The sequence below is a fragment of the Candidatus Poribacteria bacterium genome (assembly GCA_026702755.1).
GTDB lineage: Bacteria > Poribacteria > WGA-4E > WGA-4E > WGA-3G > WGA-3G.
Genome location: JAPPBX010000069.1, coordinates 1 through 57,671, shown reverse-complemented (window position 1 = coordinate 57,671; position 57,671 = coordinate 1). Strand labels below are relative to the sequence as shown.

Annotated in this window: 45 protein-coding genes and 1 other RNA gene (1 of these 46 running past the window's edge); 31 read left to right on the top strand and 15 right to left on the bottom strand. The window is 46.8% G+C overall.

Annotation, left to right across the window (positions count from 1 at the left end; genetic code table 11):
• On the bottom strand, positions 1-169 hold the 5' portion of the coding sequence (locus OXH39_12680) for a zinc-binding alcohol dehydrogenase (GenBank protein ID MCY3551307.1). 782 nt of this gene lie to the left of the window's left edge; only the first 169 of its 951 coding nucleotides appear in the window; it begins with the start codon at positions 167-169; its stop codon lies beyond the left edge, outside the window.
• A gap of 244 nt (positions 170-413) precedes the next feature.
• On the opposite strand from OXH39_12680, the gene OXH39_12675 reads away from it, so the two are divergent.
• From OXH39_12675 to rnpB, 6 genes are all read left to right on the top strand, one after another.
• Positions 414-1,292, top strand: a complete 879-nt coding sequence (locus OXH39_12675; protein MCY3551306.1) for an aldolase/citrate lyase family protein — start codon at positions 414-416, stop codon at positions 1,290-1,292.
• A gap of 148 nt (positions 1,293-1,440) precedes the next feature.
• Positions 1,441-2,175, top strand: a complete 735-nt coding sequence (locus tag OXH39_12670) for an RraA family protein (protein ID MCY3551305.1) — start codon at positions 1,441-1,443, stop codon at positions 2,173-2,175.
• 86 nt (positions 2,176-2,261) lie between these two features.
• On the top strand, positions 2,262-2,840 hold the full coding sequence (locus OXH39_12665; GenBank protein MCY3551304.1) for a Uma2 family endonuclease: 579 nt from the start codon (positions 2,262-2,264) through the stop codon (positions 2,838-2,840).
• Positions 2,841-3,117: 277 nt separating this feature from the next.
• On the top strand, positions 3,118-4,395 hold the full coding sequence (gene tyrS / locus OXH39_12660) for a tyrosine--tRNA ligase (protein ID MCY3551303.1): 1,278 nt from the start codon (positions 3,118-3,120) through the stop codon (positions 4,393-4,395).
• A gap of 111 nt (positions 4,396-4,506) precedes the next feature.
• The gene (locus OXH39_12655; GenBank protein MCY3551302.1) at positions 4,507-7,632 is read left to right on the top strand and encodes a vitamin B12-dependent ribonucleotide reductase; all 3,126 of its coding nucleotides are present in this window, start codon (positions 4,507-4,509) and stop codon (positions 7,630-7,632) included.
• A gap of 135 nt (positions 7,633-7,767) precedes the next feature.
• An RNA gene (gene rnpB / locus OXH39_12650) (RNase P RNA component class A) lies at positions 7,768-8,122 on the top strand.
• Between the two features lie 64 nt (positions 8,123-8,186).
• On the opposite strand, the gene OXH39_12645 is transcribed toward rnpB, so the two are convergent.
• From OXH39_12645 to OXH39_12630, 4 genes are all read right to left on the bottom strand, one after another.
• On the bottom strand, positions 8,187-9,194 hold the full coding sequence (locus OXH39_12645; GenBank protein MCY3551301.1) for a hypothetical protein: 1,008 nt from the start codon (positions 9,192-9,194) through the stop codon (positions 8,187-8,189).
• Positions 9,195-9,481: 287 nt separating this feature from the next.
• Positions 9,482-10,396 carry a hypothetical protein gene (locus tag OXH39_12640; GenBank protein ID MCY3551300.1) on the bottom strand — a complete coding sequence of 305 codons (915 nt, stop codon included), beginning with the start codon at positions 10,394-10,396 and terminating at the stop codon, positions 9,482-9,484.
• Between the two features lie 207 nt (positions 10,397-10,603).
• On the bottom strand, positions 10,604-12,181 hold the full coding sequence (locus tag OXH39_12635) for a hydantoinase B/oxoprolinase family protein (GenBank protein MCY3551299.1): 1,578 nt from the start codon (positions 12,179-12,181) through the stop codon (positions 10,604-10,606).
• Between the two features lie 2 nt (positions 12,182-12,183).
• Positions 12,184-13,053: a DUF3800 domain-containing protein gene (locus OXH39_12630; GenBank protein MCY3551298.1), complete on the bottom strand. Its 870-nt coding sequence runs from the start codon at positions 13,051-13,053 to the stop codon at positions 12,184-12,186.
• A gap of 664 nt (positions 13,054-13,717) precedes the next feature.
• Between OXH39_12630 and OXH39_12625 the strand changes: the two genes are divergently transcribed.
• The 22 genes from OXH39_12625 to OXH39_12520 all read left to right on the top strand — a co-directional run bounded on the left by OXH39_12625 (position 13,718) and on the right by OXH39_12520 (position 41,723).
• Positions 13,718-14,683, top strand: coding sequence for a Gfo/Idh/MocA family oxidoreductase (locus OXH39_12625; GenBank protein MCY3551297.1), 966 nt, complete (start codon positions 13,718-13,720; stop codon positions 14,681-14,683).
• 76 nt (positions 14,684-14,759) lie between these two features.
• The gene (gene rsmH, locus OXH39_12620) at positions 14,760-15,713 is read left to right on the top strand and encodes a 16S rRNA (cytosine(1402)-N(4))-methyltransferase RsmH (protein MCY3551296.1); all 954 of its coding nucleotides are present in this window, start codon (positions 14,760-14,762) and stop codon (positions 15,711-15,713) included.
• 179 nt (positions 15,714-15,892) lie between these two features.
• Positions 15,893-16,216 (top strand): cell division protein FtsL, encoded by a 324-nt coding sequence (locus OXH39_12615; GenBank protein MCY3551295.1) that lies wholly within the window; start codon positions 15,893-15,895, stop codon positions 16,214-16,216.
• Positions 16,217-16,295: 79 nt separating this feature from the next.
• Positions 16,296-18,092, top strand: a complete 1,797-nt coding sequence (locus OXH39_12610) for a penicillin-binding protein 2 (GenBank protein MCY3551294.1) — start codon at positions 16,296-16,298, stop codon at positions 18,090-18,092.
• Positions 18,089-19,567 carry a UDP-N-acetylmuramoyl-L-alanyl-D-glutamate--2,6-diaminopimelate ligase gene (locus tag OXH39_12605; protein MCY3551293.1) on the top strand — a complete coding sequence of 493 codons (1,479 nt, stop codon included), beginning with the start codon at positions 18,089-18,091 and terminating at the stop codon, positions 19,565-19,567. Before OXH39_12610 ends, OXH39_12605 begins: the two co-directional genes overlap by 4 nt.
• Positions 19,568-19,596: 29 nt before the next feature.
• Positions 19,597-20,358, top strand: coding sequence for an alpha/beta hydrolase (locus tag OXH39_12600; protein MCY3551292.1), 762 nt, complete (start codon positions 19,597-19,599; stop codon positions 20,356-20,358).
• Positions 20,359-20,446: 88 nt separating this feature from the next.
• Positions 20,447-22,099, top strand: a complete 1,653-nt coding sequence (locus tag OXH39_12595; protein ID MCY3551291.1) for a UDP-N-acetylmuramoyl-tripeptide--D-alanyl-D-alanine ligase — start codon at positions 20,447-20,449, stop codon at positions 22,097-22,099.
• Positions 22,100-22,188: 89 nt separating this feature from the next.
• On the top strand, positions 22,189-23,394 hold the full coding sequence (locus tag OXH39_12590) for a D-alanine--D-alanine ligase (GenBank protein ID MCY3551290.1): 1,206 nt from the start codon (positions 22,189-22,191) through the stop codon (positions 23,392-23,394).
• 131 nt (positions 23,395-23,525) lie between these two features.
• Complete coding sequence (mraY, locus tag OXH39_12585; protein MCY3551289.1) at positions 23,526-24,644, top strand: phospho-N-acetylmuramoyl-pentapeptide-transferase; 1,119 nt, start codon at positions 23,526-23,528, stop codon at positions 24,642-24,644.
• A gap of 37 nt (positions 24,645-24,681) precedes the next feature.
• A complete protein-coding gene (murD, locus tag OXH39_12580; GenBank protein MCY3551288.1) occupies positions 24,682-26,124 on the top strand; it encodes a UDP-N-acetylmuramoyl-L-alanine--D-glutamate ligase in 1,443 nt (480 codons plus the stop codon).
• A 219-nt stretch (positions 26,125-26,343) separates the two neighbouring features.
• Positions 26,344-27,456 carry a putative lipid II flippase FtsW gene (ftsW, locus tag OXH39_12575; GenBank protein MCY3551287.1) on the top strand — a complete coding sequence of 371 codons (1,113 nt, stop codon included), beginning with the start codon at positions 26,344-26,346 and terminating at the stop codon, positions 27,454-27,456.
• 59 nt (positions 27,457-27,515) lie between these two features.
• Positions 27,516-28,715 (top strand): undecaprenyldiphospho-muramoylpentapeptide beta-N-acetylglucosaminyltransferase, encoded by a 1,200-nt coding sequence (gene murG / locus OXH39_12570; GenBank protein ID MCY3551286.1) that lies wholly within the window; start codon positions 27,516-27,518, stop codon positions 28,713-28,715.
• A gap of 56 nt (positions 28,716-28,771) precedes the next feature.
• The gene (gene murC, locus OXH39_12565) at positions 28,772-30,139 is read left to right on the top strand and encodes a UDP-N-acetylmuramate--L-alanine ligase (protein ID MCY3551285.1); all 1,368 of its coding nucleotides are present in this window, start codon (positions 28,772-28,774) and stop codon (positions 30,137-30,139) included.
• Positions 30,140-30,225: 86 nt separating this feature from the next.
• The gene (locus tag OXH39_12560; GenBank protein ID MCY3551284.1) at positions 30,226-31,161 is read left to right on the top strand and encodes a hypothetical protein; all 936 of its coding nucleotides are present in this window, start codon (positions 30,226-30,228) and stop codon (positions 31,159-31,161) included.
• A 96-nt stretch (positions 31,162-31,257) separates the two neighbouring features.
• Entirely contained in the window at positions 31,258-32,484 is a 1,227-nt protein-coding gene (gene ftsA, locus OXH39_12555) for a cell division protein FtsA (protein MCY3551283.1), read from the top strand.
• Positions 32,485-32,681: 197 nt separating this feature from the next.
• Positions 32,682-33,980 carry a cell division protein FtsZ gene (gene ftsZ, locus OXH39_12550; GenBank protein ID MCY3551282.1) on the top strand — a complete coding sequence of 433 codons (1,299 nt, stop codon included), beginning with the start codon at positions 32,682-32,684 and terminating at the stop codon, positions 33,978-33,980.
• Positions 33,981-34,147: 167 nt separating this feature from the next.
• Positions 34,148-35,872: a radical SAM protein gene (locus OXH39_12545; GenBank protein ID MCY3551281.1), complete on the top strand. Its 1,725-nt coding sequence runs from the start codon at positions 34,148-34,150 to the stop codon at positions 35,870-35,872.
• A gap of 161 nt (positions 35,873-36,033) precedes the next feature.
• A complete protein-coding gene (locus OXH39_12540; GenBank protein MCY3551280.1) occupies positions 36,034-36,798 on the top strand; it encodes a LamG domain-containing protein in 765 nt (254 codons plus the stop codon).
• A 60-nt stretch (positions 36,799-36,858) separates the two neighbouring features.
• Positions 36,859-38,004, top strand: coding sequence for a tetratricopeptide repeat protein (locus tag OXH39_12535; GenBank protein ID MCY3551279.1), 1,146 nt, complete (start codon positions 36,859-36,861; stop codon positions 38,002-38,004).
• Positions 38,001-39,698 carry a CRTAC1 family protein gene (locus OXH39_12530; GenBank protein MCY3551278.1) on the top strand — a complete coding sequence of 566 codons (1,698 nt, stop codon included), beginning with the start codon at positions 38,001-38,003 and terminating at the stop codon, positions 39,696-39,698. The genes OXH39_12535 and OXH39_12530 overlap by 4 nt, the downstream gene beginning before the upstream one ends.
• Positions 39,699-39,793: 95 nt before the next feature.
• On the top strand, positions 39,794-41,236 hold the full coding sequence (locus tag OXH39_12525) for an AAA family ATPase (protein ID MCY3551277.1): 1,443 nt from the start codon (positions 39,794-39,796) through the stop codon (positions 41,234-41,236).
• Between the two features lie 106 nt (positions 41,237-41,342).
• Positions 41,343-41,723, top strand: a complete 381-nt coding sequence (locus OXH39_12520) for a hypothetical protein (protein MCY3551276.1) — start codon at positions 41,343-41,345, stop codon at positions 41,721-41,723.
• Between the two features lie 58 nt (positions 41,724-41,781).
• Here OXH39_12520 and OXH39_12515 read toward each other — a convergent pair whose 3' ends face one another.
• The 10 genes from OXH39_12515 to OXH39_12470 form a co-directional block, all read right to left on the bottom strand.
• Positions 41,782-42,465, bottom strand: a complete 684-nt coding sequence (locus OXH39_12515) for a type I restriction enzyme HsdR N-terminal domain-containing protein (protein ID MCY3551275.1) — start codon at positions 42,463-42,465, stop codon at positions 41,782-41,784.
• A gap of 117 nt (positions 42,466-42,582) precedes the next feature.
• Positions 42,583-43,263, bottom strand: coding sequence for a hypothetical protein (locus OXH39_12510; GenBank protein ID MCY3551274.1), 681 nt, complete (start codon positions 43,261-43,263; stop codon positions 42,583-42,585).
• 14 nt (positions 43,264-43,277) lie between these two features.
• Positions 43,278-44,714, bottom strand: coding sequence for a site-specific DNA-methyltransferase (locus tag OXH39_12505; GenBank protein MCY3551273.1), 1,437 nt, complete (start codon positions 44,712-44,714; stop codon positions 43,278-43,280).
• Between the two features lie 965 nt (positions 44,715-45,679).
• Positions 45,680-47,110 (bottom strand): site-specific DNA-methyltransferase, encoded by a 1,431-nt coding sequence (locus OXH39_12500; GenBank protein ID MCY3551272.1) that lies wholly within the window; start codon positions 47,108-47,110, stop codon positions 45,680-45,682.
• Positions 47,111-47,117: 7 nt separating this feature from the next.
• On the bottom strand, positions 47,118-47,882 hold the full coding sequence (locus OXH39_12495) for an NAD(P)-dependent oxidoreductase (protein ID MCY3551271.1): 765 nt from the start codon (positions 47,880-47,882) through the stop codon (positions 47,118-47,120).
• Positions 47,883-47,903: 21 nt separating this feature from the next.
• On the bottom strand, positions 47,904-48,197 hold the full coding sequence (locus OXH39_12490) for an ArsC family (seleno)protein (GenBank protein ID MCY3551270.1): 294 nt from the start codon (positions 48,195-48,197) through the stop codon (positions 47,904-47,906).
• A 155-nt stretch (positions 48,198-48,352) separates the two neighbouring features.
• Positions 48,353-49,360 carry a Gfo/Idh/MocA family oxidoreductase gene (locus OXH39_12485; GenBank protein MCY3551269.1) on the bottom strand — a complete coding sequence of 336 codons (1,008 nt, stop codon included), beginning with the start codon at positions 49,358-49,360 and terminating at the stop codon, positions 48,353-48,355.
• A 36-nt stretch (positions 49,361-49,396) separates the two neighbouring features.
• The gene (locus OXH39_12480) at positions 49,397-50,224 is read right to left on the bottom strand and encodes a hypothetical protein (protein MCY3551268.1); all 828 of its coding nucleotides are present in this window, start codon (positions 50,222-50,224) and stop codon (positions 49,397-49,399) included.
• A 75-nt stretch (positions 50,225-50,299) separates the two neighbouring features.
• Positions 50,300-51,013 (bottom strand): discoidin domain-containing protein, encoded by a 714-nt coding sequence (locus tag OXH39_12475; GenBank protein MCY3551267.1) that lies wholly within the window; start codon positions 51,011-51,013, stop codon positions 50,300-50,302.
• A 102-nt stretch (positions 51,014-51,115) separates the two neighbouring features.
• A complete protein-coding gene (locus tag OXH39_12470) occupies positions 51,116-51,592 on the bottom strand; it encodes a VOC family protein (GenBank protein MCY3551266.1) in 477 nt (158 codons plus the stop codon).
• A 320-nt stretch (positions 51,593-51,912) separates the two neighbouring features.
• Between OXH39_12470 and OXH39_12465 the strand changes: the two genes are divergently transcribed.
• The 3 genes from OXH39_12465 (at position 51,913) to uvrA (ending at position 57,615) form a co-directional block, all read left to right on the top strand.
• The gene (locus tag OXH39_12465; protein MCY3551265.1) at positions 51,913-52,671 is read left to right on the top strand and encodes a HEPN domain-containing protein; all 759 of its coding nucleotides are present in this window, start codon (positions 51,913-51,915) and stop codon (positions 52,669-52,671) included.
• Positions 52,672-52,756: 85 nt separating this feature from the next.
• Positions 52,757-54,682: a hypothetical protein gene (locus OXH39_12460; GenBank protein MCY3551264.1), complete on the top strand. Its 1,926-nt coding sequence runs from the start codon at positions 52,757-52,759 to the stop codon at positions 54,680-54,682.
• Positions 54,683-54,744: 62 nt separating this feature from the next.
• Entirely contained in the window at positions 54,745-57,615 is a 2,871-nt protein-coding gene (gene uvrA / locus OXH39_12455; GenBank protein ID MCY3551263.1) for an excinuclease ABC subunit UvrA, read from the top strand.
• Positions 57,616-57,671: the final 56 nt, after the last annotated feature.

The window sequence follows — 57,671 nt, the reverse complement described above, 5'->3', positions numbered from 1 at the left end:
AATAGTTACCACCGATCAGTTGATTCCGTTCCGTACCGTTGGTAAGTCCCGTAAATACGGCTTGACACAGTACCTCGTTCCGGTTAGGCGATGCTGGCTCTTTCCAATCGTTGACAACAACCTTTTCGCGCCGTTTATCTGGTAGGGATTTAACGACAAGTGCTCTCACAATACTGACCACTCCTTAAAGAAGTTTTTTAATGTGTAGTTCGTTTTTTTAATCTATCCAATATCCCCTGATTTGTCAAGGAATTTCAAGATTTTTGATTTTCATCACGGGCGGTTTCTTAAAAAATTATATTGACAGATTGTTGCATTTTCTATAAACTTTTTAAAGGGCAAAATCGAAAATACTCGAAACCGTTTTTCATGTATTGCACGTTATATACTGCAAATTAGAAGGAGAATCCGTAATGCCGAAACGCGTTAATAAAGCGATTGAATTGTTAGCAGATGACCTGCCTGTTTTCTATACCGGCAGTCACACAGGCGCGGAGCTGAACTATGACGCGGGCCGCGCGATGGCAAAAACTTGGGCAGACTATATCAATGTCGGCATGGAGCACGGGAGTTTCGATCTCTCCGGATTGGATAGTTTCATGCGTGGTCTTGCTGATGGTGGTCCCACCAATAGCGGACACAAGACCCCAGCTGTCATTGTTGAATTACCGGTGGATGGCATCAGCGCGGATGTAATTCGTGCCAACGGTTGGCAGATGCGGCAACTCCTCGCGCGCGGTGTGCACGGCTTACTGCTTTGTCATGCCGAATCTCCAGAGGCGGTTAAAGCATTTGTTGAGGCGTGTCGCTATCCGTTCCAGACAATCGGTGTTGGCACCCAATTAGATGTGGGGAGGCGCGGCTCTGCAGGGCAAGGCTCCGCTGCACCTATATGGGGCATTTCCGCTAACGAATACCTGGATGTTGCCGATCCGTGGCCGTTGAATCCAGATGGCGAACTCCTGTTGGGTCTCAAATTTGAAAATAAGCGTGCATTGGCGAACGTTGAAATCACCGCGCAGGTTCCCGGAATTGGTTTTGCGGAGTGGGGACCTGGTGATATGAGTTTTTCGTTCGGCTATAAAAATCCGCCAAGCCCACGTCCACAGGAATTAGAAGATGCTCGAAATCGCGTCTTTGCAGCATGCAAAGCGACTGGTATTAAATTTTTGGAGAGCGCGTCCCCTGATACAATTGAGGCGAGCATTGACGCTGGTGTGCGGATCACCGGTGGCGGCGAAGAAGCTGCACGCATCGGACGGGCATACGCCGGTCGGACAATGCCTGTCTAAGTGGTTTTCAGTTTTCAGTTATCAGTTTTCAGTTAAGAGGTGTTCCTTAGTCCCAAACCTGTAGGTCGTAATGTAATGGAGAGCGGATATAAGGAACGCACCTAAAAGTCCAAACGCACGTCGTTTAACCGCAAGGAAAATTAGAAAAATGGCATTAACAGAACAGGAAATGTTGGCAGAATTGCGCAAATATGATACGCCTTCGATTACGAATGTGGTTGCTACCTATCCGGGGAATCCTCTCTGCCTTGGACTTTACAATCCGTGGACGGAAAATTGGTACACAGATACCACTATCCGGTGTATGTACCCTGAACTCGGTGCCATCGCTGGATATGCAGTGACGTGCGTTTACGGTGTACCCGATCCGAACTATTCTGAGCTTTCGTTTATGGATGTCATTGATGCGTTAGGTGCCTCCAAGCAACCGACAATCTTTGCATTTGAGCAGAAGTTTCCACCCGAATTGAAAAATAAAGTCGGCTTAGCGGGTGGCAACATGACAGCAGCAATGAAGTCAATAGGCTGCCTCGGAGCGATCTCAAATGGTCCGTCACGCGATATCGACGAAATCCGACCAATGGAGTTCCAGTATCTGTTAAGCGGCATCACACCTGGACACGGGGCGATGGCGGTTCAATCTGTCAATGTGCCGGTCTCAATAGCGGGGATGGATGTCGCGCCGGGTGAGATTATCCACATGGATGAAAACGGTGCATGCAAGTTTCCAGCGGACAAACTGGAGGCGGTGCTCACGAATGTCAAGGCACTACTCGAAGAGGAGGGTGATCGGATTGGGAAGCTGCTTTCAGGTCCGAAGACAGCGAAACAGGTCCGTGCAATCTTCGGTGGGCATTCTTATGCAGAGGATGATGAGGAATAGCTCTGTTTTTTCAGCTGGTTTGAATCTTGGAACTGGCTCTGCTTCAACCCGTTTAGGCATCTGAAGCAAGATTTATGGAGGGAGGCATGTCGTCTGTTGCAGCACAAACGTATCTGACACCTGAAGAATACCTCGCTTTTGAGCGCAAGGCGACTACGAAACACGAATACCTGGATGGACAGATAGTCGCCATGTCCGGGGCAAGTTTCGCGCATAATTTCATCACGGTGAATATAGCAACTCATCTTAACATTCAGTTGATGGATGGTGAGTGTCGGGTCGCCACCAGTGATATGCGGGTGAAGGTTACCGAAATAGACTCCTACTTTTACCCGGATGTTGTCGTTGTTTGCGGCGAACCCGTTCCTGAGGATAATATTTTTGACACGCTCCTCAATCCGACTGTCATAGTGGAGGTACTTTCACCCTCAACTGAAACTTATGATAAAGGTGAGAAATTTGAGCATTATCAGCAAATTACTTCCCTAAAAGATTACATTCTCATCTCCCAAGACAAAGTTTACGTTGAACATTATCGTCGTCAAGAGAATGAATGGCTACAGACCGAATTCGCGGAACTTGAAGATGTGCTGTCGCTGCGCTCTGTAGGCTGCGAACTCCGTTTGCAAGATATCTACAGACGCGTTGAGGTCGCTTTGGGTTAATCTCAAAAATTAAAAAAACGTCAAAAGTGTAAGATAAAAATTACTTGTCAGAGCTACAAAAATTCCATATAATATTGACTAAGGATATTTCGGTAAGAAATCCTTATCCTCAATTTTTGTATCAGGTTGCAAGCATAAATTTTCTATTAAATTCCCCATTGTATCTCTTGTGTGTTCGGTGTGGAAACTGCTCGTAGGTCCGGATTGAGATGAGAACCACGCTGATCGAATTCCTTTAATAAAACCGAAAAAAATCTAAATTGAAACAGGACAAAAAATGGACAACGTTTTTGAAGCCCTGAACGAACGAGGCTTTATCAAACAGGTCACAGACGCTAAACAGGTCGCGCGCTTGTTAGCAGGAAAGCAGGTTACCTACTACGTCGGTTTTGATCCGACAGCATCGAGTTTGCATGTTGGGAGTCTTGTCCCGATAATGGCGATGGCACACCTACAGCGTGCAGGGCATAAGCCGATCGCAATCATCGGTGGCGGCACAACCATGATAGGTGATCCGACTGATAAGACCGAAATGCGTCCAATGTTGTCGCAAGAACAAATTTCGGCAAACGGCAAGGATATTCTTGCCCAGCTGCAACGCTACTTAAATCTTGATAATACACTCACAAGTTCCGAAAACTCACAGGTTCCGTCGAGAGTGGGTGGTTTCTTCAACAACGCTGATTGGCTGCTTTCTATAAATTACATCGAATTTCTACGTGACATTGGTAAACACTTTCGAGTCAATGAGATGATCCGTGCTGAAGGTTATAAACAACGACTTGACCGCGAACTCGGTCTCTCATTCCTTGAATTTAACTATCAACTACTCCAAGCCTACGACTATTTATATCTTTTTCGTGAATATGGGTGTCAACTTCAGCTCGGTGGGGACGATCAGTGGGGCAATATCCTTGCTGGTGTCGGTCTTGTCCGCCGGATTGAAAGCGAACGGGTTTACGCGGTCACTTTTCCACTGCTCACGACAGCGAACGGAGCGAAGATGGGAAAAACTGCAGGTGGCGCAGTTTGGCTGGATGCTGAGCGGACATCGCCGTATGAATTTTATCAGTACTGGATCAACGTAGATGACCGAGATGTTTCCCGATTTTTAGCGTATTTTACCTTTCTTCCGATGGATGAGATCCGACGACTCAGCGGCTTGGAAGATGAAGCGATTCGGGAAGCAAAAGAGGTCCTCGCGTATGAGGCTACACAACTTGCACACGGAAAGGCAGAGGCAGATAAAGCACAAGCAGCGTCGCGCGCTGCGTTTGGTGGCGGTAACCTTGATGAGGCTGAGATACCGACATCGGTTATCGCAGCGGAACGGCTTGATGGCGGTATTCCAATCATGACGTTGTTTCATGAAATTGGATTGGCGAATTCGCGGAGCGAAGCGCGACGGCTTGTTCAACAGGGCGGTGCCTACATCAACGAAAAGCAGTACCGTTCGATAGATATGGTTGTTGGTAGCGACCTACTTGAAGACAATGCGCTGCTCCTCCGTGCTGGCAAGAAACGTTATCATCGGATTGTTCTCAAAGAAAATTAATCATAACTAAGAGTATCTTTAAATAATAGGCGCGGTGCGAAGCGCGCATCATCATAACAGGTTTTCATGGGTGCACTTTTTGCGGTGCGCCACTAACCAGAGAGGTATGATATGACGGTTGATAATCCGAAAGGGGTTGATGAAGGGACAACCTCCGGAGGTGATCGGATGGGACTCACTTTCACACCCTATTTTACCACGCCCGGCGTTCATCCTTATGATTTGTTGGAGTGGGAACGCCGCGACGCGGTCATTTACAATGAGAAGGGTGATGTCATCTTTAAACAGGACCAGGTTGAAGTGCCAGTGAACTGGACGCAACTCGCGACGGATATTGCGGCATCAAAATATTTCCGTAAGGCTGGGGTCCCCGGTGTAGAATCGGAGGATAGCGTTCGTCAGTTGGTTACCCGTGTTGCGCGTACGCTGCGTCGCGCGGGAGAAGAACTCGGGGGCTATTTCGCAAGTTCCGAAGACGCGCAGACGTTTGAGATGGAATTGACGCATATCCTCGTCACACAGCGCGGTGCCTTCAACTCGCCTGTCTGGTTTAACTGCGGTTTGTGGCACGAATATAATATTGAGGGGGGCGGTGGTAACTACTATTGGGACCGAGACGCAGAAAAAGTCGAAGTCACTACCAATGCATATCAACATCCGCAAAATTCCGCCTGTTTCATTCAAAGCGTTGACGACTCCTTGGACTCCATGCTTGAACTTCAGAAGGCTGAAGTGCGACTCTTTAAATACGGGAGTGGTACGGGTTCTAACTTCAGTAAAGTTCGGGCGAAGGGAGAACTCCTCTCTGGCGGCGGTGAGAGTTCAGGGGTACTTTCCTTCCTTGAAGGTTTTGATCGGTGGGCAGGCAGTATCAAATCCGGTGGCACCACGAGGCGAGCAGCCAAAATGGTTATCCTTGATATGGATCACCCAGAGATCGCCGACTACATTGATTGGAAGTTGAAGGAAGAGGATAAAGCGAAGGCACTTATTGCCGCGGGATATCCTGCGGACTTCAATGGTGAGGCGTACAGCACAATCAGTGGGCAGAATAGTAATAACTCTGTCCGGATTCCTGATGACTTCATGAATGCCTACCTACAGGGAGACTCTTGGAAGACCACGTATCGAACGAGTGGCGAAGTCGCCGATGAGTATGATGCCAGGACACTGATGGAAAAGATCGCTTATGCGGCGTGGGCATGCGCGGATCCTGGTGTTCAATTTGATAGCACGATTCAGAAGTGGCATACGTGTAAAAACACGGGTCCGATTAATGCGAGTAACCCGTGTAGTGAATACCTCTTCTTAGACGATTCTGCCTGCAACCTTGCAAGCATTAACCTCGCCAAATTCTTGAAAGATGATAACAACTTTGATATTGATGCCTTTCGCGCCACTGTTCGGATATTTGCTACTGCGATGGAAATCATAGTGGATCTCTCTTCTTATCCAACAGGCAATATAGCGAGACGTTCTCACGACTATCGTCCGCTTGGGCTCGGTTATGCTAATTTGGGTGCACTCTTGATGCGTTTAGGTATCCCTTACGACAGCGAACAGGCGTTTGCTTATGCGGGTGCTATTACTGCTATTCTGAGCGGGCACGGATATCACACAAGTGCGGAGATCGCTGAGAGCATCGGGGCTTTTAATGGCTACGCGAAAAATGAGGACTCGATGTTGGACGTTATGCGGCTGCACCGCGATGCTGCCTACAGCATTGATCCAGCGGCGTGTCCGTCCGACCTGTTAGACGCGGCAAAGGCGGATTGGGATCGCTGTCTTGAGAAAGGTGAACAGACGGGGTATCGAAATTCCCAAATTAGTGTTATTGCTCCGACAGGAACGATCTCCTTCTTGATGGATTGTGATACAACGGGAATCGAACCAGAGTTTGCCCTTGTCAAATTCAAGAAGTTGGCTGGCGGCGGATACATGAAGATTGTCAACCAGAGTGTTCGCGATGCCCTGCAAAACTTGGATTACACGCTCCAGCAGACTGAGGCAATTATTACGTACATTGTTGGGACAGGTACTTTTGAAGGGACACCGCATATCAATCTGGACACGTTGAAACGGAAAGGGTTCACACAGGAAGATATTGCTCGTGTTGCGGAGATGCTGCCGAGTGCATTTGACTTAAATCTCGCCTTTGCCCCCGGTTTCCTTGGTGAAGAGTGCCTTGAACGGTTAGGTATAACTGAGGAAGAAGCGGCGGATCCGAGTTTTGACCTGCTTTCTACACTCGGATTTGACGAAGATGAGATTAGTATGGCTGAAGAGGTTATCTGTGGAACAGGCACCGTTGAGGGCGCACCCCATCTTTCACCGATGCACTATCCGGTTTTCGATTGCGCTGTCCAGTGTGGTAAGCATGGAACTCGTTATATAAACCACATGGGCCCCTTGAAAATGATGGCGGCTGTGCAACCCTTTATCTCCGGTGCTATCTCCAAGACCGTCAACGTCCCGCACGACGCAAAGGTAGAGGACATCAAGACTTTATACGTGGAAGCGTGGCGGCGTGGGGTCAAATGCCTCGCCGTTTATCGGGACGGCAGCAAAGGCAGCCAACCGCTTTCAACTCGAAGCCAACAGGATGCGGAAAGTGAAACGGATGAGGCTATTACTGATACTGCTGTTGAACGTCCGATCAGGAAGCGTCTCTCAGATACGCGTCCTTCTCTCACGCATAAATTTAGCGTTGGTGGTCATGAGGGTTATATTCATGTTGGATTTTATGAAGATGGTAGCCCTGGAGAAGTCTTCCTCCGTATGAGCAAAGAAGGCACAGCCGTTTCTGGGCTGATGGATTCTGTTGCGGTCCTCACCTCTATTGCATTGCAGTACGGTGTCCCGTTAGAATCGCTCGTCAATAAGTTCAGTCATGTCCGGTTTGAGCCGTCAGGCTTTACGGCTAACCCTGATATTCCGATGGCGAAGTCGATTATAGATTACGTTTTCCGGTGGCTTGGTACACAGTTTCTTTCTCAGGAGCCGCAGCAGGTAGGTGCCAACATGATAGATATGGATGAAGAGATGGTGCCTCCTGAGGAACTTCATCCGTATGGACATGGGAGTAACGGTGAGACTGACTCCTGGGTGGCACATGAGAAGCGGATTGCGCTGCAACATGCGGATGCACCGCCGTGTCTTGAGTGTGGTGCACTCATGCTCAGAAGTGGTGTCTGCTATCGCTGCACGAACTGTGGTGCGACGAGTGGATGCTCCTAATTTCTGGTTTGAATAAATAAATTATAGGCGCGCTTTCAAAGCGCGCCTTTTATTTTCTTGATAAACTGAATCCCCCTGAAACATTTTCCGATTTCATTGCCTTTAAGTTGTTAGATAGGGTATAATAGGAAGGCTTGAGTTGAGTAGATGGTCGCGTCTCGAACATAATTTTATGATCGGGATGAGGAAAGTCCGGACTCCGCAGGGCAGGATGCTGGGTAACCCCCAGGAGCGGTGACGCTATGGAAAGTGCAACAGAAAGTAGACTACAATACCCGAGGGTGTTGTACAGGTGAAACGGTGCGGTAAAAGCGCACCAGTCCGTAAGGTGACTTATGGAGCTTGGTAAACCCCATCTGGAGCAAGGTAAATGGGGGACGCGTAAAGATTGCCCGTCTTGTCCCCAGGTAACCGCTTGAGGTGGATGGTAACATCCATCCCAGATGAATGATCATCACATACAGAATCCGGCTTATTCTCAACTCAAGTTTTTTGTTTGACCCCAAGCGATTGCAGCTTATACCGGTAACGTAAGATATGAGATAGGCTCAAGTTCATTTTTCGCGTTCACGAGGGGCTGATGCTTGATAAGTTATGTTTAGAAAGTCCACCAACTCCTCAAATGTGTCAAAGATACGCTCACACAATTTTTCAAAGAAGATACTTCTCGCTCCGGTATAAAGTGCATACACTGGCTTATTATGATGGGCAGCATAATTCATTTCACTGAGAACACCGGGCGACAATTTGTCCGTGGGATAGATGACAACCATAAAGTCGCTTTGGTGAATAAACTGGTAATCCCGAGAAATGGTCCGTGTTTTAATCTGCTCAACCACATCCACGTACTCATCCATCTCACCTATAGTCGTTGGCATACTCTGTTTTCCTTCACTCCTATTCTCTGCTGAGGCAATCAGTTCCATATCTTGGATTGAAAGCGGGTCAAAGACAATAAAAGAATGCTGTAATTTTTCGCCAAGTTCACGGATTTTCTGAATCTCCTCCGGGGTTTCTTCCAACACCATAATAGGATAGCTAAGATAAAATTTCGGTTTGGAAGAAAAGAGTAACTCATAAAAATCATCAAATTTCTGTTGTCTAACAATAGTGTAATGCCGCTTTTTTGAAAACTTTGCGAGTTGCCTTGTCAATAACTCCTCCTCGTCCAGCCAGACATTAAGGGTCGCCTTTCCCATCCCCGACCATTGTGTCGTTTCTTCCATCCGTGCTGATATATCGGTGATATTGTCAACGACGTTGATAAAGAGATCAGGCGGTATAATTTCAATATCTTCAAAGGAAAACCCCTCAATGAGGGTGCCGCGCCACCTAAAGCAGGTGTGTAGCCCAATGATGGCGTGTTCATAGGCTTCGGCGCGTCGTGCAATTTCATAGAAAGCGTTGCGTCGTGCTAATGATAGAACGACAGGATCCGAATCAAGAACTTTTTCTGTGAAATGGACATCAGATTTCGCTGCGATAGAATGAATAAAATCGCCAACGTTGAAAAAACCAATGTTCAATTCCTTTTGGATACAGAACGTCTCAAATTCCTCCATTAATTCTCTGCGGCCTGAACAACTAATTCCAGTACAGATAATATTCATAACTTTGAAAATCTCTCTTTTATGGTAAAGTTCACAATTATTTCAACATTACAGGAAGGCGAGGATACTAGGGGAAACACCCAAGCAAAAACTCCATCGCCAGCGGCGGTGAGGGTTTTCTTTCTTGAAAACCTATCTACATATTTTCGGACTTTACTATAATTGGTTATCAATCTTCCCGCCAAGCCCCGATGCTTTAGGTTGGGGATGTAGGCGTGCATTGCGCTTTATCGTTCTATTTACTCAATGCGACCAAAATCTTTCAGTGTTTTCAAAGTATCGACCGTGAACCTCGATTGCCATTCCCGTTTGGCAGTTCGCCACGCCTCTGGATATTGATCTCCCCATGAGAAATTCGGGGACCAAGAGCCGTCCTCGCCCTGCTGTTCAATCTCAAAGTCCAAGTTCATCTCCACTTCATCCTTGAGCCCAGCAGCTAAGGGGGATTCCGGGGAGGGCACCAACCACAGAGGTTTAAGAACATAGTCAGTCAACTGCTCCGGGGTCCTGGCAACACTATGCGCTGCCGATCGAGCGAGTTTTGCCCAGACCTTGTCCCTCTTCGGCAGAGCCTCCGTTTCCGCGAGCCTTACGAAACAGAGGGAATCATGCATTTCCATTTCGTCCGGTAGGGTATCCAGATGCTCCAAAACAGCAGTTGTTAATGTCGTCAGCAATTTCGTCGGCACGCCATCGCTAAATTCATGCAAATATCCGACAATCTCAACGCGGGGGTTGACCAGAAATTGATCGAAAGTTTCGGGACTATTCTCATAATTCCACCAAGGCGCGTGAGGTGCATCATCCACTTCGGGGGGAACGATGGGCCATACTTGTCGGGATTCCTCATAGGTGGCGATGAAATACTGAATTCCTTTCCGGACCAATATGTGACTTGCAGGTGCTTGAATTTCTCTGAGAATCTGGAAACCTATTGTGGTCACAATCGCAGACGAGAACGGTGTCCTGATGTCAGGTTCCAGACTGTGGGCGAAACCACCGTCGGCGTTCTGATAAGGTGTTAGCGCGGCAAGAACGGCATCAGCGGGTCCATCTTCAAAATGGAATTCAAAGCGTCTTTGGTCCACCGCTCTCCCGTGATCCATTATAAAGTTCTTTGCTCTCTGAAATGCTGATTGCGTCAGTTTTTTCATTGTCGCTCTCCATAGTTTTTCCCTATTTGCTGCTGGAAATCGCGATTCCACCAAGTCGCTCCAGCATCAAAACATTCTCATATCATTGATTAATACTATTTAGGTTATATATGATAACATATTTAATTTAAAAATGCCAATTATTTTTTATTTCCTGCGCGCAGCATTTCTATACAGATGTCCCTTTTATTTTCACAACGTTAATTGCTAAGACGAAAATCCGCCGCCACCGGGTGTCTCTATGCGAATAACGTCGCCTTCGCTCGTAGAAACGGAAACCTTGCCGGCTAACGGATGTTCTACTTCGCCAGAAATTAAGACGTTACGTCCTGGTTGTCCTGGTTCTCCGCCTTGCAAACCGTAGGGACCTCGCGTTCGACGTTCTGAAAGGATCGTAACCTCCGCCTCTGTTAAAAGTCTCAATCCTCGAATGACACCTGCGCCCCCTTGAAATTTCCCTGCCCCGCCTGTTCCACGTCGGATTGAGTATGTCGTTACTTGCATCGGGTAGTTCGTTTCAATTGCCTCTATGGGAGTGTTCATTGTGTTGGTCATGTGCGTATGGATGGCATCAATACCGTCTCGGTTTGGACGTGCGCCCATCCCGCCTGCGATAGTTTCGTAGTAGGTGAAGTCCTTTCTGCGTGAGGTATCATAGCCGCCGATTGTGAGGTTATTCATCGTACCTGAACTGGCAGCGGGGATCTGATCTGGACAGGCTTGTGCTAATGCGCCAAGCAGTACATCAACAATACGCTGTGATGTCTCGACGTTGCCTCCCGCAACTGCTGCTGGAAACTTGGCGTTTACAACGCTTCCCTCTGGCGCAATGACTCGGATCGGTTCCAAACACCCGGCATTGGCGGGGACATCTGCCCCGGCGATACATCGGAAGGTATAAAAGACTGCGGAGAGGGTGATAGCGTAAATCGCGTTAACTGAGCCTTGTGCTTGTTCTGCCGTGCCAGTGAAATCAACTAATGCTGTGTCATCTTTGATCTCAATCGCGACCTGTATTTCAATAGGTTTGTCGGTGATGCCGTCGTTATCAAGCACATCGGTGTATGTGTAGCGTCCATCTGGGATTTCTCGGAGGCGCGCCCGGACCATCCGACTGGCGTACGCGCACAGTTCCTGCATATATGCTGTAATTTCTGTTGAGCCGTATTTGGCTACCATCTCCTGTAATCGACGTTCGCCGACGCGGTTCGCGGCGAGTTGTGCTTCCATATCGCCGCGGCGCTCTTCCGGTGTGCGTACATTCGCGAGGATTAGTTCCCAAAGATCGGTGTCGAGTTCGCCCCCTCGGATGAGCTTGACAGGCGGAATCCTGATACCCTCCTGAATTACGCTCGTTGCAATCGGCATTGAGCCGGGTGTCATTCCTCCTACGTCTGCGTGATGTGCACGATTCGCGACGAAGAAGACGGGTTTATTTTCCGATTCGTTCCCAATTTCATCCGAGAAGATGGGCGCGACGAGCGTAATGTCGGGCAGATGTGTGCCGCCGCGATAGGGGTCATTAAGCGCGATCATGTCGCCGGGTGCCATTTCGGTGTGTGCGATAGCCGCAAGTACCGAGAGTGGCATAGAGCCGAGATGCACGGGGATGTGTGCGGCTTGTGCGACCATTTTGCCGGTACCATCAAAAACGGCACATGAGAAATCGAGCCGTTCTTTGATATTAGGTGAGAACGCGGTGCGTTGTAGCGTTACGCCCATCTCCTCGGCAACCGAGGTCAACATATTTTTATAAAGTTCTAATTTGATAGGATCTGTGTTCATGGTTAGGAGGGGATTTCGCGCTTATCTTCGTTTCGTTTATGAGCTGCGGAAGTTTGAGCTTGTTTTCGCCGCAACACTTCAACAAGCGTAATCCGCTTATCTACTATATTGTAAGCAGTAGTAATATCAATACCGTGTTCTGAAGCGAGTTGTAACGCGTGCTCTCTTCTCGGGTTGCCTTCAACAACCTTATGTTCAGAGAGTTCAACAATAGGGGGTGAGCGTTCATCTATTGCGTTAAATAGCGAATTTACTAATGATTTACAATACTGTTTATCCTTATATTCTGTTTTCTGAAAGTAATAATATCTGTAGCAGATGGAAGCAACGAAATCAGCAAACTGTATGAACGGATTTTCATTAGAATGGACAAAGACACAGTTTTGAAAGTTTAGACCTTTAGGCAAGTCTTTATTGAAGTTATTAAACGTATCTAACAGTGCGCGCTGTAGATTTCGGTTGTCTAATTCGTCGTGCAAAATCATTGCTTGGTGATCAGGTGGTAAAGACTGCTTGCTGAGCTCAAGTGCTTTTTTAAAGAGAGCTGCACGGAGGTCACCACCTTCAAGTCGCATCTGTTTTCTTATCGCTTTTATCCGAATAATCTGGGCACCTTCTATATTAAAAAAGCGCGCCAATAGTGACTGGCATATCTCGCCACTTTTTTCTTGATAATTTCTATCGAAATCATTAAGAAGGGGGCTATATTTTATCTCGCTGCCGGAAATAGGTACCAAAGAATTGACAATTTTGGAGTAGGACTTTAAGAATTCCTGTTGGATATTAAAAGGAACACAAATAGCGGCATAAATGAATTCGGGGTTATCTTCGTTGACTCCTGATTCATCTATATAGATACACCATGTTTGCATTTTTTTATGTGAAGTGGAGGTAGAGTCGGACTCTCAAGGCATTATAAATGCCCCTCATTGTTTGAGGACTCGGTAATCCTCTGGTGAATAGAGTCGGCACTCTCTAAAGATCAATGACCTACTCCACCAAAATCTGAATCAGATTCAAAAAAATATAACCTATACGCAGTAATGTTGATTTCTGAAATGTGTCAAAACACGTGCGGAATATAAGATATAAGAGGGGGATAATTGTTGCCCCCTCTTAATCGTCTTTTTGGAGGTAGAGTCGGTACTCTCAAAGCGTTATCAACGCATCCCTCATTGTTTGAGGACTCGGTAATCCTCTGGTGAATAGAGTCGGCACTCTCTAAAGATCAATGACCTACTCCACCAAAATCTGAATCAGATGATCGCTTTAGATCGTGATTCCTTCAGGACTTACCCAATTCATAACGAATTGCACTACTACAAATTGCTATGCTTTGGAGAAATGTTTGTATTTACAAGAGACCTATGTTTGTAGTGAGGCAATTTATCGCCTGTCATGTGTAAGTTTTAAGGATTATACTATATCTTCGAGAAAAAATCAAATTTATTTCCTCTTTGCATATTCAGAAGTTGATTGCAATTTTAACACCTTCTCTTATAATATGCAAGGAAAGATTGGTTAGGAGGATCTCAGATGAAAAAAGTCAATATTGCCCTGATTGGCGCGGGTGGGATGGCAAACGGTGTCCATTACCCATCGCTCAGAGAGTGTGAAGATGTAAATCTTGTTGGATTGTGTGATTTAGTACCGTCAAAACTGCAGGCAACGGCGGAACGGTTTGAGATTGAACGAACTTTTACCAACTATCAAGAAATGCTCGAAAAGACGAGTCCGGATGCTGTATATATTTTAATGCCGCCGCAACACCTGTTTCCACTTGCTGTTCATTGTCTCTCGCAGGGGCATCATGTTTTTATTGAGAAACCACCGGGTGTTACGCTTCATCAAACGAAGGAGATGGCACTCGCTGCAGAGAAGAACGATTGTAAGACAATGGTGGGTTTCAATCGGCGGTTTATTCCGCTTTTGCGAAGGGTTAAGGCAATCGTTGAGGAACGCGGACCGATTATCCAGTGCATGTCGACCTTCCATAAGAACACGCCAAACGCCTTCTACTACGACGGTGTGATAGACGTTTTAACCTGCGATGCAATTCACGCTGTAGACGCACTCCGTTGGCTTGGCGGAGGCGAGGTGAAAGCCGTTGCAAGCGACATCAATAGTTTCTATTCCGAGCGTGAGAACAGTTTCAACGCCCTCGTCAAGTTTACGAGTGGTGCTTCTGGGTATCTTTGCACGAATTGGGCTGTCGGTGGACGTATCCATACGTTTGAAATGCATGCGCGAGAGGTTTCCGCCTATATCAATCCCGATGCTGGCGGTTGTGCCGTGCTCCATACGCCCGAAGGCACAATTGAAATTACGCCTGAGGAAGCGGCGGAGTCTGATGCCTCGCATAGGGCGTACGGGTTTTATGGGGAGAGTCGGCATTTCGTTGATTGTATCCAGCAGGATCAGCAGCCGTTAACCTGTTTTGCTGATGCGGTTAAGACAATGGAGCTTGTGTCGGCTATCTATCGGAATCGGATAGATGTTTAGTGTCTTGTCGCTAATGTAAGAAATAGATTGGCACGTTTCTTGCTAAGATTCAACCAAGGATAGACTTGAAAAGGCTATGAACATGCAACACATACCAGTCTTATGTGATAAAGTGATTGAGTTTCTCAAACCAAAACCGGGTAGTGTTTATATAGATGGTACCGTCGGTTTGGGTGGGCATAGTGCCACTATCCTTGAAACCTCCGCACCGGATGGGCGTGTGATCGGAATTGATTTAGACCTTGAGGCTCTCGCTGTAGCGGAAGATAGGTTACACGCCTTCGGGGGGCGGTGCTTTCTAATTAACGGCAATTTTGCTGAGATGGATGTCTTATTGGAGAGACATTCCGTTCATTCTGTAGACGGTATTCTGCTTGACTTGGGGGTGTCGTCTCTACAACTGGATACACCACATCGCGGGTTTAGTTTTAGCCATACCGGTCCTTTGGATATGCGTATGAATCCGAGGGAGGTGTTGAGTCGTGAGCCGAAAGCCTCTCTGACAGCGATGCTGGTGGTCAACGATAGTCCGATGAATGTTCTCGTTGATATTTTTAAGCGATATGGCGAGGAACGATTTGCTAAACGGATTGCTGATCGGGTTGTTCGAGCGAGGCAACAGGGACCGATAACGACAACAACACAGTTCGCAGAAATTGTCAAGCAAGCCGTCCCGCGAAAGGCATCCAAAATCCATCCTGCGACTCGTGTTTTTCAGGCGCTGCGGGTTCATGTCAACGCTGAGTTGGAGAACCTTGAGGTAGGTTTAGATGCTGCAGTATCGCTTTTGAAACCCGGGGGTTGTTTGTGTGTGATCACGTTTCATTCGCTTGAGGATAGGATCGTCAAACGTCGCTTTCAGACGTGGGCGAAGACGTGTATTTGTTCTCCCAAAACACCTGTCTGTATTTGTGAACACAGTCCGTCAGTGGAGATTCTCACGAAGCGTCCAGTGCTGCCGGATGTGGCTGAAATTCAACAAAACCCGCGGGCACGAAGTGCTAAATTGCGAGCGGTTTGCAAATTATAGCGTGAAGTGCCTTATTTCCTATCCTGGGCATGAAAAAAATTGTACCTTAAATGCGGTATTCGGCGTTACAGAAAAGAGAGCCTTCGCCTGAGCGAAAGCACGCGAAAAAGTTGTGAAGTGACACGGTACTGAAGTTCTGAAACATAAAAATTCTGTCCTCATAATATCGATTAAATAAAATGCAGACACCACATCACTATTCAACACGTCTCACAAAAACAGAAGATGCCAAACCGAAAAAGAAATTTCCATTAGTCTATATTGTTTTGGTATTGTCTTTCTGCACCTTCGCTGGCAGTATCTGGTTCTCATCTTACGCTAAGAAAGTTGCTTTGCAACGACAGCCTGTCTATGAAAGGCAGAAGCACCAAGTTCAGGATGAAATTCATCGGCTTGAATTGGAAGAATCGACGTTAACCAGCGTTCAAAGGATTCGGAAAATCGCCAGTGAACTTGGAATGGTTGAACCGACTGAAACCTCGCAAGTTCTCTGGGATAAATAATCTTCAGTGTTTGTATCTCCGTCTTTTCCGCCCTTCTGGAGGGTATTTGGATTTATTTTATTAATTTGATGGGAAAAACATGAAAAACAATTCACACTTATCTATTCGTCGCCTTGTTCTTGTACTTATTATATTACAGGTGGGATTTTTATTGCTGGTTGGTAAACTGTTCAAAGTACAGATCTCTGACAACGCAGCGCGTGAGGAAACAGCTGATCGCACTTGGCTTTCCCCGCGCACAGCTGCGATAAAACGTGGCAAGATCTTAGATCGACACGGGAGTGTCTTAGCTTTAAGTCGCCATAGTCTTTCTGTCTACGCTGATCCGACGTATATGAAAACGGATCCGAGCGAGGCTGCACGCAGACTTGCGCCGGTTTTGGGGGTTTCCGAATCTGAGTTGCTTACCCAGCTTCGTCGTAAGGATAAGCGGTTTGTGTGGCTTAAGAAGGATATGAGTTATGAACGGCTTGATGAGCTTCGCGCAATTGAGAAAGACATTCGGGGTATAAAGCACGAGGTTGAACAGAAACGCACCTATCCGAAAGGGAAACTCGCTTCTCAGGTCATTGGACATATCAACGATCAGAATATGGGTGAGGGAATTGAGTATCAGTACAACAATTACCTTTTGAGTGCGAGGGAGCGACAAGCCGCGCGACGGGCGGAAGCTGCGCGCAACGAACCGGTAAATTTACTAACCGATGGAAGCTCTACCGATGATTATGGATATAGCGTTGTCCTGACACTTGATGAATACATTCAGTATACCGCCGAGAAGGAGTTGGCAGCGGCTTGCCGAAAGTGGAATTCACCACGGGGCACAGTCATTGTCTTAGCCTCGAAAACCGCGGAGATATTGGCACTCGCGAGTTATCCGACATACGATTTGAATAATTACGCGCACGGAAACGAGGAAGCGAAAAGAAATTTCGGTGTTTGGTTTGCGTATGAGCCTGGTTCAATTTTTAAAATTGTTGCATCTTCGGCTGTAATGAACGAAGGGGTTATGACCCCTGAGTCAACGGTTTTTTGTGAAAATGGGCGGTACCGGCTCTCAAACGGTAGGATTATTCGCGACGTTTCAGGGAAAGGGTGGCTTACACTGGAACAGGTTCTCCAAAAGTCTAGCAATATCGGTATGATTAAGGTTGTGAAGCAGTTGGGACATGAAGACTTCAGTACTTATATTGAAAGCTACGGTTTTGGAAAAATGACGGGTATTGATCTGCCTTATGAGCACAGTGGAAGTCTTTATGCAGTAAGACATTGGGATATCAATTCTCTCGGTGCCGTGCCTTTTGGACAAGGCGTGATGGTAACACCTCTTCAGATGGTCAATGCGTTAAATGTCATTGCGAATGGTGGCAAGCTTCTCCGTCCATATATTACACGAGAAATTCGGGACAGTAGTGGGAAGCTCGTTGAAAAGAAATATCCCATTGAAGTCCGACAGGTGATTCGACCGATGGTCGCGAAACAGATGACGGACATACTTGTTGGTGTCGTTGAAGACGGTAGTGGTCGACGTGCACGCGTTGAAGGATATAACGTAGCTGGAAAGACGGGTACCGCCCAAAAGGCTGAAAAAAATGGTAAGGGGTATCTTGGAAAAGAGATTATGTCCTTTATGGGATTCCTACCAGCAGAGAATCCTATGGTATCGATAATTGTCATGCTTGATGAACCGAAAGGGGCACGTTTTAGTGGCCAGATCGCCGGACCTCTTTTTCAGAAAGTTGCCGTTCAAACAATGCAATACTTAAAACAGACAGAGTTTTTTGGACCCGAACTTCAAAAAACACCTAAATATACATCTGTTGTGACAAAACAGACACCGACACAACGCTTTACTGAGAAAGGAGAGGGGATGTGAGGCTTCATGAGCTGCTCCACGGTCTGAACATTACTGCAAGCACTGGATCGCTGGATGTTGATATCACTGGTATTGCCAGTGACAATCGGGAAGTCAAGCCTGGTAATGTTTTTGTTTGTTATCAAGGCGTCAGCGTGGACAGTCATAGCTTCATTTCAGATGCTCTTCAAAAGGGAGCAGCAGCTATCATCGGTGAAAAGCCTGTGGCGGCTTTAGAGATGCCGATAAAGTCGATTACCTACGTACAGGTCCCTAATGGACGACGTGCAATCTCCTTGATTGCTGCCAATTGGCACGACAATCCTGCGCGACACCTTAAACTCATCGGTATTACAGGCACCAACGGTAAAACCTCTACAGCACATCTCATACACGCCATACTCAAGGCAAGTGGGTGGAAAACGGCACTCGTCGGTACGGTTGGACACCGATACATGAACAATCAAGGCGAAGAAGAAACACTTCCAGCTTCCCTCACAACCCCTGATGCCTTTGCGCTTCACGCTCTCTTCAAGCAGTTTAGCGAGAATGGCGTGCAATACGTTACTATGGAAACCTCGTCCCAGGGACTGGCACTACAGCGGTTGGCGGGCCTTACCTTTGATACCGCTGTCTTTACCAATTTCACCCAAGATCACCTTGATTATCACCAGACGATGGAGATATACTTAAAAGCAAAGTTAATGCTGTTTGAACAGCTGGGTGAAGCGAGTTTTGCAATTTTAAACAGCGATTCGCCAGTCGCGGAACGTATCGCCCAGGTCTGCTTGGACTCGCAACTTTTGATGTATGGACTTGGCGAAAACGCCGATCTACATGCCAAAGATATTCGTTATTCTCATAATCGATTGACATTTACAGCAGTGACACCGTGTGGTCGGATTCCTGCTAAGTTGCAATTGCTCGGAGACTATAACCTTTACAATGCACTTGCTGCCATTGCCGTTGGACTCCGTTACGATTGCCCTATCTCAGCAATTCAGGAAGGTCTCGCTACCACTATAGTCCCCGGACGGTTTGAACTCATTGACAGGGGACAGGATTTTGCCGTTATTGTTGACTATGCCCATACACCGGACGGCTTAGAAAATGTGCTGACTGCTGCGAAGCGCGTCGCCAGGCGGGATCTAATTTGTGTTTTTGGGTGCGGAGGGGACCGCGACAGTGGGAAACGCCCGAAAATGGGAAATATTTCCGCTCAAATTGCAGATTACAGTGTGGTTACGTCCGATAATCCGCGCACTGAAGACCCAGATGAAATCATCGCGCAAATTGTGTCAAATTTACCACATGACACCCAGTATGTGTGTATTTCAGATAGACGGGACGCAATCCATCACGCAATCACCACAGCAAAATCTGGAGATGTTGTTGTCATTGCGGGCAAAGGGCATGAAGATTATCAAGAGATTCAGGGTGAAAGATTTCCCTTTGACGATAGGGTTGTTGCTTCAGAGATTCTGGAGTCCCTTTAATTAGTTGTGTAAGCGCGAAATGTTTGTAGATGCCAAGTACGGAAATTAACACTCTTAACATTTCATATCAGGTTGCTGGAGAAGGCGACGTAGTGCTCCTGTTACATGGCTGGGGCGGTGAGGCTGCGAGTTTTCAACCCGTTTTTGAATGGTTGGCACAATCCCATAAAGTTTACGCCCTTGACCTGCCAGGGTTCGGCAAGAGTCAGCTTCCACCTACCGCATGGGATACATCTGACTACGCTCAGTTTGTTACGGCGTTTTTGGGGAAGTTTGACATACCGAAAGTTCACCTCATCGGCCACTCCTTTGGCGGTAGAATTTCGATTATTATCTCAGCGGAACACCCCGAAAAAGTTGATAAACTTATCTTGGTTGACAGTGCCGGAATCAAACCGCGCCGAACCGCAAAATACTATCTCCGTGTAGGTATCGCAAAAGTCGGTAAATTGATTCGTCGGTGTGGGAAATATGGTGTTCTCGTCGCAAATGCGATGTCTGCACGTGTCGGTTCCAAAGACTATCAGAATGCTGGCGATATGCGTGCTACGCTCGTCAAAGTCGTGAATCAGGACCTGCGCGCGCTCCTGCCTCGAATAACTGCCTCAACGTTGTTAATCTGGGGTGAAAACGACACGGATACGCCTGTGTCATTCGGGCAGATTATGGAAAAGGAAATACCTGATGCAGGACTGGTTGTTCTAAAGGAGGCGGGACACTTTTCATACCTCGACAAGTTTCCACAGTTTTGCCGAATCGTCGCGAGTTTCTTGAAGATCGCAAACGCTTAGCGTTGGTGATAAATACAATCCTTCCTGAAAACCTAAAATTTGTTTCTTAATATTGCTTAACCGCAAGGAAAATTGAAAATTGGAAACGATGAGTACTATTTTTTTCTACCTCGTAGCACTGGCCTGTTTGGTGAGAGCTGTCGTCAGAACGGTAGGTGGACTCCATATACTTCAACTTGATGGTTATAAGACAGGTCGATACCTGAAGTGGATGCGCCAGCATCTAAGGAACTGTTTTGAAGTTAAAGAGATTCTTATCATTGGTGCTGCTCTGATTCTCACCGCCTTCTACCCACAATATCATAACACATGGTTCTTTTCTGTGCTGTGCATAGTTTGGGGTGGGTTCCAAGTCTATATGAGCACGAAACGTAAAAAGGTTGAGGCGAAAAAACCGCTCGTTTACACGGCACGTGCGAAACGGGTCTTCGGACTTTCTATCTGTTTGCTCGTTTGTACAGCTGCGGTGCTTGTGTTGTTAACACAGGCGAGTCCATGGCGGATCGCTATTTTCCTCTTTAGCGAGGTTGCTGTTATTAATTTAACCGTTGCCAACCTTCTTATTTATCCTTTAGAGCGGACAATAAATGGGGCGTATCTCCTTTCGGCGAGAAAGCGAATCAAGACCCTCCACCCTAAAGTCATCGGTATTACAGGGAGTTATGGCAAAACGAGCACGAAATATATTTTACGTCAGATTTTATCCCAGAAGTTTAATACCTTGATGACCCCTGATAGTTATAACACGCCGATGGGTATTTGCAAGGTCATTCGTGGTGAACTGACTCCTGAGCACGAGATATTCATTGTTGAGATGGGTGCTTATAAACGCGGCGACATCCGCGAATTGTGTAATTTAGCATCGCCGGAAATCGGCATCCTCACAGCAGTCGGTCCGCAGCATTTAGAGCGATTTAAGAGCATAGAGAATATAGCGAAAACAAAGTATGAGTTGATTGAATCGTTACCATCGGGCGGACTTGCAGTCTTCAATTGCGACAACGAGATTTGTGCAGAACTCGCTAATAAACGGGAGCAAAGCGGTAATCCTGTGCGTCGTTATGCGACAGAACCGTTTTATGTGGCTTCAGTTTCTGACAGTGCCGAGTTAACTGCCGCGGATATTCGACATACCGGCGAGGGTCTTGCTTTCACGGCACGTGTATCTATCGGTTCTGGAGAGGTTACCGAAGCAGAGATTCGGACGCAACTCTTGGGGAAGCATAACGTATCCAACATACTTGCTGCAATGGCAGTTGCGGTAGAATGCGGGATGACGCTTGAGGAAATTCGAGTCGCGATTGCTAATGTTGAACCTGTTCCACATCGCTTGCAATTGACCTCTAACGGCGGTGATGTAACTATCATTGATGACAGTTTCAACTCGAACCCGGTCGGTGCGGAAGCTGCACTTGAGGTTCTCACTGAGATTCAAGGTCGAAAAAAAGTATTAGTGACCCCTGGTATGGTGGAACTTGGCGAAAGGGAATATGAAGAAAATAAACGCCTCGGTGAACGTGCCGCTGATGTCTGTGATTTAGTTATTTTGGTCGGTCCTACGCGGACTACCCCGATTTTAGATGGATTAAAAGCTGCGCAATACCCAAGCCAACAAATTATTGTTGCGCTCAATTTAGAAGAAGTTAAACAACATTTAGCAACACGCGTTCAAGCCGGTGATGTTGTCCTTTTTGAGAACGATCTCCCTGACAACTATAATGAGGAAAGAATTGCCTCATAATATCGGTTTCCAAACTTTACCCCGCAAGCGTATAACTACAGTCTTTCTGACGAACCTATTGGACAGTCGGCGCGGAGGAAAAATAAAAAATGTCAAAACACAATGTAGCTCTTATATTTGGTGGATGCACGCCTGAACATGAAGTCTCAATCGTAACCGCCCATCAGGTTTACCTTGCTTTACAAGAAAACTATCAAGTCATCCCTATTTACCTCACGAAAGATGGCGAGTGGTTAACAGGTGATGCGCTTCGTGATTTGTCCACCTTTACGGATGGAACGCTACCGCACCCATCCGATTTTGATAAAGTCACCATTGAATTTCATCCAAATCCACAATTTGTTATTACCTCCAAACATTGGCTTGGTCAGAAAGTTCACAAACGAGAATTTCTTCCGGTAGATGTTGTTTTTCCAGCGATACACGGTATGCATGGTGAAGATGGGACGCTCCAAGGATTGCTTGAACTCATGAATCTGCCTTACGTAGGTGCGCGGGTCGTCGGTTCTGCTGTCGGTATGGATAAGATCATGATGAAGGCGATTCTCAACGAAAATGAGCTGCCAATACTTCCCTACTTGTCTTGGACGCATCGTGATTGGGAGGTGCAGCGTGACAAGATCCTTGAAAAGGTGGAAGCAACATTCTCTTATCCGTTGTTTGTGAAACCGGCAATGAGTGGCTCAAGTATTGGTGTCAGTCGTGTTGAGAATCCGTCTGAACTTTGTACTGCTGCCGAGGTAGCAGGAAGTTATTCGCGTAGAGTTCTCATTGAGAAAGCGGTTGACAATCCTCTTGAAATCAACTGTGCTGTAATGGGAATAGATGAGCCGATCGCTTCTGTCTGTGAGCAACCTGTGACGCAAGCGAATTTTCTTAGTTTTGATGATAAATATATCCATCAAGATGGAGAATCTTCGGGAATGGCTGGTGCAGATCGAAAAATTCCTGCACCCATTTCGGAAGAATTGACGTTACATATACAAGATCTAGCAACACATACTTTTCGGGTTTTAGATTGCGCTGGTGTCGCACGTATTGATTTCCTCGTAGATGCAGATGAAAGCGTTTATGTGAATGAAATCAACACTATTCCTGGCTCATACAGTTACTACTTGTGGGCGCATCAGGGTATTGAGTTCCCCCAACTTGTATTAGATCTTATTGAATTGGCATTTGCGGCGCATGGGCAGAAGAATGCCTTGACCTATACATATACGACGAATCTCCTAAGCCAAGCGGGCGCGAGTCTTGCCAAGTTGAAAGGGGATGGAAAACTTGGGAGCATAGGGTAGGATTAAAATGTTCAAAGTGTTCCTGGATGAGGTCTCAAAATGTCTCCGATCTAAGCCCGTCGAACGCAACGAAGCGACCTTAAATGGGATGTTAGTCAACCAAATCTATTTGCACGAAAGCTACACAAGAAATGTTTTATCATCTCTTTTTTGAGAATTTGATTGAGTTCTTTTCACCGTTCAATATTTTTCGCTATATTAGTTTTCGCGCAATTTATGCGACAGCTACTGCTCTCCTCATTTCCCTTGTTTTGGGACCTTTTATGATAGAGAAGTTAAAGCAGCTGCGCATTGGAGAACATATTCAAGAGGAGGTCGCAAAAGCCCAACAAGATACCGAAAATCAGAACAAAGCAGGGGTGCCAACAATGGGGGGAGTCCTCATTATTGTGTCTGTTCTGATATCTGTAGTATTCTGGTCGCGTTTAGACCAACCCTATATCTACCTGATGATTTTGACGACACTATGGTTTGGTGGACTTGGATTTCTGGATGATTACAGCAAACTGGTAAAACAACAATCCTTAGGACTTCAAGGGTGGCATAAGATTGGACTTCAAACAATAGGGGCGTTGGTGATTGCTTGGTATCTTTACCGGTGGGGTCCTATGGAAGCTGGGGATGTAACAACACGGACAGCACTGGTTCTTCCATTTTTCAAAGATATCCATCCCAGTTTAGGTATCCTGTTTATCCCTTTCGCAACCTTCGTTATCGTTGGTGCTTCTAATGCAGTCAATCTCACAGATGGAATGGATGGGTTGGCAATCGGATGTACGCTGTTTGTTGCTGGAACTTTGGGCATAGTTGGGTATATGACGAGCCACAGTGAGATTGCCGAGTACTTGAACATCTTTCACCTGCCTGTGGGTGGTGAAGTTACAGCGATCTTCTGCGCAGCGTTAGTCGGTGCCGGTCTCGGGTTTTTATGGTATAACGGTCATCCAGCACAAGTGATTATGGGAGATACCGGATCGCTGGCACTTGGGGCGACGCTTGGAACGGTGGCGGTACTTATAAAACAGGAATTTTTGCTCGTAATAGTTGGTGCTATTTTCGTCGCTGAAGTGTTATCGGTAATCATCCAAGTGTGGTCATTTCGGACGTTTGGTAGACGCGTGTTCAAGATGTCTCCTATTCATTATCATTTCCTACTGTCAGGATGGAAGGAATCCAAGGTTGTCATTCGGTTCTGGATTGTAGGACTTATTTTGGTTTTGATAGCCTTAAGCACATTGAAACTTCGATAGTTGTGGTTTTCAATCGTGCGTGTTGGGAGAAATTAGGGTGCAATTACAAGGGAAGCGGGTCACGGTCTTTGGTTTGAATCGGAGCGGAATCGCTGCTGCGAAACTGCTGCGTTTGTATGGTGTCGCTGTTTCTGTTACAGATACGCGTTCCCACGGAGCATTGTCAGCGGAAATCGCTACACTCAACGAGTCCTCGGAACTGAAAGCGCGGGCGGCTAACAATGCCTTTGTGAACACTTACGATCCGTACCGAACATATCTCGGTGGGCATCCGTTGGAATGTATTGCGGATGCAGATTTTATTGTCGTTTCTCCTGGGGTGCCGCTGGATATTCCTATTCTGTGTGAGGCGCGGACCAGAGACCTCCCGATTTTCGCGGAGTTGGAAGTTTCTGCGAGTTTGTGTCCCGCACCGATTGTTGCTATTACCGGCACGAAGGGAAAATCGACAACCACACTGCTTACGGCTGCCATACTCAAAGCGGGTGGCAGATTTCCGAACGTCTGTGTCGCAGGTAATATCGGTGTGCCGTTGGCGGCGGAGGTTCAGAACCTGACGGATCAGGATATTGTTGTGGTTGAGGCGAGCAGTTTTCAGTTGGAAAGCACCGTTACCTTTCATCCAAAAGTTAGTGTGGTGCTTAATTTATCACGCGATCACTTGGACAGGCATCGGACGATGTCGGCTTATCGTGAGGCAAAACAGAAAATCTCTGATAATCAGACGGCTGCGGACTGGATAGTTCTCAATGATTCGGATGTATCTGTCAAGGATTTTGCAGCATCAACAGCGGCACAAGCCGTTTATTTTACAGACAAAGGTGTTCCTGAGAATTTGTCGTTTTCAGGAACGTTTAGAGATGGTTCAGGGATTTTCGCTCAGGAGAATGGGACACGCGAGAGAATATGTGAGCTTGCGGATATTCCGCTTCCCGGCGCACACAATGTGCAAAATGTTCTCGCCGCTGTTGCTGTGGGACAGATTTTTGGTGTAACAGGGGATGAAATTAAAAACGCACTTCAGTGCTTCGACCGATCGCATCCTGCCTTATCCCACGCTTTTGAGTTAGTTCGGACTTTAGACGGGGTCCGTTTCATAAACGATTCAAAGGCGACAAACGTGGCAGCGGTCAAAGCAGCACTCGAATCGTTAGTGGATTCTCAGGTTGTGTTGATAATGGGCGGGTATGACAAAGGCAACGATTATACGCCTCTGTGTGACGTTGTTCAAACAAGGGTCAAAGGGGCAGTCATGCTCGGTGAACATACCCAACAGATTGAAAAGACGCTTGCTGGTGCAACCGATATAATGAAAGCAGGAACAATGGCAGAGGCAGTGCGGATCGCCTACAAATATGCGGTATCCGGTGATGTTGTTCTGTTATCGCCTGCAAATGCGAGTTTTGATATGTACACCGATTATAAAGCGCGAGGTGCTGACTTTAAGGCGGCAGTTGATGCGCTTCAAGTGCTTCATTAGAAATTTTCAGAAACCTGAATTTTTAGGCGTTAGACAGCACGGAAAAGGATTAGAAACACCGCGATGGTACGCAACTACCTAAAAAACTCTTCCCGTAGCACTCGGGGTTCCAAATCTAACCCAAAATCTGGGTTTAAATGGACAAACACGCGCACCTATTCTGTTACGGAAGAACAGCAGGAGCAAGTCGTAGAGGTACCTCCTGTACAAAATGGGCGAATGGATAGAGGATTGATTGCGATTACCCTCTGTCTCATTGGGATAGGCATATTGATGGTATATAGTGCCAGCCATCTTCTTTCTTCAAGACACTACGATGGTTATAGTTACCGTTATTTGCAGATACACATCATCGCATGTGGAATCGGTTTAGTAGGTATGTTTTTAGCGTCCTACCTGCCCTATAGGTTTTATGCGATGTATGCAAACCTCTTTTTGATACTTGCCTTTGTGTTGTTGTTATTGGTTTTCGTGCCGGGCTTAGGATCAAGCGTTCAGGGTGCGGAAGGCAGTAGATTTAGACGCTGGATCCGGCTCGGGAATTTGTCGGTTAATTTTCAACCTGTTGAATTTGCGAAGATAGCGTTGGTTATGCATGTGGCGAATTTTATAAGCCGCAACCCAGAGCGCGTCAAGAGTTTTTTTAACGGTATAGTTCCAAATATGCTGATTGTGGGGACCGCTTTCGGTCTCGTGTACATCCAACCGGATTTCGGTTCGGCGTTCTTATTGATGGTAACTGTTTGTATCTTGTTATTTATCGGGGGTATGCGTATCTGGCATGTGCTGACACTTGGTGGTGTGGGTGGTGGGCTGCTCAGTTTACTTATAATTCGAGATCCGTATAAGTTGAAACGTGTCAAGGATTATTTTGCAATGTTGCAGTCTCCGGATGGAACCAACTATCAATTAACACGCTCTTTGGACGCGCTTGAAGGTGGTGGACTCCTTGGTGTAGGAATCGATAGTAGTCTGCAGAAAATATCTCGTCTCCCTTATCCGCACACGGATTTTATTTTCGCTGTTTTGGGAGAGGAATTTGGCTTTATCGGTACTGTGGCTGTGACGTTTATTTTTATGTTATTTATATGGCGTGGGCTTCACATCGCCAGATATGCGAGTAGTTTGTTTGGGTCTTTGCTCGCCACCGGGATCACAATTATGATCAGTTTACAGGCGTTTATTAACATTGGTGTTGTAACGGGTTTGTTACCCACGAAAGGGATTACATTACCTTTTATTAGTTACGGTGGTTCTTCAATTGTTCTCAGTCTTGTGAGCGTTGGCATCCTTCTGAATATATCGCGGGGTAGTGTTAAGAACACGGACTGAATTAATCCGGTTTTGTAGGGTGAAGTTTTCCAAATAGCACCGTTTAATAGGCTTAAATTATGATGACTTCTGAGCGTTGCAATACAGATTTATCAAAGACTGACAATCCGAATTTACCGTCGCCGCAAGAACGATCAACACACAAGAAAGTTGTTATTGCTGGCGGTGGTACAGGTGGACATATCTATCCTGCGATTGGGATTGCCCAGGCACTGCATCGCTTGGATACCACGGTAGATATTGTGTTCATCGGTGGGGAGGGTAAGTTGGAATCAACGCTCATTCCGCAACATGGGTTTCGGTTCTTACCTATTTCGGTTGCAGGGTTTCCGCGCCGCTTCACTTTACAGTGGTTTCCGGTTATTTGGAAGGTTTTTCGTGGCGTTATCCAATCGTTGCGATATATGAAGGAACTACAGCCAGATGTTGTTATCGGAACGGGGGGCTATGTTTCAGGTCCGGTGCTTTTCGCTGGTCTTTTATGCAAAATTCCGATTGCGATCCAGGAACAGAACGCTTCTGTTGGCTTGACGAACGGTATCTTGGCGCGATGGGCAGACGCTGCCTATCTCGCGATGGAATCAGTTCGCGAGAATGGTTCGTTTCGATCTACTATGCATGTAGCGGTCACAGGAAACCCTATTCGTCCGTCAATCACTACGTTCCCGAGACGCGACGAAACTTATAAAAAATTCGGGTTGTGTCCAGATCGGAAAACAATTTTTGTCATGGGTGGCAGTCAAGGCGCGCATGCCATTAATGAAGCGATTGTAGCTGCGCTGCCACACTTAATCGGAATTGCTGATCATATCCAGGTAGTTCATCAAACTGGTGCAGCTGAGGTTGAGAGCGTTCAGGCGGTGTATGACCGGGAACTGGCATCGCATGAAGAATTTCTATATTGCGTGCGCCCGTTTTTTGATACTGTTGAGGAAATTTATAGCATCACGGACGTTATGGTGTGCAGAGCTGGAGGAATGACTGTTGCCGAGGTTACAGCATGCGGTATTCCGGCAATTTTCATCCCATTGCCTTCACAAACAGGAAATGATCAAGTATTAAACGCTCGGACTGTAGCTCAACAAGGTGCTGCTGTTGTGCTTGAACAGGGTGCCTTCACGGTTGAGACCTTGGTTGAAAATCTTACGAACATGGCGTTAGATGGAAACACGCGTCAGCGGATGGTGACTGCCAGTCGGGCTCTTGGCAAACCACACGCGAGTGATGATATCGCCAAGTCGATTCTTTCTTACGCGTAGTTAATAGTGTTTCAGGGTGTCGTTTGCAAGCGTTAAATTAAAAAGAAAAGAACAAGATGTTTGGAAAAACAAGACATATCCATATCATTGGTATTGGCGGTGCTGGCTTGAGTGGTATCACGGAGATTCTGCTGGATCTCGGATTTCGCGTGACTGGATCAGATATCCAAAAATCGTATACTACAGAACACTTGCGCAGTCGCGGGGCAACTATCTATTATGGGCATGCTGCATCGCAGATGTGTGGTGCCGACGTTGTTGTTATATCGCCTGCTATTCCTCCTGACAATCCGGAACTCCTTGCTGCAGAGGCACAGAAAATTCCGATTGTTAGAGGTGCGGAGATGTTAAATGAGATCACCCGAATGCGCTACAGTGTTGCCGTTAGCGGAACACATGGCAAAACAACCACAACCGCTATGACGGCGACAGTCCTTGCTGATCTTGATCCGACGGTTGTTGTAGGTGGAAAACTCATGGATGGTAGTCACGCCCGAAGTGGTGAAGGCGATGTTATGGTAGTCGAAGCAGATGAGGCGTACGGCTCTATTGAGATGTTCTATCCGACCGTTGCTGTTGTAACGTCCGTTGATGCCGACCATCTGGATTATTATAGTAGCGTTGACGAGATTGGTGAAACTTTTCTTAAATTCATCAATAAGGTGCCGTTCTATGGCGCAGCTGTCCTCTGCTTAGATTCAGAGAATGTTCAAAGATTCATCCCACGGGTTAACAAGCGTTATGTTACCTATGGACTTGAGACAGGGGCAGATCTGGTTGCTGAAGGAATTACGGTGGAGGGTCCCACATCCCGGTATCGAGTCCGCAAAAATGGGCATCTGTACGGCGAAATTCATCTTAAAATGCCGGGTCGTCATAATATCTCTAACTCTTTAGCAGCGATAGCCGTTGGACTTGAGCTTGATATTCCGTTTGATCAAATTCGGAAAAGCCTGGAGTCGTTTCGCGGTGTGCATCGCCGTTTTGAAGTGCTGGGTGAGGTTAATGACATTATTGTTGTTGACGATTACGCTCATAATCCAGCGAAGTTGAAGGCAGCGTTGAGTGGTGCGCGCGATGGTTACAAACGCCGCATTGTCGCTGTTTTCCAACCGCATCGATATCAACGTGTCAGGGATTTAGCGGACGAATTCTCTCGTTCTTTTTATCAGGCGGATGTGCTTATTGTCACCTCAATCTATAGTGCTGGGGAGGTGCCTATTAAAAACGTCACGGCTGGAAAACTGGCGGAAGCGATACAAGCGCATGGGCATCGTAATGTTCACTATGTACCGAACACAGATGAGATTACGGACGTTCTGATGGAGATCACACAGCCCAAAGATATCGTCATCACGCTTGGAGCGGGCGATATAAGTAAAGTGGGGCACGAGTTCTTAAGCAGACTTCAGGCGGAGAGTTAATCAAAACATACTTTTTTTGCCGTGGACGCGTTTTTTGGCGGCGATGTTTTACCGGAACCACGCACTTGACAAGTAAAAATAATCAGATGCAAATTCAATTAACTTCAAATAGACAACTTGCTATTACGAAAGAAACGAGAAAAAAGTCAGCGTTCTTCGGTAAAAAGCGTAGTGGATATACACGACAAAGTTCCATGCCTGCGCGGCGACTTGGTAAACATCCTAACGCAAAGATATATATGTGGCGGCGTGTGATCTTCATCCTCGCGTTTCTGATCACTTTATCATTTATCGGAAAGATAGCACTCAGTTTTTTTAGTGCTGAATACGTTTCTCTTGAACTTTCTGGAAATATACACTATACTGATGTACAAATCTATGATGTGCTGGGCGAAAAGTTAGAAAATATCGTCACAGATTCTGAAGAGCAGACAGCCGCCTATCTTCAGGAGAATTTAAGTTATATTAAAGATGTGCATGTTGTTAAACATGTGATGAAGCGGATCCTCACCATAACTATTACCGAGCGTGAACCTTTTGCCCTTTTGAGGTTTGACGATAGTTCATTTTTTCTGGTAGATATCGATGGACATGTGTTGAAAAGTATAGAGGTTGGAAAAGCAGGTTTACAGGAATCTGGGGAACTTGAAGGAAAGGTAATACTTCTGGCGGAAGGCGATCAACTCCCTAAAGTTGGTACTGCTGTCCAGATGCCCGAGATTACATTGGGATTAACGGTTCTAAAAACTACTCTGCTTCAGGAACCGAATCTTGCGGCGGAGATGGAGACTATTGATGCAAGTGATTCCCAGAAAATTGAGCTGCGGATTGATGCGTTACCTGTGCCAGTATGGCTTGCTGCAGATACGATTGAATCTGGGCTTCATCATACGGTTTTGCTTCTAAAACAGCATAGAACTCGGGTCCTTGGACTTATTAGTGAGAGTCCAAATGCAACACCGTATCTTGATGCCAGGTTCCAAGATGCGCTCTACTTAGGGGGTTATACTGAAGACGATTAGTCCTATCTCGTAAGTACCGGTGGGTACTGTGGAACGACGTCTCTGCTCCTACCGAATGTCCTTGATACCAAAGACGGAGGGGGTGAAAATATCTAAATGCCAAAACAAAATATTATAGCGGGACTTGATATCGGTTCAAGCAAAATTTCAGTAGTTGTTGGGAATACTCTGCACGGGAGTGCCCAAAAAATAGGAATTATCGGCGTTGGACATGCTACTTCCGAAGGGCTTCGCCGCGGTGTTGTCGTTGACATCAACCAGACAGCTGAAGCGATCCGCAAAGCCATTTCGAGTGCTGAGTTGATGGCAGGCGTAAAAATAGACGCTGTCTGCGTCGGTGTTTCCGGTGAACATGTAATTGGACAAACATCACACGGTGTTGTCTCTGTGGCAAATACTGAGATTTCGCAGGATGATGTTGACCGAGCGATGTTAGCAGCGAAAGCAATATCTATTCCCGCAGACCGAGAAATTCTACATGTGATCGAACAAAATTTTGTTGTTGATGCCCAAAGTCGTATTAGGGAACCCATTGGCATGTCCGGTGCGCGTCTTGAGGCTTATGCCTATATTATTACAGGTGGCACAACGGCTATTCAAAATCTGCTCAATAGTATTGAAAAGGCGGGGGTGCCGATAGTTGAGACCCTTGTAGCTGCGCCTCTCGCTGCAACACAAGCCACTATCTCAAGAGATGAACGTGAAGTTGGCATCGCCCTTGTTGACATTGGTGATGGGACGACTGAAATTATCGTTTATAAAGAAGATTCTATCCAACATACAGCAGTGATTCCTGTCGGGGGCCAGCACATAACTAACGATATTGCTCAGTACTTAAAAGTCACTCTTCCGGAAGCGGAGGAGCTGAAACTTAACCGTGGTTGTGCTTGGACAGAATTAGTGGATCCTGATGAAACAAGGTCCATTCCAGTTACGGGTGATTCAACACCCCCGCGTTTCATTGACCGAATTGAACTCGCCCAAATTATTGAGTACCGTATGGCTGAAATTTTAGAAGTGATTGGTGATGAATTGGGTGACATTCAACTCCCGGGTGGACTTGTTTTGACTGGCGGTACTGCCCTTATGGACGGTTTGCAAGAACTCGCCGAGGCTATGCTCCAATTGCGCGTCCAGATCGGTTACCCGCGCGGATTACAAGGCTTAACTGACCGAGTCAACCATCCGATGTACACCGGCGGGATAGGGCTTGCTCTTTATGGTGAGACTTTGCGGCAGCAAGAGCGTGAACATAACACTCGCCATGGAAGCAACGCCTTCGGGTCGTTCTTGCAGCGTATTAAAGAGTGGTTCGGGTATTAGGTATGTTCTTAATAGGGCAAATCGCATTTACTCTAAACTTGCGGGAACATTTGACATAACTTCTCTAATAGCGTATAATTTACTGTGAAAAAGCGAATCCGATGAAAGTTATCAAAGTACCTCGGTCTGGAGATTGAGGCTACAACGATGGGAGGAATTAGGTTGCTGTGTTTTTGTTATAGTAACTGAAATCCAAGATGATACAATTTGAACAGGAAGAATTTGAAAATGTACGTGCGAAAATTAAAGTCATTGGGGTTGGTGGAGCGGGTGGAAACGCTGTAAAACGTATGATTCAAGCAGCACTCACTGGCATAGAATTTTATGCTGTCAACACTGACCAGCAAGCACTTATGACCTGTCTTGGGGCTGCCCAAATCCAGATCGGCTATAACACTACCGAGGGGTTAGGTTCTGGAGCGGATCCCGAGATTGGCAGAAAAGCTGCTGAGGAAGACAGAGAACAACTCGAAACTATTGTAGAAAACGCAAATATGGTTTTCATCACTGCTGGTATGGGTGGTGGAACCGGTACAGGCGCAGCGCCGCTCATTGCTGCGTTAGCGAAAGAACGCAACGCACTCACCATCGGTGTCGTGACACGTCCTTTTAACTTTGAGGGACAACGTCGCGCCGCAGCCGCCGAAGCAGGACTGGAAGAACTCCGCGCAGCTGCGGATTCCGTAATTGTTGTACCAAACCAGCGTCTCATCGATACTATGGACAGGAAGCTTCCGATCCGGGAGGCATTTCGTAAGGGAGATGAGATTCTTCTGCATGGGGTTCAGAGCATATCCGACATTGTCACGGAATCGGGCGAAATTAACGTTGACTTTGCCGATGTTGAATCTATTATGCGCGATGCAGGCAGCGCGTTGATGGGTATGGGGAGTGCTACAGGTGATAATCGCGCACCGATTGCTGCAGAACAGGCGATTAGTTCACCCCTCCTTGAACAGACCGACATCGCTGGAGCTGTCGGTATGATTGTCAATATCACTGCCCCCCCTGATTTCATGATGCACGAACTTGATGAAGCGATGGGGGTTATTCAGGATACCGCACCTGATGCCCAAATTATCTTTGGTCTTGTTTACAAGGATAAAATGGAGCCCGGAGATGAAGTTCTTGTAACTGTCATCGCGACAGGTTTTGATTCTAATGAGGAAGAGGTATTCAGAGGTGCTGACAGAGGTGCTGCGCGATATGATGACGCGGATACGTATCAGAGACAGCCAGCGGCTACACCTAAGCGGCGTGTTCCGGGTTCTGGGAGGTCATTGCCCGGTGTTGGTGGAGCATCATCTGGTAGATCCACAGTTCCAAGGCGTAGGCGCGCGGAAGATACCACACCCCCCGCGGAACAGGAGCAGGAACCTCAAGGCAGACAACGTAAACCTACCCGCGGAAGGGACCAAGGTACACCGCAGCGTGAAACAGATTGGGAGATTCCAGCGTTTCTGCGTGTTCAAAAAAGGGGTAAAGACGACAAATAGGAATTATCTCTATATTAACTCCTATCGTTTGATTCGGATTCCTAAACGGGCTAACGTCGCATTGTGTTTTGATAGGACAATGTGGCGTGCATCGTATTTTTGCTTTTCGCTTATATTATTTTTTAAGCGCGATTTCTAAACGCGCTTTGTTATGTTTGAGGTAAACATTGGACTTACGTCAGCACTACCAACATCTGTGCAGTGAAGAACGCGGCGCACATAATAATTTCAGAAAACCTAACAGATTTGCGCTTGTTTATCCGAGCACGTACGCCTTGGGTATGTCAAGTCTTGGTGTTCAGGTAATGTACGCAACTCTCAACAGTCGGGAGGACACTGGTTGCGAGCGCGTTTTTGTGCCTGAACTTGACTATCTTCGGAAGCTTGCTGCCCAGAAAAAGGCACTTTTCTCGTTTGAGACCCAGACCGCATTGAACCAATTTGACATCATCGGGTTTTCGGTTTCCTTTGAGTCGGATTATGTAAACATTCCTCGCACGTTAGAGTTGGCGAACATTCCGCCGCTTGCTGAAGCACGCACGGAATGGGATCCGCTTGTTATTGCAGGTGGCATTAATATTTCTTACAATCCAGAACCGATTGCTGATTTCGTTGATGTTTTTGTCGTCGGAGAAGCCGAGCTTGTCATCCATCAACTCATGGCGCACTTTGACGAGTGGAAGCGGGCTGGTGCGCCGAAAAGTGAATTGCTTGAAGTGCTTGCGACTGTTCCAGGGCTTTATGTGCCCCGTTTTTACGATGTAACCTATCGCGATGATGGGACTATTGATGCTGTTTCTCCAAAGCCCGGTATGCCACCTCAGATTCGTGCTGGTGCTGTTCCGAAACTTGATGATGTTGAGACCTGCACGCACATCCACACACCGAATACTGAATTTTCAAACGCACATCTGATTGAAATTGTACGAGGATGCGGTAGGCAGTGCCGTTTCTGTGTTGCTGATTATGCACGCCGATGGCCGAGGCATCGATCTGTAGAGAGCACGCTCGCACTTGCGGAGCGCGCACGCGGTATTACAGACAGAATCGGACTCGTAGGTGCTTCTATCTCTGACCATCCGCATATTGATGAGATCGCCACGGGTCTTGTTGAACGTGGGTTCCGAATCTCTTGTGCCTCGCTCCGTGCTGAAACTGTTCGTGCCCCTTTGTTGGACGCGCTTGCAGACAGCGAGCAAGGGACGATTACCATTGCCCCGGAAGTGGCGACTGAAGAACTCCAAAAGGTCGTCAATAAGGCGATCCCGCGCGAACGTCTCTATCACGTTTTCGAGGAAGCGTTGAAACGGGACATTCTCAACCTTCGTCTATATTTCCTTATCGGTGTCCCGCATGAAACCCCCGAAGATGTAGAGGCTATTGTCGATATGGCAAAAGAGATGCGAACTATTCTTCTGCCGCATGCCAAACGAACGGGGAGGATAGCTCGTATCAGTTTCACCATCTCACCGATGGTGCCTAAACCACATACACCTTTCCAGTGGGTAGCGATGGAACCCCCGAAAACCATCTCCCGAAAACTCGATTTTCTGAAACGTGAGATTAACCAGCTTGGTAGCATAAAAATCGGCTCAGCAAGTGCGAGACTTGCACACCAAGAGGCAGTCTTCGCGCGTGGTGACCGACGGCTTGGAAAAGTTATCCTTGAGCTTGCGCACGGCGTGCCGTGGAATCAAGCCTTCCGTAAGCACGAATTAGTTCCACACTTTTACGCGACACGCCAACGCCCACTGCATGAAGTCAACCCGTGGGACCATCTTGATCTTAATGTTAAACCCCAATTTCTACAACTTGAGTTCAATAAGCACGAAAAAGGTTTTACGACCAGCGAATGTGATACAACCGTTTGCAAAAAATGTGGGGCTTGCTAAAAAGAAGCCGTCAGCCATCGGAAACTATCGGCTGTCAGCATATTAGTTATCAACTTTCAGCCTTCAGTAACGTCCCTGTGGCAGGGACAACAAGGCGAGCTACCACAAGTTCAACAACTGACAACCGACTGCTGACAATTCTTCAGAAGGAGGAATTCACTGTGCGAAAGTTTAGAAAATTTATAGGGGTGCTTGTCGCGATATTCGTCCTGTTCACCCTTACAGCACCTATGTATGCGGGGTTAGATGACAAATCCCTTGTTTTATATCTCTCTTTTGATGAAGGTGATGCCGAAGATGGTTCCGAGCATGGTCATGATGGCGAACTTATCAAGGACCCAAAATCGGTGGATGGGCAATTCGGCAAAGCGTTAGAGTTCGACGGAACGAAGGGACAGCATGTAAAGGTGCCTATCAACGACACTTTACAGTTAACAGAACAGTTCTCTATCGCTTTCTGGGTTAAACGTGACGATGATCAAATTCGAGAGTGGAACTACATGGTGACAGCCGGTACCTTGAAATGGGCATCAATTTTTAGAAATAGCGACAAGAAAACCTATTTCTGGTCGAGTGCCCCCGGTTGGGCACAAAAAGCGGTTAGCGATGACGTTCAACCCGATGACTGGGTGCACCTCGCAGTGACCCACGACACCAAATCCGAAGTTGTCATCTACAACGATGGGAAAAAGGCTGGTGGTGGAGCTAAACCGCCAACTGTTGCTGAGATTGATGGCTCCATGATGGTTGGGGCACGCCACCCCGGCGAAGAGTTTTTCACCGGTATCATCGACGAGGTGTTTGTCTTCAACAGGATCCTCACTGCGGCGGAAATCGAAGAAATTATGACTGGCGATTTCCTACCCGTGGAACCAGCAGAGAAACTCGCGACAACCTGGGGTAGTATTAAATCCGATCGCGATTAGAGATACGCTTGATAAGGGCGGCACAAAAGCCGCCCTTACCTTACACCAGAGGCAAAGCGTATGCTAAAATGTCTTACCCTTCTCATCCTTTTCAGTATTTCTGTAAGCATCGCTGTATCTAATCCTTCACCTGCTGAAAAGCACTATAGAGATGCTACTGCCTATCACGCTATTGGAGAGTTTGAGCGAGCTATCTCCGAATATAAGAAAGCCATTGCGCTTGATCCAAATTCCCCTATCATCTATAACAAACTCGGGGTCGCATATTCCGAACTGAAGGAATATGATGCTGCGCTTGATGTTTATCAGAAAGCACTTGAGTTGTCTCCTATGACGGCTGAACTGCATTATAACATCGGCTTAGTTTATCTCAAAAAAGGTGCGCTTCCACGTGCCGCTGAGGCGTTTAAACAGGCTATTGCTGTTGATGCAGAGTGGGGGGATGCTTATGTCGGACTCGGTGAAGTTCACTTGAAACAGGACGATTTAGAGCAGGCTGCGCGTGCCTATAAGCAAGCCAGACATCTCAATCCAAAAAACACCAGTGCAATCCTCGGATTGGGTAAGGTCTATACGAGACAGGAACGCTTTGATGACGCAGTCGTCGCGGTTGAAAGGGTAATCGAAATTCAGGTGGATAACACAGAGGCACATTACCAACTCGCTCAAATTTATATCAAACGTGGTGAAAAGGAGAAAGCCACCGCAGCGATGGCGTTCTTCAAAGTCCTCCGCCAAACGGATCCGCTCCTTAAGGAAGCCGAGATGTGGGTAAAAAAGCATCCGGATGACGCAAGAGGTTATAACAATTTGGGGATTGTTTACCTTGCACGCCAGCGCTTTAAAGATGCAATTGAGAGTTACAAACGTGCCATCTCTTTTACCCCTGATTTGGCGACCGCACATTATAACTTAGGGCATGCTTACCATAAACAGGGAGAAATCTCTTTCGCTATTGAGGCTTATCGGAAGGCACTCGCTATTGATACGAAACTCGCGATTGCCCATAATAATGTCGCTGTCTGCTATGCGGAATTGAAGGTAGACTTAGATAAAGCACTCTCCCACGCGCGATCTGCTGTCCGTCTTGCCCCGACTGAGGCGAATTATTGGGATACGCTCGCCGAGATTTGCACTACCCTCGGTTTGAAGAGTGAAGCACGACAGGCGCGTGAAAAACAGGAAAGGTATGCTCAGGAAAAATGAGATGCTTTTTCTGGATTGTTCTCTTCCTCACCTTGCCTACGTTCGCTTTTGCTGAAGTTCAATTCGTTGACGCTACTGCCGATGCGGGCATCACTTTTCAACATGTTGATGGCAGAACCGGCGAAAAATTTCTCATTGAGACGCTCGGTTCTGGTGCTCTATTTTTTGACTTTGATATTGATGGACACCTCGACCTTTATGTAGTCAACGCTACGCATATCCCGCCGCCAGTTAGCGAAAAAAACGTCCAAACCCATCTCCCCCGAAACAGACTCTATCGGAACAACGGCAACGGCACTTTTAGCGATATTACGGATAGTGCGGGGGTTGGTGATATAGGTTATGGGGTTGGGTGTGCATCTGCCGATGTCAACAATGATGGATACCCCGAAATTTACGTAACTAACTATGGAACTAACCGACTCTATTCTAACAATGGCGATGGCACTTTTACTGATGTAACACAAAAGGCGGGGGTCGGTGATGAACGTTGGGGAACGAGTTGTGCTTTCCTTGATTACGATTTAGATGGGGATGTTGACCTATACGTAGTCAACTATATGAAATTTTCTCTTGCAGAGAACCGGCGGTGGGAGACCAAGGGTATCAGAACATATTGCAGCCCGACGGATCAGATTGCTGGCAGCCACTTTGTAAGTGAACCTGACATCCTCTATCGTAATAATGGAGATAGCACTTTCACGGATGTTACAGAGGCTGTGGGGATTTCGCATCGTGCCCTCGGTCTTGCTGTCGCAGTCGGAGACTATAACAACGATGGAACACCGGACCTACACGTTGCCAACGATATGGAGGCAGACCTCTTCTACTATAACAACGGGGATGGCACCTTTACCGAGACTGCCGATTTCAACGGGACAGGCTATGATGAGAACGGTTTTCCGGGAAGCGGGATGGGAAACGCATTCGGTGATTACAATAACGATGGTTTTCTTGATCTTGTTGTTAGTAATGCTTCTTCATTGCCTGTGATTCTCTATCAAAACGACACTGCTGCATTTTTTACCGATGTTTCTTTCGTTTCAGGAATTGGAGCAGTAACACTTCCATATTTTAAGTGGGCAGTCGAATTCTTTGATTACAATAACGATGGTCTCCTTGACCTCTTTGTTGCGAATGGGCATCTTCAAGAGAACATCTCGCTTTTTTCGGAGAGCACCTATCCACAGGCGGACTTGATTTTCCGAAATGTGCGTAGGCAAGATGGCACGTATTACTTTACCGATGCGTCTACTGCGGTAGGACTGACACGACTCCCGAAGAAAGTTAGTCGAGGTGCAGCGTTTGGAGATTACGACAATGACGGGGATATTGATATTTTTCTCAACAACTCCAATCAACCCGCAACGCTTCTCCGAAATGAAGGGGGTAATAGCAATCACTGGTTGACAGTCCAACCTATTGGGACTCGAAGCAACGCATCCGGTATTGGTACGAAGATAGTTGTGAAAGCCGGTGATTTGTCTCTTTCCAAAGAAGTACGGAGTGGGGCGAGTTACCTCTCACAAAGCGATCTCCGCGTTCACTTTGGACTCGGGGAAAATGCAGAGGTTGATACTCTTGAAATTCACTGGCAAAGCGGGCTTATAGAGCAGTTTGCTAACCTGAAGTCAGATCAAATGCTTCGCGTTAAAGAGGGACAGGGGATTGTAGACGGTCAGGAAACAAAATAAACGGAGAAAATGAACTTTGGCTTTTCCTTGCAATTGATCGCAAATGAGCATATAATTGATTTGATTCAAAGTCATTACCAATGGGAGAAAAAACAGTGGATGTCTACATTAACGTCCAAAACTTTGGTCCAATAGAAAAGGCGGAAATAGATCTGCGTCCACTGACTATATTCGTCGGTGAGAGCAACACCGGCAAGACGTATCTTGCCGCGCTTATTTACGCATTACACAAACATTTTGAGGGGGTCCCACAATTGCCTTGGGCAAGCTCTACTGCTTCTTATTTCAGTCTTGATTACCGTTCGCGAGACCGTTACCCACAAAGGCAGAGGGAGGCATTAGAGCAAGAAATGTTAGAGATACTCGAAAAGTTAAACACGCCTGGATGTCCGTTCAAATTTTCCGATTTACCTCAGAAGATGTGCGACATGTTAGAGTATACACTCGCAGATCAGGAAAACTTTCCAGACGAACTCAAGCGCTGTTTCGACTTTGAATCTGTTTCTAAGTTAATTCGATTCACTGGGAACGGAAGCAACGAAATGAACATTTCACTGTCGGTCCGCGACCGAGATCAAATGTGTTGGAATTTTGAGGCGCGGGATACTGGATCCAGCAATCCCGCGATAACTGGACATATCAACCCAGACATGATTCTCCTCGACGCAAAGCGTAAGACTGAGTTCAATGAAATATCCGATGTTGAACGTCTATTTCAGACTTTAAGCACCCGGCGGTGGCGAAAATCGGATTCATATTACTTGCCTGCTGCTCGGAGCGGCATCATGCAAAGCCTCGGTGTGATCAAACTTTCCCTCATCAAGCGGACGACGCGCATCGGTTTAGATCGGCTTGAAGTATCTACATTTTCGGGAATGATAGCGGATTTTCTGGAGTGGGTCATCAGTTACACGGAAATCAGCACATCGCCAAGCAGTATACGTCGCGTCGCTGAAAAATTGGAGGCGGAACTACTGGAGGGGAAAATAGAGGTTAAACGCTCCACGCCAGAAGCGTATTCGGAATTTCTGTACCGTCCAGATCAAGCAGAAGGGGCACTGCGGATGAGCCACTCCGCGGCAATGGTATCCGAACTGGCCCCTTTAGTCTACCTTCTGCAAAGTCACGTTGGACGGGGAGACTTGCTTATCATTGAGGAACCTGAATCTCACCTACATCCGGGAGCACAAACCAAAATCGCCCAGACGCTTACGCGTTTGATCCGAGCGGGTGTTCGCGTCATGATTACGACACATAGCAACTGGCTCCTCCAACAAATTGGGAACCTGATTCGCGAGGGCGAATTGCGAAAACACGGAGAGTCCACAAATGAATCAGAGGACTACCTGAAAGCGGAAGAGGTCGGTGCGTGGTGGTTTCATAAAAACAAGCCGGTCACAGAACTCCCGTTTGACCTTATTGAAGGTATAGAACCGGAAGATCATTTGGATATAGCGGAGGATCTCTATAACCGTGCGGCAGGGCTCCACAATAGAATTGAAGAAACGAAAGGAAGGGATGCGGTTGAATCTGAATAAAAGACTTACTTACATTCGAGAGCAAGTATTTCCAAACAGCCTCACTAACTCATGCAGTGGAGAAAGATGTACGGTCCACCTTGATGGTATACCCATGGAGCGGGTTGTGGTAGATGTAGAGGAAGAGTTTGATGCACGCGGAGACAACCGGAAAAGGGCCGACTGTCTACTGTTTTACGGTAATAAAAACATCTTTGTTGCCGCTTCAATTGAACGTAAAAGTGGCAAAGCCAAGGAATCGGATGTCCGTGAAAAGTTAGAAAACACTTTGAAATTTGTCACTACCCTTGTACCAAACCCGAAGGGAAGTGGGAAAACCGCCTATGTGCCTGTTTTGTTCGATGGACGGGGTATTAACCGGACGAATCCGAGAAGTAGACGACAATTTACCGTAAATTTTCAAGGTAAACCTGTCTTGGTTTTGATAGGGCGTTGTGGTAAAGAAAGAAATCTCGCGAACTTACTGTGCAAAGCAGGTTATCTTTAATCTTAACAAGACTTACACAAATCGAGGTCTGTGGAGATCCTTGGGGTTGCTTAGGGAATTACCTTAACTTTTCAGTTCTATGCGGGGAACAAATTCCACAAGGGTCATAATTCTTTTCGGCTTCATCCAAATAAATCGCAAACTTTCTATCAGCGTAGTGCTCCAAAAAATTGCAATTATAGGTATGGTATTTCCTTCCTGTCTTCGTAATATAAACGATTGGCTCTGGCGGATCGGGCCACAGCAACAAAAGTGATGCGATACTCACAATAAACAGAACGCCTAAAAACAGTGCAAGTCGTTTCCACCAGTGTGAAGTTCTATGCTTTGCTCGTCCGTCTATGGCTAAAGCCGCTGCCGATACAGGTTCCCAGTTCTTAATGCCCCGTTCAAAATCTTCCCGATTGATCTCAGCGAACCAATTGTTATACTTATTCTCGCAGAACTCCCAATTCCGGGGATCCGTGCCGACAGCGAGAACACCATACTGTGTGTTCGTAGCACTCATATAACTTTTCAATTGTGCTCTCGCTTGTGCCCGTAGGATGGGGAGGGGTAATCTCTTGCACTCCGCAATCGCTACAAAGTATCCTCTTTCATCTCTGATGGGCTGATGCAGAACAACATCCGCGATGCCGTGTCGCGTGCCGAACTGGACTTCACACTGCTGCGCTGTTGAAAATTGCGGGAATTGATCAGCGAAATAGGTTTTGACTGCTTGTTCAACTATGGCTTCTTTCATTGTCCCTACCTAACCTGCCAAGCGAGACTCTTTGAAGGCGTTATGGCGTTCAATATCTTTCAAAGGTTTCCTGCATCTTTACGCTTCGGTTAACACTCTTTCGTGAACGGGTCCATCTCAATTTAAGGAGAAGACAATTCTACCATTTTTTTCATCACTTGAGAGTTGTTTCTCACCTATATATTTGAGATTTTTAAGTCTGGCACTGAAATCTTTGATTTTCTGCTGATATTCCTCATGTGTCCATTTTCGTACAGATGCAATCGCTATTTTGATAAGTGTATCTTTATCATAAACGGGTAGCAGTACATTTCCCATAAGACTCGCACCCATCTGGGTATCAGAGATACTCCAATGGTTCCCCGGTGTTTTTTCAGGTGTGAGTCCTCTGTGAATGGCAAGTCCTATCCATTCAGGTAGTGCGTCTGAAACGATTTGATATGCGTCTTTCGCCTCTTGTCTCCACCATTTATCGCCTATACCAGAGGAGATATGGAAAGTGACGGACCTCAGTTCATATTCTATAACTGTGCCTTCCTTCCGCTTCTCGTTCTTAAATCTTCTCGCTTGGTGTAGGTGAAACATCCGCGGGGAATAATAGACATTTGGACGTAGGATTGGATAGAGAATTCTCTCCATCGGAGCATGTTTTTTTCGGAAGTTCGGACAACGGGTATAGTCATGAAGTTGAAATAGGCGAGCGGCAGCGTTTGGGGCGATAAAAACCCCGAGCCCCGGCACTGCCATTTGATGTTTCGGTCTGATGATGTCTCTATCAGATTCACTTCCAATCCGCATCTACATTCCCTCCATTACGCCTCAAATAAAATCTTCTGCTGTATCTGCTTCCCTGTCCACGGATTTGCCAGCGAAGGGAGGGTCAATATCCGATCCCATCGCTCGTTGTTTCGGTAGTATTCCTCAATAGAGAAACACTGTATAGGAGCATAAGTGGTTTCGCCCATCCTTATAGGGTCTAAGGTATGTTTCCAATTGCGCTGTGCAGTTTGCGTATCAAGTGTGATTAGGATGCCCATCGCGGCGTTCTCGTTTCGGATATTCGCGTGAAGTCTATCAAACTTCGCCTTCTGTGAGCCGGAGGCACCTGTGACCTGAATGATAATCGCTTTGCGATCCATGTTATCAGGCTTGTTTAGGAACATCCCAAACCCATCAATACCATCATCGCCAACTTTCTGTGGGTTGGATGCCAAGCCGTCTATGAGTGAGATTGTCCAGTCCTGGAACTTGAACGGATCGGTTTTGGCAAGTTGATGAGCAGTATCCATATCAACAGGTACTCCTTCGATTGGAAGCGGTGTTATACCGTTTGTTGCAAGGCGATAGCGGTTTATCAAACGGAGTGCGAAGGGCAGGATGTCTATACCAATAACATTCCTCCCGTTTTTCTTCGCAGCCTCTATCGTCGTGCCACAGCCCGCGAACGGGTCTAACACAAGATCGCCGGGGTTAGAGGACGCTTTGATGATGCGTTCGTAGAGTGCAAGAGGTTTTTGGGTTGGATAACCGAGGCGTTCGTTGGATGTTCTTCCTACCATGTCTATCTCCCAAACATCACGCATGGATGCCATTGTATACCAGCGTCCATATTCATCTTTATATTTTTCTATACCCTTAAACCCTGGCGGTAAATTATTTGCTGAGTATGAACGTTCCTTCTGAACGTGAAAGGTATGCACATTCCGCGAATCTTTACTATAAAAAAGAATAATATCATGTTTTCTTCCAAACCAATTTTTACTTACGCCACCAGAACGGTATGACCAAACAATCTCATTCCGAAAGTTGTTCTCACCGAAAATCGCATCCATCACGAGTTTCAGGTAGTGGCTGGCGTAGGGGTCACAGTGCAGGTAAATGCTCCCCGTATCCTTCAAGATACGGTGCATCATAAAGAGGCGTTCTGCCATGTAGGAGGTATAAGAAAGCATCTTACTCCGCGGAATGAACCCTTCAAATCCAGCAATCACTTTTGATGCGGGGTTAGCAACAGCGTTCTTGACACGCGCGACGCGTTCTGCAGACGTGTCATCCCAAAGCCAGACATCATCAAACGCTTTGATTTGTGGATCAATGAGGAGTCCGGAGTTCTTAAAAACCTTGTTGTATTTCTCGTTCGAGTTAAACGGCGGATCGAGGCAGATCAGGTCGATATAGCTGTCGGGGAAGCCTGCCATAATATCAAGGCAATCGCCGTAATAGAGCGTGTTTGCAAATGGAGTGTTCATAGTCCTCTCGCAGACTGCAACATGAGAGTAAAGGAACCCCTTTTCTCTCGGTCTAAGAAAAATGACAGGACTATAGGGGTGGGTGCGCTGATAAGCGCATCGCGAGGGAATAGAAAGGTATTCGGCAACCTTCCCTATAGGGTGCTGGTTTCCATTAATCTCACCCGCAAAACGTACGCTGTGATACAATAGAAACCAGCGCTGTCATACCAGTACTATGGCAGTGCTGAAGCGTCGCGGGTATTGGTAGTACCTGCGGCGCACCTAATGAATTAGGAAGCTGCCCTGACGTAACCCACGCGAGACCGTGAATTTTTTTAACGTCATATATATTTTAACACCTATACAAAATATGTGCAACAAAAATGGCTAAAATTGATTGATGAATATGTATGTTTTGAATGACGCAACGCCAAAAATGCATCAATCAATAGCACAAACCTACCAAGAACCGCATAAAAATTTTCCGTAAGATGTAAAATCTCAAACTGTTCTGATATCTGTTTGAAGGTTGGTGTTTCTCTGTACGGGGAGTGCTTGGGCAAGAGAAACGAATGTGACGTGGCTCCGTCATCGGGGCGATGACAAAGTCGGTACATCCGGTCTGTTGATTCTTGATGTATGGTAAAACCGAAAAAATGTTAGGGGCAAGTAACTACACAAAATTTTCTATGATAATCTAATTCTTTGCGTTGTTTTCTATATTTTTGAAAAATGATATTGAATTTTCTATAATAGTAACCCAAGTTGCTACTAACAGATTTTGCACACTTCAGACAGATTTTTTTGTCTCTTTCCCCACCCCGTAGGAGGGTTTTGCTTGGGTATTTCTTCAATATGTCTATAGAAAATGGTGTATTTACGCGATAGCACTCCAGCGGAGTGCTATGCCTATAATAGGTGGCAACTTGCGTTATAATAGTATGAAAGGTCGGCACTTGTGGACAGATGTCGAAGGTACGGCATTATCTCTTTCTCCAGACATACACACATTTCCGAAGTGGCACGCGTCCATACACTCCCATTTGTTGACTGCTATTTCCCTTTTTCCCCGGCATTACAAGAATTTTTTCTACCTCAAAACCGAGAGATCGCGCGATGTCGGATAAGATCATGTCTACCGAAATGCTCACGCCTGCATAACGCACATTGTCGTTTACCATGAAAAGCCGAGCATTCGGTTTTAAGACGCGAGCACATTCACCGATGACACACGCCATCTCGGAAAAATATCCGCGAACCATTCTCGGGATACCGTTATTGTTTAGGGGACCAGACATCTTTTCATGCTCAAGGTAGGTGTATATGGTTTGTAGCAATTTCTGCTGGTTCGCTGCTTCTATAAAGGGTTTCCATTGCGGACAGATTTTCAACAAATCCTTTTCTCTATTTTCCACTGTACAACTGAGCATTTCCTGTCGTAAACGCAAAACATCTGCTTGTGTCAGTCCTAACATGGCGAGCTCAAGGGCATAAGTCCGAGTGTAATCGTAACGGTTGCAATAAGGGGGTGAAGTCATAACTGCCCCATAGGCAGCTGTTTCAAGGGTCGGTAACACTTCAAGACATGAACCTTCAAATAACCGAATATCCTTCGTGATGTGCTTAACAGGGAAAAGTGTTGCGGGTACTTCAGCATTGCGGACATCCGATAAGATTTCTTTGAGTTTAGCGGTTATAGCAGCGTCAAAGCCGAGAATTTCGCCTTTGTTGAATGCCTTTGTTCCAGGGCGTTGCTTGCCTGAGCGCGCATCCCAGCGCAGATATTGTCCATCTTTTCGAGTGTAGCTGATGTTTTCTAAGATGCACAAAAGAGCAAGCCTTAAGATTGCCTGAATTTCCTCGTTTTCTTGTTGAAGAGCACCTCTGTACCGTTCAATTGCCACTACTGTTTCTGGTGGATAGGCGTTTTCTGTGATCCGGAGTGTACTGAAGGGCACCCTTGCTGCGCCTTCTTTCCACGGGAGAGAGGTTATCCAGCGTTCAAGTGTCGCGAAGTCATTTGATGTTAGTTCTCTTTCTGAAAGGAGACGGGCACGGATAATCTCCTGACCAATGGGTAATAGTTCTATACCGTCAGCGGCGATTCCTTGGGAACTCGCCGCGAACAGGGTTGTTCCTATTCCAGCAAATGGATCAAGGACTTTTCCCGATATTTGTCCGTCGTAACTACCGAGGAAATATTCAACAAGGCTTGCTGAAAAGGCTTCCTTATATTTGTACCAACTGTAGGCGGGTTTGTCTTTATTTCCCTGAAAACTGACGATTTTGCGGGATAGGAATGGAGCTACCGAGAATTGTGCTTTAAAATCCTCAGTAAGTTCAGCGTCAAGGTCGGCGATTTCAGCACGCAATTCCGCAGTTTTTGGCTGGATTTCATTTTTTTCGGATGTCATAAGGTGCTTACGCATCGCTGTCGGGAATCTCTGGCCAGTTATGCTCAGGTGAATATCCTAAATCAGCTGCTGCCTCTTTCCACGAAAAACGGGAATCTGCACGTCCGGCGACAGCGTTGTACGACCCGTATCTTACCGTCTCTGTCTCAATCGCACGGGCAACACACTGCGCAACGTCCCTCGGATCTACGTAAACGAACCAAGGATCCGTTACAACGTCAGGGGCTGACGGACCCGGATTCTGTCCGTCTCCGGCAATGACTCCCGGGCGAACATGAATCACGTCCAACCCGTGTGCTTGATGATACGCCGCCCCGATCTGCTCACCGAGGTATTTCGCCAGTGCATAGTAGAGATCTCCCGCGCCGAATTGGAAATCATCGCTCACCTCGTACGGCAATTTTGCACTCGGAGCAGGAGGGCACGCTGAAATACTGGAGATATTCACCAGTTTCTGAACGCCTTGTTTCACGCACGCTTCTGCTACGTTCCATGTACCTTTCACCATAACATCTGCGAATAGCGAAGCTGGCTTATCGGAGCGTCCCCGGACTAAGGCAACGAGATGCACAACGGCATCCTGCCCTGCACACACTGCTTCGATTTCGGAGGCGTTTGTCACGTCTGCCTTGATAAAAGTCGTATCAGCAAACGCACGATCGGGTTCAACGAGATCGGTGAGCGTGAGTTGGTATTCACCGTGCAGCTGGTCGATGATAAATTGCGCCAGATATCCGCTGGCACCCGTGATCAGAATCTTTTCAATAGACATCGGTTTTCGTCCTTGGGTGATTTAAGTGAACGGTGCTTCTGGACCATAGAGCGTTTCGTTGAAGCCGACGAGGAAAACGTCTCCACTTTGCACTGTGGGTGCACGCAGGCTGCCACTTCGTCCGATCACGACTTTTAGAATTGACTCGCGTGTGTCTTCAGTTGGCACGAAGTTTTCTATTCGTCTTCCTTTTGCAACGATGATCTGCTTCGCGCCGCTCATTAAATCCCATACGGCTGCTGCATCCATTGCTTCTTTTCGCGCATCCGTCCGGTTTTCTACTTCTAAGTTGTGTGTGTCAAGAAACTCTTGCACTTTTTTGCACGAGTTTCAGCTATTCCGAAAATAGATCCAATCTACCATTTTTTTACTTTTCCTTGCGGTTCGGTGAAGTGGATTGGAGACTTCAAGTGCTTTCCTGTATATCCGCTTTCCACTTCGTTCCAAGTTTCGCGTTTTTCTACTTTACCTTACAGGTCCTTCACTTGGATAAATCTACCGGTGTCGCGGCTCTGGACCGCGGCATCAATTAAGGCAAGCGTCTGTACGCCATCAGCAAAAGGTGAGCGGATGAGTGTCCTATCGCCTGTTTCAATGGCGCGCAGCCATGCCCCGGTTTTGTCTAAACCTAAACTGTTTTCGGAGACTGCCGGTTCATTGATAGTTTCGCCGTTAAGGTATCCACGAATGACATTTTCTGTCATGTTTGCGTGTAGTCGCAAATGTGGTCCGACGACTTCAACTTCAAAACTAAAATTTTCGGTCCCACAGTGATTCATGTGTGTTCCGAAAACCCCGTTATCCAGTTGATAGGTCATTTGGATGGCATTTTCAGCATCGAATTCGGTCCGTTCCAGTGCCATATTTTTAATCGCTAAGGCATGTGCCTGCACCGGTTTCGGATTCCCGATGACAAACCGAGCACAATCCAAGACATGCACCGCTTGTTCCGGCAAGGGACCACCGCTTATCTCATACTGCAGGAACCATGGCGACATCCTGAAACTGAGGTAATAATTGACGGTGCAGACCGTTCGGACGAGATGCACCGTCTCCGAAGCGATTAACGCCTTCAACTGTTCATAGAGCGGATGATAACGGAGTTGAAATCCCACAGCAGCGATGATGCCTGCTTTCTCAATAGATGCAAGGCATTTTCTACCTTCAACCATATTTAGGGCAGGAGGTTTCTCGACCATCACAGATATGCCACGATCGCATGCCATCTGGATAGGTACAAGGCGGACAGGCGGTGGTGTTGTGATAACTACCCCGTCCATATCTACATCGAAAAAAGCATCTAAATCAGTAGTGGCAAGTGCTCCATCCGCATGCGTTGCGAGTTCGCGTGCTGCCTCAGATTGCACGTCATGGACGGCAACGACGCTCGCGCCGTACTCGGTTATCACTCTGAGATGATGTCTGCCCATATTGCCAGAACCGATGATGCCAATTGTCAATGGTTTTTGAGAGTTCATTGTATTTTGAGGTCTCCCCACGTTACGGCGAGTTTATCATTCCTGCTTTAGTTCACCCCATGTTAGAGGTAATTTCCCTTTCGGGGCAACAGAGAGAAATCCCGGTGTTGTCACCAGTATATTATCAAATTGGGCGCGTTCGCCCCAGCCCCATCTAATATTCCCTCCCATTGAGAAGCCGATCTTTCCGCGCGCGAACTGCTTTTGATGATCGGTCCATGTCCCCACGAAAATGAGTTCATTAGGGGCCGCGCCGACTTCACCTAAGTATGCATGAAATTGATGATTCGCCCGGACCTCGAACTTCACTCGGTACCAAACGTCTCGTTTCCGATTCTGTTTGTCTGCAAATGGAACATTCCAAACTCGCCAAACTCTTTCACGCGCGAAATGGCGCCCCCAACGGATATGTTGGGGTGAATATTTGGCACCTTCCGTCGCGATTGATGCCGAGTAATAGTTATAAATGCCGTTTGCCTGAATAAGGCGGATTGGGTTCAATTCGCCTTCTTGTGCGTGAAAGACAAAACGTGCTACACTCCCGGAAACAGTTCCTTCCATCGTCTTGAAATCGGCGTAGAAATCAAATTCTTCTGGAAACTCAGCGACACTTAATCCAGCACCATGCCCCCAGATATCAAGTACCTTTCTGCCTAAAACCTCGTGGTTATCCTCGTTGTCACTGAGTTCCCAACTCGGTATGACCATCCATTTGCTTTCATCAATGACTCGCCGAAGACGTGCGTTTTTCCTCTCAAAGTCATCCTGAAATAGAATATCTGCATAACCGATGCTGGCACACAGCGTCAGTATAACAATGAGTGTTAGCTGCCATGTAGGAGCTTTCATACCGGCATATTGCATTTTTTCTTCGTTATTTATAAGGTCTATCTTGTTTATTGTAGGCGAGGTTTTAAACTTCGCCTACAAACAGCAATATTACTCTGTTTTTAGCCTTGCCCATGTCGTAGTAAATTTCTCTTGCGGTTCGACATCCATTGGATCTCTACCACCGTAAATTTCGATTTCATCGACACGCGCGCCACCATTCGTGCGAATATGGAGTCGTAACCACCGTGCTTCTACATCCTTAAAGGTAAATTCGGTGGTTTTACTAACTGGGTCGCCCTTGTGCGTATAGACCTTTGTCCATGTGTTCGCATCGGAGTTTGCATCCGCTTTAGTCGTGGCGACGAGAATATCGAAATCAGCGGTTGTCCGGTCGAGAAAACCTTGTGAATGATCGCTCGCGAAATAGATACGGTTCACATTGGCGACTTCGCCCATGTCGATTTGCGCCCAGCCGGGTATTGTACCAATAATCCAGCTTCGGCAGTTGTTGTAAAAACCGTCGTTGAGATATTCAATACAGTGTCTGCGGGGACACCAGCCCTCCAGCTGCGAGGAAGCTTCCGGTTTCGCATCTTTGAGGAGTGCCAAGTTGGGTTCTTTATCCCGAACTGTTGGCACAAATTCGGGACCCGGTTTGCCTCCAGCATCACATTCATCCGTTGCCGCTTTGATGTCCTGCTCTTTAAATTCGTAGCGCCCAAATTTTTCGGGTCCCTTATCTTCATCGTGGACTGCGAAGACGAGGGGCATGCTTATTAGCATCGCCAAGATTACAAACCACCAATACTTTGTCGATCTCATTGCAGATTCCTCCATTTTTGCGGTAGTACTTGATGTATATATTAACACGCGTAGAAAATTGTTGCAAGGAAGACGGAGTGCCTTTGGGATAGGTAAGTGTTTTCAGCCTGTTGTGGGTGTGCCGGTCTCGGCGATTTTCATTAACGCCTCGTCGTCCAGATCCAGGTCTACGTCCTCTGAGAATGGTTGCGGGATCTTGTACGGGGTTTTGGCGTAGACCTCAACGACATTCTCATCTGGATCGTAGAAGTAGATCGCGAGAGAGATACCGTGGTTCACCACACTCCGAATCCGTACCCCTTCTTCCTTGACGCGCGCGTGGAATTGCTTTAAATCCGCAAGATCGTTGACGATAAACGAGACTTGTTGCACAACCTTTGCACCCGGTGGAGCATCCCTGCCGGGGCACAACGCCAATTCGTGGTGTTCTGATTCCGGCTGCGCACTCAGAAAGATAATGTGCCCTTCCGGATGTGCATCGGTGACAGTGAGACCAAGAATGCGTGTATAGAAATCTTGGGATTTTTGTACATCCGTGCAGTAGAGTCCAACGTGGCCAAGTTCTTTAACAGCTAACATCTTTCTCTCTCCTCAATAAAAAGATATAGGTGGGGTTAGAAACCTTGCTGGCGGAGCGAGGATCGAAACCCTCTTTGGAATGTCAACGTATTTTCTGTAATGACAGATGTTATCCTATATCCTTGCTTATGTCAAGTTTTTTCTGATTTACAGCAAGAAAAAATTGGTAGATCTTACCATGGCAATGGGTGAAAATTCTACAGAATTATTTGATGAAATTTACTTGCATTCTTAACAGATTTATAGTATAATTAATATGTGTTGCTACCTAACAAGTTCTAAACATTTGAACGTTGAAATCACTGTCTATCGGAGCAAGCATGGTTACCCGACAAGCTATTCAAGCGACATGTGATGATATCGTGCGCGAATTCGCACCCCTGCAAGTGATCCTGTTTGGTTCCTACGCGTATGGCACCCCGACTGAAAGCTCGGATGTCGATTTGTTGGTAGTAATGCCTGTAACGAAATCGGAAACCAGCAAACAAGCGATAGAAATCTCGCAGCGTATTCGTCCCCACTTCAACGTAGATTTATTAGTACGTTCACCCGAAGATATTGCGTATCGCCTCTCACATAACGACTGGTTTCTCCGTGAGATTACTGAAAAAGGTGAGATCCTTTATGAGTCCGCTAATTTTTTCATGGCACCACCGAAAAAAGAGAGAGGCACTATGAATTCGTTGACTCTGGAATGGATAGAAAAGGCTGAAGAAGATTATGCTATAGTTCTGTTGATTCAGCGAGAACAGAAGCCAATGTATAACAGTATCTGCTTTCATGCCCAACAGTGTATCGAAAAGTATCTCAAGGCATGGCTGCAAGAAGCGGATATCCCCGTTCCAAGGACTCACGATCTAAAAGAATTGCTACAGTTAATTGTTCCAACTTTTCCTATATGGCACACTTGGGAGTCTGACTTTTCGACACTTGCTAAACATGCAGTGGCGATTCGCTATCCCGGGGATTCAGCGACGATAGACAATGCGTCGCATGCGATGCATATCTGTGCTAAGGTGCGTCAAGCCGTTCGCCAGCAGTTAAAACTCCCACTTGATATTTCAGATGATACAGGTTGAACGAGAACCTACCGAAAGTTTCTGTAGACGCTTTCACCCTTAATTGCCAAGCCAGTATATAGGCATGCCTATAAGGAAATCATTTATGCAATCTCAAGACGCTATTGAACAGCAGTATCGCGAAGCCGTGGATGCGCTCGTCGAAAAGGTTCAGAAGGATCCGTATATCCTTGCCGCTATTGTCGCGGGCAGTTTCTCTTATGCACAGGTCTGGGAAAAATCGGATTTGGATATGGAGCTCATCGGTAGAGATGCGGTTCGTCCGACGCAGTCTTTCTTCTCGCTCGTCGAAAACGGTGTGAACATCCACGCCAATGTAACGCCGCGTAATTCTTTTAAGCGGGCAATAGAAGGCGCGCAACAGGGTTCCTTCATGCACTCCTATTTCTCGCATAGTACACTCCTCTTTTCACGCGATGCCTCCATTCAGGAGTGGTATGATAAGAACGCGAATCGCAACAACATCGGCGAACGCGATAAACAGTTCCAGCTCCTTGATGTCGTTGCCAGTACGCTACCAAGTCTCATCTATGCTGAGAAGCAGTTTTACGTCAATAAAGATTGCCTGATCTCTTTTCTTTCGATCTTGGAGGTGGTGCAGGGATTAGCAAGGATTGAAGTGCTTTTGAACAATGAAGTTCCAGTGCGAGAGGTTATTCAACCTGCACTCCGTTACAATCCCGATTTCTTTAACCGTGTCTATACAGATCTGATGAACTGTGAAAAGAGTGAGGCAGTCATTCAGGATACGCTGGATGCAATTAACGCCTATCTTGATGAGCGACAGTTTATCTTCCAACCAATTCTTGATTACCTTATTGAGCAGAAAGCACCACGCGCGAATACTGAATTGAACGCCGACTTGGGACGCAGTGCACATGGCAAGCGTGGTGACTCCGAATTTGATGAAGAATCGCTGGATCTGGTGTGCCAATGGTTGGCGTGGAAAGGCGTTATCAGACAGGTCGCACTGCCGATGAAACTCACGGCGAAAAGCCAAATTTCTGTGGAGGAACCCGCTTACTATTACGATGGCACCAAACCCAAACACGAACAGGCACAACTGAAAGACGATATCCACGCGCAGATTCATAGTGCAGTCGAGAGTTTAACGGAAACGCTCAGGGATGACCGATACATTCTTGCTGCGATCCTTAACAGCGATCTCGCTGAAAATAACGTCTGGGAGAAGACGGCTCCTGAAATTACACTGATTCTCCGAGATGGCACAAAATTCAAGCGGAAGGGATATCAGTTAATTGAAAAGGGTATACCGATCCGGATTGCCCTTCATACCCGTGGCGACTATAGAAAGTTGTTAGATAGGGCACCGCAGGGCAGCGCAATCCATTCAATCCTCGCGGAAAGTCGCGTTCTGTTCTCAAAAGACAGTCTTTTTTCTGTAGATGGTGAAGCTAATTTTCGCGTGGGAGATAGCGTCGATCTACATGTGGGTGAACGGGATAAACATTCGCAACTTTTCAATACTGCAGCCATCGCGACAGCCATAATCGTAAAAGCCGAAAAATGGTTCTACGTTAAGCGCGATGTTGATTATACATTTCTCTATCTGACGTATCTTGTGAGGGAATTGGCACGTATTGAAGTCCTCATGCACGGTGAAACGCCGAAGCGGAAGGTTATCTATCAAGCACTTAAACACAACCCATCCTTTTTTAAAGTCGTTTTTACAGATCTGATAGACAAGGAAAAAGATGAAGCAATGCTTCGCGATGTTCTTGAACAGGTTGATGGATATTTAGAGGATAATCTGCAAATACTGTTCAAACCGTTACTTGACTTCTTGGAGGAGTCAGGCGATGAGCGGACGATAACCGACATCTATACACATTTCGGCAAGCGCAATCTTGACTTTGGCTTGGCGTGCGAATGGCTTGCGCAGAAGGAGGTTATTGAACAATTCTCTGCCCCTATCCGCCTGACGAAGGATAGCAAGGTTTCTGTAGAGGAACCCGCATATTATTACGATGTAAATAATCCGTTTCTGTAATTCAAAGAGCAAACAATCCGCATTATTCCATCAAATTTTAAACTTCATTGTGGGAGGCTTTTATGAGACAGTCTGTCGCTGTTAAAGGCGCGCGAGAAAATAATCTACAAAACATTGAACTTGAGATTCCGCGAGACCAACTCGTTGTTGTTACCGGTATCAGTGGTTCTGGCAAATCGTCGTTGGCATTTGACACTGTCTATGCTGAAGGACAACGCCGATTTTTAGAATCGATGTCTACCTACGCGAAACGCTTTATCACGCAACTTAAAAAACCTGATGTTGATTTCATTGATGGATTGTCCCCTGTTGTTTCTATTGAACAAAAAACGATTACCATGAACCCGCGCTCCACCGTCGGCACGATGACCGATTTGCAGGACTACCTGCGTATGCTTTTCGCAACTATCGGTATCGCGCACTGTCCTTACTGTGGGGGTGAAATCCCTATCCGTTCGCATCATCAGATTTTAGAACGGCTGCTCTCACTGCCGGAGGGCACCGAGGTCGAGATTCACGCACCTGTCTTCAAAATTTACGGCGAGGATTATGACTACCTTTTCGATGACATCCGTACAAAGGGGTGTAGGCATGTCAGGATTGACGGTATTGAACACGACATCAGTGAGGAAATTGAGCTTGATCCGGAGCAGGAATATGACCTTCAGGTTATCGTTGACAAATTCTTTGTCAAGAAGGAAATTGACAGGCAGGTGCTTGCCTCTCTTGAACATGCAATGCTTGTAGGTGAAGGCTTCATGCGTTTTGAAGCGGAGTTTCCAGAAGATGCCGAGGCTAACGCAATAGAGCGATTAGAGGATTTTGGCTGTCCCAAGCACGGTGTGCTCATGGCTGATTTGGGACCGCATCATTTTACCTTTAATGAACCAACTGGTGCGTGTGTGACCTGCTCTGGTCTCGGTACCTACTTGCAGGTGCATCCGAACCTACTTGTCCCTGATAAGACGCGGAGTATCGCTGAAGGCGCGTTTGTCCATCAAGCGTTTAACTACGATCCAGATAGATGGGATGGTAGAACAATGTACAGTCTCGCTGCACATTACAAGTTCGATCTAAACACGCCTTTTGCTGACCTTCCAGAAGAAGTTATTGATATTCTCTATCACGGGACACACGGCGAAGAATTCCCTATTAAACAGCCGGAAGGTGCACAACCGATTGAGAGACGCCATCTCGGTCGGAACATCCGTTTTGACGGGATCATCACCCGCATTGACAGGCACTATCGTCGCTATCGAAAGCAGGGGGAGGCGCATTCTGGAATGGAGGAATATCTCCGAAAGGTAATGGTAGAGCGCACGTGTCCGGATTGCAACGGTGCCAAACTGAAACGTCAGCGGCTTCTCGTTACTGTTGAGGGTCAAACGATTCACGAGGTCGGCGAGCTGCACTTTGAAGAGTTACGGGATTTCTTGCTAACGATCACGGATATGTCAGAAAAGCAACGTGAGGCAGGCAGCCGTGTCATCAAAGAACTCGTCACTCGGATTAACCTACTCCTCGGTATCGGACTGGATTATCTGAATCTCAATCGTCGTTCCGCGACGCTCTCCGGTGGCGAATCGCAGCGTATTCGGCTGTCCACACAGATTGGGTCGGGGTTGATGGGCATGCTTTATGTGCTTGATGAACCGAGTATCGGCTTACATCCGAAAGACAACGTCAAGATGATAGAGACCTTGCGAAAGTTGCGAGACATCGGCAACACCGTTATTGTTGTTGAACACGATGAAAGCACAATTCGCTCCGCCGACCATGTTATCGAACTCGGACCGGGGCCGGGTATTCACGGTGGACATGTCGTCGTCCAAGGTGAACTTGAGACGGTTCTTGAGTGTCCCGAATCTTTGACAGGACTTTACATGAGTGGGAGGCGGGAGATTCCTCTCCCAAAACAGCGTCGCGACTTGAATGGGACGTTCCTGAGCATTACGGGTGCCAAAGAAAACAATCTGAGAAGCATTGACGTTGATATCCCGCTCGGCGTATTTATCTGCGTTACGGGGGCATCTGGTTCTGGTAAGAGTACGCTCGTCAATGAAATTCTCTACAAGCGGCTTTACGCTCTCTATCACGACAGCAGGACACTCTACGGTGCACACGACGAACTGGAAGGGCACGAGCACATAAACGATGTTATCAGCATTGATCAGTCGCCCATAGGACGTTCACCGCGTTCAAACCCGGCGACCTACATCAAGTTTTACGATAATATCCGCAAACTTTTCGCCAGCACTCCACTCGCGCTTGCGAGGGGTTATACTGCTTCTCGGTTCAGTTTCAACGTCAAAGGTGGAAGGTGTGAAGAGTGCCACGGTGAAGGTACGATCACCACGCAGCTCCATTTTATGCCCGATGTTGAAGTTGTCTGTCCGACTTGTAAGGGTGCGCGCTATAATGAGGATACGCTTGACGTTACCTACAACGGGAGGAATATCTCCGAGATTCTTAATATGTCGATTGAGGAAGGCGTTGACTTCTTCGCCGACCAACGGTTGATTCATCATAAGTTGAGTGTGCTGCATCAGCTCGGTATGGGGTATCTCCAAATTGGGCACCCCGCCACGATCCTCTCCGGTGGTGAAGCACAGCGGATAAAGTTGGCAAGCGAACTCGGTAAACTCAAACGCGGGAAGCGTAACCTGTATATTTTAGATGAACCGACGACAGGACTTCACCTCGCGGATGTGCAGAAACTTTTGGACAGCCTCAACCGCCTTGTCGACAATGGACATACTGTGCTTGTGATTGAGCATCATCTTGACGTAATTAAAACTGCTGATTACGTTATTGATCTCGGTCCAGAGGGTGGACATAAGGGGGGAGAGGTTTTAGCACACGGTACACCTGAGGAGGTTGCCAAAGTCGAAGCCTCCTTCACAGGGAAATTTTTGAAGGAATATCTCATTTAAGTGAGGGTGTTTCATAAATAATAGTTGCCAAAAGTCAGGATACTGGGTATCCTTCA

Excerpts from the sequence above, each read along its gene's own strand:
- OXH39_12665 (MCY3551304.1), top strand. The coding sequence starts at position 2,262 with ATGTCGTCTGTTGCAGCACAAACGTATCTGACACCTGAAGAATACCTC.
- uvrA (MCY3551263.1), top strand. The coding sequence starts at position 54,745 with ATGAGACAGTCTGTCGCTGTTAAAGGCGCGCGAGAAAATAATCTACAA.
- murG (MCY3551286.1), top strand. The coding sequence starts at position 27,516 with ATGATGACTTCTGAGCGTTGCAATACAGATTTATCAAAGACTGACAAT.
- OXH39_12530 (MCY3551278.1), top strand. The coding sequence starts at position 38,001 with ATGAGATGCTTTTTCTGGATTGTTCTCTTCCTCACCTTGCCTACGTTC.
- OXH39_12515 (MCY3551275.1), bottom strand. The coding sequence starts at position 42,465 with ATGAAAGAAGCCATAGTTGAACAAGCAGTCAAAACCTATTTCGCTGAT.
- OXH39_12615 (MCY3551295.1), top strand. The coding sequence starts at position 15,893 with ATGCAGACACCACATCACTATTCAACACGTCTCACAAAAACAGAAGAT.
- OXH39_12590 (MCY3551290.1), top strand. The coding sequence starts at position 22,189 with ATGTCAAAACACAATGTAGCTCTTATATTTGGTGGATGCACGCCTGAA.
- rsmH (MCY3551296.1), top strand. The coding sequence starts at position 14,760 with ATGAACATGCAACACATACCAGTCTTATGTGATAAAGTGATTGAGTTT.
- murC (MCY3551285.1), top strand. The coding sequence starts at position 28,772 with ATGTTTGGAAAAACAAGACATATCCATATCATTGGTATTGGCGGTGCT.
- OXH39_12470 (MCY3551266.1), bottom strand. The coding sequence starts at position 51,592 with ATGTTAGCTGTTAAAGAACTTGGCCACGTTGGACTCTACTGCACGGAT.
- OXH39_12630 (MCY3551298.1), bottom strand. The coding sequence starts at position 13,053 with ATGCAAACATGGTGTATCTATATAGATGAATCAGGAGTCAACGAAGAT.
- OXH39_12645 (MCY3551301.1), bottom strand. The coding sequence starts at position 9,194 with ATGGAGGAATTTGAGACGTTCTGTATCCAAAAGGAATTGAACATTGGT.
- OXH39_12505 (MCY3551273.1), bottom strand. The coding sequence starts at position 44,714 with ATGAACACTCCATTTGCAAACACGCTCTATTACGGCGATTGCCTTGAT.
- OXH39_12480 (MCY3551268.1), bottom strand. The coding sequence starts at position 50,224 with ATGCAATATGCCGGTATGAAAGCTCCTACATGGCAGCTAACACTCATT.
- OXH39_12485 (MCY3551269.1), bottom strand. The coding sequence starts at position 49,360 with ATGAACTCTCAAAAACCATTGACAATTGGCATCATCGGTTCTGGCAAT.
- OXH39_12465 (MCY3551265.1), top strand. The coding sequence starts at position 51,913 with ATGGTTACCCGACAAGCTATTCAAGCGACATGTGATGATATCGTGCGC.
- OXH39_12535 (MCY3551279.1), top strand. The coding sequence starts at position 36,859 with ATGCTAAAATGTCTTACCCTTCTCATCCTTTTCAGTATTTCTGTAAGC.
- OXH39_12560 (MCY3551284.1), top strand. The coding sequence starts at position 30,226 with ATGCAAATTCAATTAACTTCAAATAGACAACTTGCTATTACGAAAGAA.
- OXH39_12460 (MCY3551264.1), top strand. The coding sequence starts at position 52,757 with ATGCAATCTCAAGACGCTATTGAACAGCAGTATCGCGAAGCCGTGGAT.
- OXH39_12655 (MCY3551302.1), top strand. The coding sequence starts at position 4,507 with ATGACGGTTGATAATCCGAAAGGGGTTGATGAAGGGACAACCTCCGGA.
- ftsA (MCY3551283.1), top strand. The coding sequence starts at position 31,258 with ATGCCAAAACAAAATATTATAGCGGGACTTGATATCGGTTCAAGCAAA.
- OXH39_12635 (MCY3551299.1), bottom strand. The coding sequence starts at position 12,181 with ATGAACACAGATCCTATCAAATTAGAACTTTATAAAAATATGTTGACC.
- OXH39_12625 (MCY3551297.1), top strand. The coding sequence starts at position 13,718 with ATGAAAAAAGTCAATATTGCCCTGATTGGCGCGGGTGGGATGGCAAAC.
- OXH39_12670 (MCY3551305.1), top strand. The coding sequence starts at position 1,441 with ATGGCATTAACAGAACAGGAAATGTTGGCAGAATTGCGCAAATATGAT.
- OXH39_12510 (MCY3551274.1), bottom strand. The coding sequence starts at position 43,263 with ATGCGGATTGGAAGTGAATCTGATAGAGACATCATCAGACCGAAACAT.
- OXH39_12640 (MCY3551300.1), bottom strand. The coding sequence starts at position 10,396 with ATGAAAAAACTGACGCAATCAGCATTTCAGAGAGCAAAGAACTTTATA.
- OXH39_12610 (MCY3551294.1), top strand. The coding sequence starts at position 16,296 with ATGAAAAACAATTCACACTTATCTATTCGTCGCCTTGTTCTTGTACTT.
- OXH39_12500 (MCY3551272.1), bottom strand. The coding sequence starts at position 47,110 with ATGACATCCGAAAAAAATGAAATCCAGCCAAAAACTGCGGAATTGCGT.
- ftsZ (MCY3551282.1), top strand. The coding sequence starts at position 32,682 with ATGATACAATTTGAACAGGAAGAATTTGAAAATGTACGTGCGAAAATT.
- ftsW (MCY3551287.1), top strand. The coding sequence starts at position 26,344 with ATGGATAGAGGATTGATTGCGATTACCCTCTGTCTCATTGGGATAGGC.
- OXH39_12475 (MCY3551267.1), bottom strand. The coding sequence starts at position 51,013 with ATGAGATCGACAAAGTATTGGTGGTTTGTAATCTTGGCGATGCTAATA.
- OXH39_12600 (MCY3551292.1), top strand. The coding sequence starts at position 19,597 with ATGCCAAGTACGGAAATTAACACTCTTAACATTTCATATCAGGTTGCT.
- mraY (MCY3551289.1), top strand. The coding sequence starts at position 23,526 with ATGTTTTATCATCTCTTTTTTGAGAATTTGATTGAGTTCTTTTCACCG.
- OXH39_12675 (MCY3551306.1), top strand. The coding sequence starts at position 414 with ATGCCGAAACGCGTTAATAAAGCGATTGAATTGTTAGCAGATGACCTG.
- OXH39_12595 (MCY3551291.1), top strand. The coding sequence starts at position 20,447 with ATGAGTACTATTTTTTTCTACCTCGTAGCACTGGCCTGTTTGGTGAGA.
- tyrS (MCY3551303.1), top strand. The coding sequence starts at position 3,118 with ATGGACAACGTTTTTGAAGCCCTGAACGAACGAGGCTTTATCAAACAG.
- OXH39_12495 (MCY3551271.1), bottom strand. The coding sequence starts at position 47,882 with ATGTCTATTGAAAAGATTCTGATCACGGGTGCCAGCGGATATCTGGCG.